46 protein-coding genes (1 of these 46 cut by a window edge) are annotated in these 56,097 nt (G+C 71.0%); 26 read left to right on the top strand and 20 right to left on the bottom strand.

What is annotated here, in order from left to right; all coding sequences use genetic code 11:
- Positions 1-872, bottom strand: partial view of an S-(hydroxymethyl)mycothiol dehydrogenase gene (locus ACZ7L5_RS34355; RefSeq protein ID WP_471521825.1) — the 5' portion only. It extends 214 nt beyond the left edge of the window; only the first 872 of its 1,086 coding nucleotides appear in the window; it begins with the start codon at positions 870-872; the stop codon falls past the left edge of the window.
- Positions 873-1,091: 219 nt separating this feature from the next.
- Between ACZ7L5_RS34355 and ACZ7L5_RS34350 the strand changes: the two genes are divergently transcribed.
- On the top strand, positions 1,092-2,369 hold the full coding sequence (locus ACZ7L5_RS34350; RefSeq protein ID WP_471521823.1) for an alginate lyase family protein: 1,278 nt from the start codon (positions 1,092-1,094) through the stop codon (positions 2,367-2,369).
- Between the two features lie 17 nt (positions 2,370-2,386).
- Here the strand turns inward: ACZ7L5_RS34350 and ACZ7L5_RS34345 are convergent, their stop codons facing one another.
- The 3 genes from ACZ7L5_RS34345 to ACZ7L5_RS34335 form a co-directional block, all read right to left on the bottom strand.
- The gene (locus ACZ7L5_RS34345; protein WP_471521821.1) at positions 2,387-3,619 is read right to left on the bottom strand and encodes a glycoside hydrolase family 88 protein; all 1,233 of its coding nucleotides are present in this window, start codon (positions 3,617-3,619) and stop codon (positions 2,387-2,389) included.
- A 122-nt stretch (positions 3,620-3,741) separates the two neighbouring features.
- Positions 3,742-5,631, bottom strand: a complete 1,890-nt coding sequence (locus ACZ7L5_RS34340; protein WP_471521819.1) for a glycoside hydrolase family 97 protein — start codon at positions 5,629-5,631, stop codon at positions 3,742-3,744.
- Positions 5,632-5,668: 37 nt separating this feature from the next.
- Complete coding sequence (locus ACZ7L5_RS34335) at positions 5,669-7,969, bottom strand: glycosyl hydrolase family 95 catalytic domain-containing protein (RefSeq protein WP_471521817.1); 2,301 nt, start codon at positions 7,967-7,969, stop codon at positions 5,669-5,671.
- A 514-nt stretch (positions 7,970-8,483) separates the two neighbouring features.
- On the opposite strand from ACZ7L5_RS34335, the gene ACZ7L5_RS34330 reads away from it, so the two are divergent.
- Complete coding sequence (locus ACZ7L5_RS34330) at positions 8,484-8,810, top strand: hypothetical protein (RefSeq protein ID WP_471521815.1); 327 nt, start codon at positions 8,484-8,486, stop codon at positions 8,808-8,810.
- Positions 8,811-8,984: 174 nt separating this feature from the next.
- On the top strand, positions 8,985-9,920 hold the full coding sequence (locus ACZ7L5_RS34325) for a LysR family transcriptional regulator (protein WP_471522100.1): 936 nt from the start codon (positions 8,985-8,987) through the stop codon (positions 9,918-9,920).
- A gap of 69 nt (positions 9,921-9,989) precedes the next feature.
- Here ACZ7L5_RS34325 and ACZ7L5_RS34320 read toward each other — a convergent pair whose 3' ends face one another.
- From ACZ7L5_RS34320 to ACZ7L5_RS34310, 3 genes are all read right to left on the bottom strand, one after another.
- Complete coding sequence (locus tag ACZ7L5_RS34320) at positions 9,990-10,166, bottom strand: hypothetical protein (protein WP_362379010.1); 177 nt, start codon at positions 10,164-10,166, stop codon at positions 9,990-9,992.
- 64 nt (positions 10,167-10,230) lie between these two features.
- On the bottom strand, positions 10,231-11,313 hold the full coding sequence (locus tag ACZ7L5_RS34315; RefSeq protein WP_471521813.1) for a sugar ABC transporter substrate-binding protein: 1,083 nt from the start codon (positions 11,311-11,313) through the stop codon (positions 10,231-10,233).
- Complete coding sequence (locus tag ACZ7L5_RS34310) at positions 11,310-13,847, bottom strand: SpoIIE family protein phosphatase (RefSeq protein WP_471521811.1); 2,538 nt, start codon at positions 13,845-13,847, stop codon at positions 11,310-11,312. Before ACZ7L5_RS34310 ends, ACZ7L5_RS34315 begins: the two co-directional genes overlap by 4 nt.
- Before the next feature lie 494 nt (positions 13,848-14,341).
- Between ACZ7L5_RS34310 and ACZ7L5_RS34305 the strand changes: the two genes are divergently transcribed.
- The 5 genes from ACZ7L5_RS34305 to ACZ7L5_RS34285 all read left to right on the top strand — a co-directional run bounded on the left by ACZ7L5_RS34305 (position 14,342) and on the right by ACZ7L5_RS34285 (position 23,732).
- On the top strand, positions 14,342-15,430 hold the full coding sequence (locus tag ACZ7L5_RS34305; RefSeq protein WP_471521809.1) for a sugar ABC transporter substrate-binding protein: 1,089 nt from the start codon (positions 14,342-14,344) through the stop codon (positions 15,428-15,430).
- A gap of 46 nt (positions 15,431-15,476) precedes the next feature.
- Positions 15,477-16,247: an ATP-binding cassette domain-containing protein gene (locus ACZ7L5_RS34300; protein WP_471521808.1), complete on the top strand. Its 771-nt coding sequence runs from the start codon at positions 15,477-15,479 to the stop codon at positions 16,245-16,247.
- Positions 16,248-16,261: 14 nt separating this feature from the next.
- Complete coding sequence (locus tag ACZ7L5_RS34295) at positions 16,262-17,524, top strand: sugar ABC transporter permease (protein WP_471521806.1); 1,263 nt, start codon at positions 16,262-16,264, stop codon at positions 17,522-17,524.
- A gap of 117 nt (positions 17,525-17,641) precedes the next feature.
- Positions 17,642-18,274 (top strand): DedA family protein, encoded by a 633-nt coding sequence (locus tag ACZ7L5_RS34290; RefSeq protein ID WP_471521804.1) that lies wholly within the window; start codon positions 17,642-17,644, stop codon positions 18,272-18,274.
- Positions 18,275-18,488: 214 nt separating this feature from the next.
- Complete coding sequence (locus tag ACZ7L5_RS34285) at positions 18,489-23,732, top strand: family 43 glycosylhydrolase (RefSeq protein WP_471521802.1); 5,244 nt, start codon at positions 18,489-18,491, stop codon at positions 23,730-23,732.
- 68 nt (positions 23,733-23,800) lie between these two features.
- On the opposite strand, the gene ACZ7L5_RS34280 is transcribed toward ACZ7L5_RS34285, so the two are convergent.
- A complete protein-coding gene (locus ACZ7L5_RS34280) occupies positions 23,801-25,369 on the bottom strand; it encodes a LamG domain-containing protein (protein WP_471522098.1) in 1,569 nt (522 codons plus the stop codon).
- Between the two features lie 708 nt (positions 25,370-26,077).
- Between ACZ7L5_RS34280 and ACZ7L5_RS34275 the strand changes: the two genes are divergently transcribed.
- Positions 26,078-26,455 carry a DUF779 domain-containing protein gene (locus ACZ7L5_RS34275; protein ID WP_471521800.1) on the top strand — a complete coding sequence of 126 codons (378 nt, stop codon included), beginning with the start codon at positions 26,078-26,080 and terminating at the stop codon, positions 26,453-26,455.
- Positions 26,456-26,530: 75 nt separating this feature from the next.
- Positions 26,531-27,766: a phosphodiester glycosidase family protein gene (locus ACZ7L5_RS34270; protein WP_471521798.1), complete on the top strand. Its 1,236-nt coding sequence runs from the start codon at positions 26,531-26,533 to the stop codon at positions 27,764-27,766.
- A gap of 3 nt (positions 27,767-27,769) precedes the next feature.
- Here ACZ7L5_RS34270 and ACZ7L5_RS34265 read toward each other — a convergent pair whose 3' ends face one another.
- From ACZ7L5_RS34265 to ACZ7L5_RS34240, 6 genes are all read right to left on the bottom strand, one after another.
- Positions 27,770-27,964, bottom strand: a complete 195-nt coding sequence (locus ACZ7L5_RS34265; RefSeq protein WP_328883155.1) for a hypothetical protein — start codon at positions 27,962-27,964, stop codon at positions 27,770-27,772.
- Positions 27,965-28,090: 126 nt separating this feature from the next.
- A complete protein-coding gene (locus ACZ7L5_RS34260) occupies positions 28,091-28,957 on the bottom strand; it encodes a phosphatidylinositol-specific phospholipase C/glycerophosphodiester phosphodiesterase family protein (protein ID WP_471521796.1) in 867 nt (288 codons plus the stop codon).
- 194 nt (positions 28,958-29,151) lie between these two features.
- A complete protein-coding gene (locus tag ACZ7L5_RS34255) occupies positions 29,152-30,237 on the bottom strand; it encodes an acyl-CoA dehydrogenase family protein (RefSeq protein WP_471521794.1) in 1,086 nt (361 codons plus the stop codon).
- A complete protein-coding gene (locus tag ACZ7L5_RS34250; protein WP_471521792.1) occupies positions 30,234-31,418 on the bottom strand; it encodes an acyl-CoA dehydrogenase family protein in 1,185 nt (394 codons plus the stop codon). The genes ACZ7L5_RS34255 and ACZ7L5_RS34250 overlap by 4 nt, the downstream gene beginning before the upstream one ends.
- The gene (locus tag ACZ7L5_RS34245) at positions 31,415-32,392 is read right to left on the bottom strand and encodes an NADPH:quinone oxidoreductase family protein (RefSeq protein WP_471521791.1); all 978 of its coding nucleotides are present in this window, start codon (positions 32,390-32,392) and stop codon (positions 31,415-31,417) included. The genes ACZ7L5_RS34250 and ACZ7L5_RS34245 overlap by 4 nt, the downstream gene beginning before the upstream one ends.
- A 103-nt stretch (positions 32,393-32,495) precedes the next feature.
- Positions 32,496-33,071 (bottom strand): helix-turn-helix domain-containing protein, encoded by a 576-nt coding sequence (locus ACZ7L5_RS34240; protein WP_471521789.1) that lies wholly within the window; start codon positions 33,069-33,071, stop codon positions 32,496-32,498.
- Positions 33,072-33,148: 77 nt separating this feature from the next.
- On the opposite strand from ACZ7L5_RS34240, the gene ACZ7L5_RS34235 reads away from it, so the two are divergent.
- The 5 genes from ACZ7L5_RS34235 to ACZ7L5_RS34215 all read left to right on the top strand — a co-directional run bounded on the left by ACZ7L5_RS34235 (position 33,149) and on the right by ACZ7L5_RS34215 (position 37,967).
- A complete protein-coding gene (locus tag ACZ7L5_RS34235) occupies positions 33,149-34,072 on the top strand; it encodes an NAD(P)/FAD-dependent oxidoreductase (RefSeq protein ID WP_471521787.1) in 924 nt (307 codons plus the stop codon).
- Positions 34,073-34,196: 124 nt separating this feature from the next.
- Complete coding sequence (locus ACZ7L5_RS34230) at positions 34,197-35,735, top strand: ATP-dependent DNA ligase (RefSeq protein ID WP_471521786.1); 1,539 nt, start codon at positions 34,197-34,199, stop codon at positions 35,733-35,735.
- 16 nt (positions 35,736-35,751) lie between these two features.
- Entirely contained in the window at positions 35,752-36,234 is a 483-nt protein-coding gene (locus ACZ7L5_RS34225) for an NUDIX hydrolase (protein ID WP_471521784.1), read from the top strand.
- Positions 36,235-36,310: 76 nt separating this feature from the next.
- Positions 36,311-37,705, top strand: coding sequence for an NADP-dependent succinic semialdehyde dehydrogenase (locus tag ACZ7L5_RS34220; RefSeq protein WP_471521782.1), 1,395 nt, complete (start codon positions 36,311-36,313; stop codon positions 37,703-37,705).
- Positions 37,706-37,730: 25 nt separating this feature from the next.
- Positions 37,731-37,967 (top strand): DUF6213 family protein, encoded by a 237-nt coding sequence (locus ACZ7L5_RS34215; protein WP_328429254.1) that lies wholly within the window; start codon positions 37,731-37,733, stop codon positions 37,965-37,967.
- A gap of 48 nt (positions 37,968-38,015) precedes the next feature.
- Here ACZ7L5_RS34215 and ACZ7L5_RS34210 read toward each other — a convergent pair whose 3' ends face one another.
- A complete protein-coding gene (locus ACZ7L5_RS34210; RefSeq protein ID WP_384190009.1) occupies positions 38,016-39,245 on the bottom strand; it encodes an acyl-CoA dehydrogenase family protein in 1,230 nt (409 codons plus the stop codon).
- Between the two features lie 180 nt (positions 39,246-39,425).
- Between ACZ7L5_RS34210 and ACZ7L5_RS34205 the strand changes: the two genes are divergently transcribed.
- The gene (locus ACZ7L5_RS34205) at positions 39,426-40,070 is read left to right on the top strand and encodes a TetR/AcrR family transcriptional regulator (protein WP_328883145.1); all 645 of its coding nucleotides are present in this window, start codon (positions 39,426-39,428) and stop codon (positions 40,068-40,070) included.
- A gap of 6 nt (positions 40,071-40,076) precedes the next feature.
- Here the strand turns inward: ACZ7L5_RS34205 and def are convergent, their stop codons facing one another.
- Positions 40,077-40,631: a peptide deformylase gene (def, locus tag ACZ7L5_RS34200; RefSeq protein ID WP_362378977.1), complete on the bottom strand. Its 555-nt coding sequence runs from the start codon at positions 40,629-40,631 to the stop codon at positions 40,077-40,079.
- A gap of 111 nt (positions 40,632-40,742) precedes the next feature.
- Between def and ACZ7L5_RS34195 the strand changes: the two genes are divergently transcribed.
- From ACZ7L5_RS34195 to ACZ7L5_RS34165, 7 genes are all read left to right on the top strand, one after another.
- A complete protein-coding gene (locus ACZ7L5_RS34195; RefSeq protein ID WP_471521778.1) occupies positions 40,743-41,981 on the top strand; it encodes a DUF1727 domain-containing protein in 1,239 nt (412 codons plus the stop codon).
- 34 nt (positions 41,982-42,015) lie between these two features.
- Positions 42,016-42,744, top strand: a complete 729-nt coding sequence (locus ACZ7L5_RS34190; RefSeq protein ID WP_471521777.1) for a type 1 glutamine amidotransferase — start codon at positions 42,016-42,018, stop codon at positions 42,742-42,744.
- Between the two features lie 201 nt (positions 42,745-42,945).
- On the top strand, positions 42,946-43,971 hold the full coding sequence (locus ACZ7L5_RS34185; RefSeq protein WP_362378971.1) for a 6-phosphofructokinase: 1,026 nt from the start codon (positions 42,946-42,948) through the stop codon (positions 43,969-43,971).
- Positions 43,972-44,079: 108 nt separating this feature from the next.
- Entirely contained in the window at positions 44,080-45,030 is a 951-nt protein-coding gene (locus ACZ7L5_RS34180) for a cytochrome c oxidase assembly protein (RefSeq protein ID WP_471521774.1), read from the top strand.
- Between the two features lie 67 nt (positions 45,031-45,097).
- Positions 45,098-46,543, top strand: coding sequence for a DUF6777 domain-containing protein (locus ACZ7L5_RS34175; RefSeq protein ID WP_471521773.1), 1,446 nt, complete (start codon positions 45,098-45,100; stop codon positions 46,541-46,543).
- Between the two features lie 39 nt (positions 46,544-46,582).
- Positions 46,583-48,484 (top strand): serine/threonine-protein kinase, encoded by a 1,902-nt coding sequence (locus ACZ7L5_RS34170; RefSeq protein ID WP_471521770.1) that lies wholly within the window; start codon positions 46,583-46,585, stop codon positions 48,482-48,484.
- Positions 48,485-48,496: 12 nt separating this feature from the next.
- Complete coding sequence (locus tag ACZ7L5_RS34165; RefSeq protein WP_328429244.1) at positions 48,497-48,667, top strand: hypothetical protein; 171 nt, start codon at positions 48,497-48,499, stop codon at positions 48,665-48,667.
- A gap of 3 nt (positions 48,668-48,670) precedes the next feature.
- Here ACZ7L5_RS34165 and ACZ7L5_RS34160 read toward each other — a convergent pair whose 3' ends face one another.
- The 4 genes from ACZ7L5_RS34160 to ACZ7L5_RS34145 are packed head-to-tail and all read right to left on the bottom strand — an operon-like array spanning position 48,671 to position 52,784.
- Positions 48,671-49,885, bottom strand: coding sequence for a sensor histidine kinase (locus ACZ7L5_RS34160; protein WP_471521768.1), 1,215 nt, complete (start codon positions 49,883-49,885; stop codon positions 48,671-48,673).
- 37 nt (positions 49,886-49,922) lie between these two features.
- Positions 49,923-51,635: a sodium/solute symporter gene (locus ACZ7L5_RS34155; protein ID WP_471521766.1), complete on the bottom strand. Its 1,713-nt coding sequence runs from the start codon at positions 51,633-51,635 to the stop codon at positions 49,923-49,925.
- Between the two features lie 22 nt (positions 51,636-51,657).
- Positions 51,658-52,017, bottom strand: a complete 360-nt coding sequence (locus ACZ7L5_RS34150) for a hypothetical protein (RefSeq protein ID WP_328883136.1) — start codon at positions 52,015-52,017, stop codon at positions 51,658-51,660.
- Positions 52,018-52,019: 2 nt separating this feature from the next.
- Positions 52,020-52,784 (bottom strand): LytR/AlgR family response regulator transcription factor, encoded by a 765-nt coding sequence (locus tag ACZ7L5_RS34145; RefSeq protein WP_471521764.1) that lies wholly within the window; start codon positions 52,782-52,784, stop codon positions 52,020-52,022.
- Positions 52,785-52,873: 89 nt separating this feature from the next.
- Here ACZ7L5_RS34145 and ACZ7L5_RS34140 point away from each other — a divergent pair, with 89 nt between their 5' ends.
- The 3 genes from ACZ7L5_RS34140 to rocD all read left to right on the top strand — a co-directional run bounded on the left by ACZ7L5_RS34140 (position 52,874) and on the right by rocD (position 55,551).
- Complete coding sequence (locus ACZ7L5_RS34140) at positions 52,874-53,377, top strand: Lrp/AsnC family transcriptional regulator (protein WP_328883134.1); 504 nt, start codon at positions 52,874-52,876, stop codon at positions 53,375-53,377.
- Positions 53,378-53,524: 147 nt separating this feature from the next.
- Positions 53,525-54,337 carry a dimethylargininase gene (ddaH, locus tag ACZ7L5_RS34135; protein ID WP_471521762.1) on the top strand — a complete coding sequence of 271 codons (813 nt, stop codon included), beginning with the start codon at positions 53,525-53,527 and terminating at the stop codon, positions 54,335-54,337.
- Positions 54,334-55,551 (top strand): ornithine--oxo-acid transaminase, encoded by a 1,218-nt coding sequence (gene rocD, locus ACZ7L5_RS34130; RefSeq protein ID WP_471521760.1) that lies wholly within the window; start codon positions 54,334-54,336, stop codon positions 55,549-55,551. The genes ddaH and rocD overlap by 4 nt, the downstream gene beginning before the upstream one ends.
- Positions 55,552-56,097: the final 546 nt, after the last annotated feature.

Here is a 56,097-nt window from a genome sequence, read left to right as displayed (position 1 = left end):
AGCGGCAGCTCCAGCTTCATCTCCGGGGTCGGGACACCGACCAGGACGACCGTGCCGGCGAGGTCGCGGGCGTAGAAGGCCTGCTTGTACGTCTCCGGGCGGCCGACCGCCTCGATGACGACGTCGGCGCCGAAACCGCCGGTCAGCTCACGGATCGCCTCGACCGCGTCGGAGTCCTTGGAGTTGACGGTGTGCGTCGCGCCCAGTTTCCTGGCGGTCTCCAGCTTGCGGTCGTCGATGTCCACCGCGATGATCTTCGCCGCGCCCGCGAGGCCGGACCCCGCGACCGCCGCGGCTCCGACACCGCCGCAGCCGATGACGGCGACCGAGTCACCCCGGTCGACGTTGCCGGTGTTGATGGCAGCGCCGATGCCCGCCATCACGCCGCAGCCCAGCAGGCCTGCCACGGCCGCCGACACGGCCGGGTCGACCTTCGTGCACTGCCCCGCCGCCACCAGCGTCTTCTCCGCGAACGCACCGATGCCCAGCGCCGGCGACAACTCGGTGCCGTCCGGCAAGGTCATCTTCTGCTTCGCGTTGTGGGTGGCGAAGCAGTACCACGGCCGGCCGCGCAGACAGCCCCGGCACTGCCCGCACACCGCACGCCAGTTGAGGACGACGAAGTCGCCGGGGGCGACATCGGTGACGCCCTCCCCCACCGACTCCACGACACCGGCGGCCTCATGGCCGAGCAGGAAGGGGAAGTCGTCGTTGATGCCACCCTCGCGATAGTGCAGGTCGGTGTGGCACACCCCGCAGGCCTCGATCTTCACCAACGCCTCGCCCGGGCCCGGATCCGGCACGAGGATCGTCTCCAGGCTGACGGGGGCACCCTTGCCCCGCGCGACGACAGCACGGACCTGGTGCGTCATGGCCACTCCTCGGCTGGTCGAGACCGGAATCAGATGTTGCTCATTACGGCACGCATCTCGTACGTCGCAACACAGCATCAGGGAGAGCCGAACGGCGGTCAAGAGCCCGACAAACCGCGGCATGACCCCTTCCATGGAACCGACCACCATGGCATGCTCACGCCACCACGGATCTGAACGCTATTCACACTCTTGAACACCACAGTCAGGGAGTGGCTCATGACTGCAAGATCCCGCTTGGGTGTCCTGCTGGCGGTCCTGGCCGCGTTCACCACCGGCGCCGTCCCCGCAGCCTCGGCTCCGGCCGAGGCACAGCGGGCCCCTCGCATCCCCCACACCGCCGTCCTGGACGGTCAGCGTCTGCACCAGACGAAGATCCGCATCGACCACGGTGATCCCCAACTCCGCCAGGCACTGAGGGCGTTGCGGACACGCGCCGACAGATGGCTGAACCAGGGTCCCTGGACGGTCGTCGACAAGCCCCGGCCCGCGCCCGGCGGCGACGTCCACGACTACCTCAGTCAGGCGCCGTACTGGTGGCCGACCAAGGCCCCGACCCAGGACAACCCCTGGGGCTGCCCGTATGTGCAACGTGACGGCGAGCGCAACCCGGAGGTCGACTCCGGCACCGACCGCCAGGACGTCGAGAAGACCTTCGACTCCAGCTACGACCTCTCGCTCGCCTGGTACTACACCGGCGACAAGCGGTACGCCGAGAAGGCCGGGCAGGTGCTGCGGACCTGGTTCCTCGATCCGGCCACGAGGATGAACCCGAACCTCGACCACGCCCAGTTCATTCCCTGCAAGTACGACGGCCGCGCCATCGGCATCATCGACTTCTCGCAGTCGTACACCAGCGTCCTCGACGCAATCGCCCTGCTGAAGACGGGCGCTCCTGGCTGGACCGCGGAGGACCGCACCGGCATGGCGCGGTGGAACACCGCCTTCCGCAACTGGCTCCTCAACAGCGACTTCGGCAAGCAGGAGGCCGCCGCCACCAACAACCACGGCACCTTCTACGACATGCAGCTCGCCGCCCTCGCCTACGCGACCGGCGAAGAGGACCTGGCCCGCCGGACGGTCCTGGACGCCCGGAGCAAGCGCATCGCGCCGCAGATCGCGTCCGACGGCAGCCAGCCGCAGGAGCTGACCCGGACCAGGAGCTGGCACTACTCGACGTTCGACCTGGTCGCCTACACCCGGCTCGCGGACATCGGCCGGCACGTCGGTGTGAACCTGTGGGCCTACCGAGGACCTGACGGGCAGAGCCTGTTCAAGGCCGTGGACTATCTGCTTCCCGCGGCGACGGGAGCGGCCGCCTGGCCGCACCCCGAGATGGAGTTCCACCGGTACGCGGCGGCCGACGTCGTGCACGCGGCCGCCGACGCCGGGGACCGGCAGGCGCAGCGAGCCGTACCGCTGCTGGAGGCGCCGCCGGGCGGCGACCTGTGGGCCCTGCGCCCGGCGGCGGAACAGCTGGACTCCATCGCGGGGTGACCGCCGGCCCTACCGGGTCAGACCCTGGAAAGGTCGATCGCTCGGTCGACGTCCTGCGGCTGCAGCACCCGCAGGATGCCTTCCAGCAGGTAGTAGTCGGCGTACGGAAGGGAGATCTCGATCCCGTCCTCGGCCGGACGGTTTCGCGTGCAGCGGGCCACCACTGCTTCCGCGCGCGCCGAGTCCTTCGTCAGGCACGTCTCCGAGAGCGCGGTGAGCAGCCGCAGCGCCACCTCGCGGTAGGCGTGCCTGCCGGTGGCCGCGGACAGGTCGAGCAGTCCGCACGCCATGATCGCCCCGGCCGACGCGTCCTTGATGTCGTACGGCTGTTGCGGCGCGCGGTAGTCCCACACCGGGACGTGGTCCGCGGTGAGCGCCCCGATCGCGAAGTCCGCGAGTCTGCGGGCCGTGGCCAGGAACTCGGGATTCCCGGTGCGGCGGTACATCGTGGTGAACCCGTACAGTCCCCACGCCTGACCGCGCGACCAGCACGACGTGAGGCTGTACCCCTGCACCGTGTTCGGGCCGATCGCGGCCCCGCTGCTCGGGTCGAAGTCGTAGACGTGGGGCGTCGATCCGTCCGGGCGCAGGAAGACCCGCTGAGCGGTCCTCGCGTGCTCCACAGCGATGTCCAGGTACTTGTCGTCGCCGGTGCGGCTGCTCGCGAACGCGAGCAGGTCGAGGTTCATCATCGTGTCGATGATGACGCGGCCGGCGTTCCGCTCGTCGTTCAGCGCGCCCCACGCTCTGATGAAGCGCCCGCGCGGGTTGTACCGCTGGATCAGGGAGTCGGCCGCCCGTACGGCACCGGTCCGCCACGCCTCGTCGCCCGTCAGCCGCCAGGCGGTGACCCAGGACGGGTAGAAGAGGAAGCCGAGGTCGTGCGTGCCGGTGTCGTACTGGCGCGGGGCCAGCTTCTGCGCCGAGGCCAGCGCCTGCGTGCGGAAGGTGTCGTCCTTGCTGTAAAGCCAGGCCATCCACAGCGTGCCCGGCCAGAACCCGCCGACCCAGTCGCCGTTCTGCGAGTAGGTCCACTTCTCGAACTTCGTGCCGACGGGGAAGGCGGTCACGGTCGGTGCGACGGCATGCAGCTTCTCGACGGCGTAGTCGGCCGCCGTGCGGAGCCTGCGCAGGGTCGATGCCGGTGTCCGACCGGCGTTCACGTCCGCGGCCGTGGCGGATGTCGAGGAGGCGCCTGTCGCTGCGGCGCCGACCGCCGTGGCCAGCACCGTCCGCCGGGAAACGCTCATGCCGGTTCCTCCAACTGGTCAATGGGAGAACGGAGTTGACCGAGCGTTGCACGGCGGACGCACTGCTGTACACCCATGTGAGCCATGTTCATCAGTGTGAACACGGTCGGGATCGACGGTGCTCACCGGTGGCAGCTGCTGATCCCCGGTCGCCATGGGCAGGCGATTGCGGCGAAGCCGCCGTTGGCCACGACATCCACGCCGAGGGTGTCTCCGCCGCGCAGCACCTGCCGGTTCCGGACGAGCCCGTCGGCGCCGTCCTCGATCGTCTCGACCAGCCACCGCCCGGGGCCGATGGTCAGCGGCACCTCGGCAGCGCGGGCGGCACCTGCGTAGACGCCGCCGAGGAACCAGCGGTCGCCGCTGCGACGGGCGAGTACGGCATCCTGACCGGGTCGGCCCGCGAGCAGCCGGGTGTCGTCCCAGGCTGCCGGGACCTGGTCGAAGTAGGCCCGGGCCAGGGGACGTTCGTCGTAGGACCCGGGAGTGCCCGCGAACATCTGCTGGCCCGACTCGTAGGCGACGGTGAGCCCGACCTCGGCCGCGTCGGAGTTGGGGCGCAGGCCGACGCGCTGGAAGGCGCCCGGGGTGAAGTCCATGGAGCCGATGACGTTGCGGGTGAAGGGCAGGGTGGTCAGGTGAGCTGCGGTGTTGGTGCGCTTCTCCTCGCCGGCGACGCCCTCCAGGGTCATGACCTGTGGCCAGGTGCGCTGGATGCCCTTGGGGATCGTGGAGCCGTGGAAGTCGACCATGAGGTGGTGGGCGGCGGTCTCCTCAAGGATGGCGTCGTACCACCGGAGCATCGGCTGCGCCTCGGAGTTCATGAAGTCGATCTTGACTCCCTTGACGCCCCAGCGCTCCAGGGTGGGCAACCACTGGGCGCGCTCCTCGGGTGTGTCGAGGTCGCGCTGGTGGATCCAGACGATGATGCCGACGCCCTTGGCGCGCGCGTGGTCGACGAGTTCGGGCATCCAGCTGTTGGTCTGCCAGTTCGGGTCGGTGGTGTCCCACTCGTCGGTCTTGAAGTACCAGCCGGCGTCGACGGCCTCGTAGCGCCAGTTCCGTTCGGCCGCGTAGTCGACGTAGGCCTTCTGTGCGGTGAGGCTCTGGCCTGCCTCCTTGCCGCCCGCGAGCCAGGTCCACAGGACCGTGCCCGGCCGGATCCACGAGGGGTCGGCGACCTTGGAGGCGGGGGCGAGGTCGTCGGTGAAGGTGGACCGGGTGACGGTGGCGAGGTCGCCGGTGACCATGGCCCGCCAGGGCGTGGCGAGCGGGCCGTCGGTGCGGATCCGCTCGTCGGCGAGCTTGATGCGGTAGGTGCCGGCGCCCTTGTCGTGTGCGAGTCGGGCGCCGGAGTAGGTGCCGGTGAGGTCGGACTCGGCGAGCAGCGTGTAGCCGCCGTCGGTCGCGAACAGCGCCTGGTCCGAGTACTCGCCGGTGGGGGCGGTGGCGGCGGTGTACTGGATGAACTGGCCCTCGTTGTCGACCCGGTAGGTGCCCAGCCACGCGCTCGCGTCCGGCGGCAGGTTGAAGGCGGAGGTCTCGCCGAGCACGTCTCCGTACCCGGCGGGCAGGACGTACCGGTAGGCGATGCCGTCGGGGGCGGCGCGGACGACGAGGTCGAGCCGGGCGCCGGAGGCGGTGGCGAAGGACAGCCGGGTCTCGTTCATGCGGGCCCTGCGGTCCAGGCGCTTGCCGGACCGGGTCCGGTACCGCTCGTCGACCAGCCGGTCCCTCCGGTGCAGGAAGCGCAAGTCCTGGGAGAAATCGGCCTGTTCGGTGACGATGCCGACCGGCGACGGTTCGATGACCGTACGGCCGCCGCGGGACACCGCCAGGCTCAACGTGCCGTCGTCCAGCGTCACTTGAGCACGTGGCGACGCCTTGCGTTCGGGGGCGGACACGGACCAGACGTGCTCGTTCTGTTCGGCCCGCGCGGGCGCGGTCGTGAGGAGTGCGGCCACCAGCCCGGCGCAGAGCGCGGCGGCCGCGGTTCTGATCGGAACAGCCATGAGGGTTCTCCGTGGTGTGGATCCGGATGGACGGTTGCTACGGCAGTCCCCAGGCCGGACCCGGTTCGCCGACGGCGACGGGTGCGATGACGAGGTCGGGCCGGGAACCGGAGTGGACGAGGACCTCGCGGCCCTTGGGCAGGTCGATGGCGAGGGTCCCGTCGCCCAGGTCGCGGGTACGGGCCGGGGTGCCGTCGTCGAGCAGCACGGTGAGCCTGCCGGTGAGGCCGTGACGGAGCTTGAGCGGTTCGCCCGCCAGGCTCCTGATCCGGATGAACCGGGTGGTCCCGGCCTCGCGGACGGCGCTGACCAGGAAGGCTCCCTGGGTGCGGAAGTCGTGCAGGGTGACGTCCGCCCAGGCGGTGGGGACGGCCGGGAAGACGCGGATCACGCCGCCCCAGCTCTGGCAGAACATGTCGTGCAGGGACTGCGAGGCAGACAGCGGCGTCTCGATGACCGGCCCGGCCTCGGTGTAGTGGGTGTTGGCCTGGCAGGGGTAGCGGGTGGACGTGTCGAAGAACTTCCGCAGGTAGCCGATCGCGGTGTCGCCGTCGCCGGTCATCGCGTAGATCGAGGCGGCTCCGGTGTAGCTGTAGCCGCGGTGGGCGCCGGTGATGGCGTGCCAGTGCTCCACCGACTTGGTGATCAGGTCGCGGCTCTCGTGCTGGTCCCAGGTGACGAGGTACAGCGGGTACACCATCAGCAGGTGCGAATAGTGCCGGTGGGACTGCGCGTACGGGGTGTCGGCGCCGATCATGAAGCCGTCGGCGTCGACCGGGTACGGCGCGAGTTTGGCCAGCACCTCGCGCCAGCGTGGGGTCAACTCGTCGTCGATGCCGAGGAGTTCGGCGGAGTCGATGAGGGTCTGGCAGCCCCAGCGGATGAGGGCCAGGTCGTAGTTGGTGTCCTGGGGCGGTACGACGGGGTACTCGGGCGAGAGCGTGCTCGGCAGGTGGAGCTTGCCGTCGCTGCCCGGAGTGAGGAAGTGCAGGTAGTAGCTGATGGCCCGGCGCAGCACGGGGTAGATCGTGTCGCGCAGCAGGTTCCTGTCCATCGAGTGCCGGTAGGACAGCCAGACGTTGTGCAGCGCCCAGGTGAGGTTGCCGGCCTCGCCGCCGGTGCCGATCACCGGCACACTCCGGGTGGCGAACATGTCGGAACTGCGGCCGACGCCGGAGCTGTCCGCGCGGTAGGCGGCGGGCACGTTGGCGATGAGCTGTTCCTGGTTCTGGCGCACGGTGGTGGCGAGCGCGTCGAGTTCCGGGTGGTTGGAGCCGTGGATGAGCCAGTACTCCAGCTGGATGTTGAGGTTCCACCAGACCGCGGGCCAGGGGGTGGGTTCCAGCCAGGGACCGCAGGTCGCCATGACCGGGCCGTCCGCGCGGCTGGCGGAGGCGACCTTGTAGAGCTGGATCCAGTGGAAGCTCTGGAGCCGCTGGTCGGGGAGCGAGACGAAGCTCTTCCGGTAGAACGCGTGCCACCAGCGGTTGTGCCGACGCCTGAGGGCGCCGTACGACGTCGCGCGGCGCAGGTTGCGCAGCGAGTCGGCCTCGGCGGCGGTCTCGGAGGGGAAGCTGTGTCCGACGCTGAGCAGCAGGTCGTCGCCGGTCCGACGGTGTGCGGTGGCGGTCTGACCGCCGCCGGTGAGGGGCTGGAGCACCTGATCGGTGCCGTCGGCGGTGGTGTGCGTGGTCCAGGGCGGGTTGGCGGTGTAGTCGGCGGGCGGCGCCTCGCTGATCTTTCGTGGGCTGATGGCCTCCTCGGGGTGGAACGTCCAGTCGACCCGTTCGTCGCCGTCGGCCGTCGCGCGTACGGCCAGGACCTCGTCGTGGATGAGGGCGGCGAGGGTGAGCGTGCCGGCCGTGGTGGTGACGGTGCCGGTGAGTTCGGCGTTCCACAGGCTCAGCCGCCAGTCGACGGCGGTGATGGTGCCGACGGGGTCGAGCGTCAGATGCCCCACCGGTAGCCGGCAGGTGCCCCAGCCGCTGCCGAACTCGGGGCGGTGGTCCTGGACTCGGCCGTGCTGGACGGTGAAGCGGATCCGGTTGGCGCCGGGCTCCTGGTAGACCATGCTGCCGAGCAGTCCGTCGCCGAGGAACGGGCCCTCGTACCAGCGGGTGGGCAGTTTGGTCCACAGCAGGTCCTGTCCGCGCAGGAACGTCGACCAGGCGCCGTCGGTGGACATGGTGTTCCGGAGTCTCCAGGGGTGCCGGCGCGCCGGTAAGGGCACGTCTGCGTGGGCCGTCCCGGGAAGGGCCGCCGCTGCCGCGCCGCCGAGCGCGGTGCCGAGTACGGCTCGGCGGGCCACCTGCGAGCGTCTCTCCGGCTGTGAGGTCATCTTCGTCCTCCAGACCTGACGATCGTCGATACATCGGGTGTATCGCGGAACCTAGCAGGCCTAGTGCACCTGTCAATGACCTCAACTGCACCGGGAATAGCGCCGATAGAGGCCACTAATCAGCTCTGACCTCCATACCTATGTCAGCGAACCCCGTCCAAGTTCCTGACTCATCCGATGTATGGAGAGACACCGTGGGGCGTAAGTCGCGCAGCCATGGCTTGAGCAGGAGGGCCGCCTCGTCCGGGAACGCGGTGAGGACCAGCAGTTGGCGTCGCCGGGGCTCGTCCCGGAGACGGGCCGCAGAGTGCGGGTGCGGGACGGAGAGGCCCTGCCGGAATCGCCCTTGCCGCGGGAGGCACGTCGAGCGCCTCCCGCGACCGGCCCCGCGCCGTCCGACGGGCCCGCTCACCCCGGCTCGGGTCGACGACGCCTTCGGCGAGCGCCATGTGCTGCGCGCATACCCGAGAGCGACCTCCCCGAGGGGCTCGAACATCCAGGAAGCAGGAGGCACTTGCGGGACATCGGCATACCCGCGATGCGGGTATGCCACAGCGCCCCATACGACGCCCATCCGGGCAACGCGATGCGGCCCCCGGCCGACGGCGCCCTGTCCGAGGAGGGTCTGCCCGACGGCGTGGCCGCGGCGGGCCTGATCGCCGTCGGCGCCTTCGAGTACGGTGAGATCCATCTGCATCGCCACGACGGGACCGTGCACATCTGGAGCGGACTGCGGGGCCCGGCGAAGCGGACACTCGTGCCGCTCGCCCCGGACCTCGACGTCTTCACCCGCATCCTCGATGCCATCTACCGCTACAGCAACGCCTGCTGGCACCCCTAGTCGGTGGCGCAGATCTTCCTGGACGAGATGGACGAGCCGGCCCCGGGCCTGTTCGACCGCGACACGCCCAGCGGCAGCACATGGAGCCGGCTCTACGCGGGCATCACGGAGCTGGGCGTGGACGGCTTCCAGGACAGGACGAAGGAATCCGGGTGCGCGGCTAGGTTGGCGGCTGTGGATCTCAACGCCGTACGCACCTTCGTCGCCGTCGCGGACGCCGGCCAGTTCCAGAAGGCCGCCGTCGACCTGGGCCTCACCCAGCAGGCCGTCTCCAAGCGGGTCGCCACGCTGGAGAGGGACCTGGGTGTGCGGCTGCTGACCCGCACACCGCGCGGCGCGGAGCTCACCATCGACGGGCAGGCGTTCCTGGCCCATGCCCGGACCCTGATCCAGGCCGAGGAGAGGGCGAGATCCTCGGTACGTCCCGGCAGCCGTGCCCTGCGCGTCGACGTGGTCGGCCGACGGGTCTCGCTGGCCGGGGTGCTGCGCGACTTCCACCGCGCGCATCCCTCGGTCGCCCTGGACGTGGTGATCCTCCCCGGCTCCGAGGAGGCCATCGCGGCCGTCCGGGACGGTGTCATCGACGCCACGTTCCGCGCGGTCACGATGCCCGGGCAGCGGATCCCCGACGGCATCGAGATCACCGCGGTCCACGACGAGCCGCTCCACCTGTTCACCGGCCCGGCGCACCCGTTCGCCGGCGCCTCGGCGGTCACCCCCGCTCAGCTGGCGGGCCATCCGATCTGGATGCCGGGCAACGTCCCCGGCGCGGAGTGGACCGCGTACTACGAGGCGCTGGCCGCGGACTTCGGGCTGACCATCGAGGCCACCGGCCCCAACTTCGGTGTCGAGGCCCTCATCGACACGATCGCGGCCTCCTCGACACTGGCGACCTTCCTCGGCACTCAGACGCCTCTGGTCCGGCCCGCCGGGTACGACATGCGGCTCATCGCGCTGCGCGACCCGACACCGGTCTACCCGCACTCACTCCTGTGGCGCGCCGACAACCCGCACCCGGCCCTCACCGCGCTCCGGGAGCACTTCACGTCGGTCCGCCGGGACCCACCGGGCGGCGAGATCTGGACACCGACATGGGCTCGGCGCAGGTGACGGGCCTTGGGGCAGCCACCTTTCGGCGAGGGTGCGCCCATGCCCGCACGGCTGACCGCCGACCGGCGATCACGGGGTCCTGAAGTCGTCCACCCGTTCTCCCTCGGCCTGGGACGGCTCGGTCCTGGGGACGTCGGGGTGCTGCTCGACCGCCGCGCGCTCCGCCGGTTCATCGCGTTCGCCCTCGGCCTGGGAAGGGGTGTGCGAGTACAGCCAACGGTCGTAGTCCGAGGCTCGGGTCTTCATGGCTGACCTCCGTTGGTCGCTCATCTCCATGCTGCGCCCGGCCCGTCGCACCGACCAGCCCGGCTCACCCGGTGAGTCCGAGCGCGGCGCAGGCGGAGCGGAGCCTGGGCGTGCAGATCTGCTGTGTGGTGTAGAGGCCGCCGTCGACGAGGGTCTGCTTGAGGTTCGCTGCCGTCACCGCTCGCGGAGTGAGCAGGATGGACGGGATGTCCTGGTGCGTCGGGCTGTCGGTGGTCGTCGTCGAGACCTCGTCGGCGCCGTCTCCGTTGCCGAGGGCGACGGCCATGGCGGCGGCCGCGGCGGCCTCCTTCTCGAACGGCTTGTACACGGTCATGTACTGCTCGCCGGCGACGATGCGCCGCGCGGCCTCGAGGTCGGCGTCCTGCCCGGTGATCGGGGGAAGCTGGCGGACACCGGCGTTCTTGAAGGCGGAGACGACGCCCGCTGCGATGGCGTCGTTGGCCGCGACGACACCGCTGATACGGTCCGCCCCCAGGGCGGAGATGGCGGCGGTCATGTTGGCGTGGGCGTTCTCCGGGCTCCAGCCCACGGTGTCGTACGACCTGGCGATCTTGGCCTTGCCCGCGATGACGGACAGCGCGCCCTTGCGGAACCACGCCGCGTTGGCGCTGCTCGGATCGCCGTTCATCATCACGACCGTTCTGCCGTTGCGCCTCTCCCGCATGGCCTTCAGGATCGCCTCGCCCTGCAGCCGGCCGACCTGATCGCCGTCGAAGCTGACGAAGCCGGAGATCGCGCCCTCGGCGAGCCGGTCGTACGCGACGACCGGGACACCCGCCCGGCGTGCCTCCTGGATAGGGGAGCGCAGCGCCTTGCTGTCGGCGGGGTCGAGGATCAGGACCTCGACCCCCTTGGTGATCATGGAGATCATCTGTTCCCGCTGTCGCGCCGCGTCGTTCTCGGCGTTGGCGTACACCATGGTGCAGCCGGGGCACAGCTGCCTGAGGTGCTGTTCGATCAACGGCTTGTCGGACTGCTCCCAGCGGGGAGTGACCCGGTTCGGGAGCAGCAGACCGACCATGTAGCTGTCCCCGCCGGCCTCGTCGTCTCCGCCGCAGGCGGCCAGGGGCACCGTCAGCAGTCCCACGACGAGCGCCGCGACGACGTGCAGCATTCGGGTCCTCATGGCAGCTCGCCCCGTTCCGTCGAGAGGCTCGAGTCGGCCGGCGCGGGCCCGCGCCGCGGCACGGTGACCTCGCTCCACACCTGCTTCCCGCCGGCCACCGGCACCGAGCCGAAGGAGTCCGACACCGCTTCGACGAGGAGCAGGCCCCGGCCGCCGGTCGACTCCCAGTCCACGATCACCGGCTTGGCGGGAGCCCGCGGCGAGGCATCGCTCACGCTGACCCGTACCCGGTCGCCGCGCAGCATCAAATCGAGGGTGACCGACCCCTGGGTGTGCACCAGGGCGTTGGTGACCAGTTCGGACACGACGAGCAGCACCGCGTCGGCGGCTTCCTGGACGTGCCACTTGCGCAGGGTGCGCGCGGTGAAGCGGCGGGCGTGCATGACCGCGTCGGGCAGCCGCCACACCACCCAGCTGGACCGGATCGGCCGGGTCCGCATGCCGTCGTAGCGCAGCAGCAACAGCGCCACGTCGTCCTCACGCCGGCCGATGTCGCCGAGCAGCGCGTCGGCCATCCGCGCCGGATCCGCCGGGTCGGCCGCGGCGAGCGCGCTGCGCGTCCGCTCCATGCCGACGTCCAGGGGCAGATCGGCGGCCTCGACCAGACCGTCGGTGACCAGGGCGAGCACCGAACCGGGGGTCAGTGCGACCGCTGTCATGGGGAAGTCCGCCTCGGCGAGGATCCCCAGTGGCGGCCCGCCCTCGACCTGCACCTCCTCGGTGCCGCCGTCGGCGTGGCGCAGCAGCGGTGACAGGTGCCCGGCCCGCACGAACAGGGTGTTGCCCTCCTCCATGTCCAGTTCGACATAGCAGCAGGTGGCGAACAGGTCGGTCTCCATGCCGACCAGAAGACGGTTGGCGTGGGAGACGACCACGTCGGGCGGGTGGCCCTCCACGGCGTACGCCCTGACCGCCGTACGCATCTGGCCCATGATCGTGGCGGCGGCGGCACTGTGCCCCTGCACATCGCCGATGACCAGCGCCACCCGGTCCTGGGACAGGGCGATGACGTCGTACCAGTCACCGCCCACCTGGAGCCCGCGCCTGGCGGGCAGGTAGCGGGCGACGGCCGTTCCGCCGGGCAGTTCGGGCAGGCGACGGGGCAGCAGGCTGCGCTGCAGCATGGTCGCGAGTTCCTGCTCGGCGTCGTAGGCGTGGGCCCGTTTGAGGGCCTGCCCGATCAACGCCGCGGTGGCGGTCAGCAGGGACCGCTCCTCGGGGATGAACTCGTGCGGCTGCTCCCACCCGACGAGGCACACGCCGGTGACCCGGCCCTTGGCCGGGAGCGGCAGGACGGCCAGGCCGCCGGCGCCGATGCCCGCGAGTCCGGGTTCGAGGGCCGTGCCCGCGGGCCACAGATCCATCCGGCCGTCCTGGAGGGCCATCTGCAGGGTGGGCAGGGCGCCGACCGGCGCGTCGGGCCACTCGGAACGCCACTGGGCCCGCCACAGGTCGGGCCAGGCGTCGGGCTGCGGCGGGTCGAGCAGGGTCACGACGAGGCGGTCCTCTCGCACATCGGCGAGCGCCACCCGGTCGGCGCCGAGGGGCTCGCGCAGCGCGGTCACCGCGACCCGGCCGACGTCGCGGACCGTCGCGGCGTCGTCGAGTGCGGCGGTCAGCCACTGGATCCGGGAGACGTCGTCGGCGCTGCGGCTCTTGACCGAGGTGGCCGTGACCACGCCCAGCACCTGCTCCGGCCGGTCGTCGATGTGCGGTACGACCCGGCAGATCAGGCTCAGCCAGCGCATCTCGCCGGTGGGACAGCGGACCCGGAACTCCAGCTCGCGCCGGCCGGGCGTCTGGGCGGAGGGCTCCAGGACCGACATCAGGGCGGGCATGTCCTCGGGGAGGGCGTGCGCGAGGAGGGTGTCCGCCTTGCCGTCGAAGTCGTCCGCGGTCGTGCCGACCAGTTCGAGCAGGGTCCCGTCCGCCTCGATCAGTCCGGTGTCCGGCTCCAGCACGAAGGAGCCGACGCGCAGACTTCGCAGGGCACGGCTGAGCAGGCCCGAGGTCGCGGGCCGGCCCGACTCGGCCTGCAGCAGACCGGCGAGCGCGTCGGCGTACCGCTCGAGGAAGCGCTGCTGCCCGGCGTCGAAGCCGTCCGCGGAGGCCCCCACGACGACCAGGCAGCCCAGCCGGATGCCTTCCCTCTCCAGGGGCAGCGCGCCGAGCGACGCCGCTCTCGCTCGCGGCGGGGTGGGGGCGCCGACGGGGTAGGAGGCAAGGGCCGCGGCGTTCAGCCACAGCGGACGGTCGGTGCGGAAGGCGTGTGCCGCGGCCGATCCGCCCGACAGGGCGAGCCGCTCGGGCAACCGGTATTCGGGATTGGCGCCCCCGGCCGTCTCCAGCAGCTGAAGCGCGCCGTCGCCGGCATTGGGCGCGTAGACGGCCGCCAGCGCCGCTCCGGCGAACGTCAGGGCCCGGTCGCTCGTGGCGGCCTGCGGCCCCGTTGGCGGTGAACCGGTGTCTGCGGTGCCGACCTCGGATGCCCCCGGGGCCGAAACTCCGGTCCGGGCACGGCCGTCATGAGGCATGTCCGCAACCAACCTCCCGTCCGTGCCGGAGGTGCCGAAGGAGATCGGGGCACCTCCCGCCGCCCCGGTCGCTCCCCCACCAGAATCGCATAAATGAATGAGCCGGACATATCTGCCTTTTTCTCCCTCGATTTACGCCCGGTCCTCCGCATTGCTCCTGGTCATCCTCAGACCCTCGCTGCGTTCGCAGATCACCGCGGCCGGTGTCAGACTGACGACTGAGAAGGCCAGGTGTCGCCATGCTCCATGCGGCTGCCGCCGGTGCAGGACCGGCCCGGTCGAGCCACCACCGCGCCGGGGTGGGCGAAGGCGCGCCGCACTGGCCCCACACCTCGGCCGCCGTGGACACGCACCCCCGACACGGCGGTGCACGCGCACCGCTCCCTCCACACCCGCCACGCAGGCCGAACCCCGGACACCCGCTGACGGCCGGTCACGGGCGACCACGAGCGCAGCTTCGCCACGCAGGGTGAAGGACAAGGGAGATCTCTCATATGAAGGCCCGCATACGGGACGCGGTTCTGGCCCTGACCGCGGTGTCCACGGCCGTCGCCCTCGCGGCCTGCGGGGCGGACGGCGGGAGCGATGCCGCCGAGAGCAGCGATCCGGTGATCGGTGTGCTCCTGCCGGACGCGACCACGGCCCGTTGGGAGACCCAGGACAAGCCCATGCTGGACAGGGAGATCAAGAAGCGGTGTGCGCAGTGCGCGGTCGATCAGGCCAACGCCAAGGGCGATGTGGCCCTTCAGCAGGAGCAGATGAACTCGATGATCACCAAGGGCGTCGATGCCATCCTGCTCGTGGCGGTGGACGCCAGGTCGCTCGCCGCCTCGGTCCGCAAGGCGGATGAGGCAGGCATCCCGGTGATCGCCTACGACCGTCTCGCCGAGGGCCCGATCTCGGGTCACGTCTCCTTCGACGGCGAGGAGGTCGGCAGGCTCCAGGGCAGAGCACTGCTGACGGCCATGGGCGACGAGGTGCCCGGCGCCCAGATCGTCATGATGAACGGCGATCCGACCGACCCCAACGCGGTGCTGTTCAAAAGGGGCGCCCTGTCCGAGCTCATGGGGAAGGTGAAGATCGGCAAGGCGTACGACACCCTCCAGTGGCGGCCCGAGACCGCCAACCTGAACATGTCCGGCGCCATCTCCGCCCTCGGCGCCGGCAACATCCAGGGGGTGTACGCCGCCAACGACGGCCTCGCCTCCGGCAGCATCTCCGCCCTCAAGGCGAACAAGGTGGAACCGCTGCCCCCGGTCACGGGGCAGGACGCCGAACTGGGCGCCGTGCGGCGCATCGTCGACGGCGATCAGTACATGACCGTCTACAAGCCCTTCGAGCCCGAGGCCGCCGCCGGCGCCGCCCTGGCCGTGGCCGCGGCCCGCGGGGAGAACCTCGACCGAGTGGCCAGGGACGAGGTGACGACACGCGGTGGGCGGACGGTCCCCTCGGTCATGCTCACCCCCATATCCGTCACCGCCGACAACATCAAGGACACCTTGGTGAAGGACGGGGTGTACACGGTCCAGCAGATCTGCACCCCTCAGCTCGGCGCCGCGTGCGAGGCGGCCGGGCTGACCTGACCACCGGTTCGCCCCTGGCCGGGCCCACGGGAAGGAGATCGTCCCTGTGTCTGCTCCCCTGCTGGCGTTGCACGGTGTGTGCAAGCGCTACGGCGCCGTCGAGGTCCTCGAGGACATCGACCTGGAGATCCACGCAGGCCAGGTCGTCGCCCTCCTCGGCGACAACGGAGCCGGCAAGTCCACCCTGGTCAAGGTGATCTCCGGCGTCACCCCGGCGGACCGGGGCGTCATCGAGTGGGAGGGCCGTACGGTCCACATCAGGCGTCCCAACGACGCCCGGGACCTCGGCATCGCCACCGTCTTCCAGGACCTCGCGCTGTGCGGGAACCTCGACGTCGTCGGGAACCTGTTCCTCGGACGGGAGATCCGCAGGTTCGGGTTCCTCGACGAGATGGAGATGGAGCGCCGCACCCTCCAGCTGCTGGAGCCGCTGACCAAGGGCGTCCCCGAGCTGCGTGCCCCCGTCGTGTCCCTGTCCAGCGGGCAGCGGCAGACGGTCGCCATCGCCCGCTCGCTCCTGGGCGACCCACGGCTCCTCCTGCTGGACGAGCCGACCGCGGCGCTGGGGCTCCAGCAGACCACCGAGGTCATGGACCTTGTCGACCAGCTGCGCGACCGCGGCCTCGGGGTTCTTCTCATCAGCCACAACATGGGCGACGTCAAAGCGCTCGCGGACCGGGCCGCCGTGCTGCGTCTCGGCCGCAACAACGGCTTCTTCGACGTGAACACCGCGTCCCAGGAGCAGATCATCTCCTCCATCACCGGGGCCACCGAGAACGTGCCCCGCCGGCAGGCCCACCAGGAGGCGGGATGGTGAAAGGGACGCGCGACATGGCGGACAGCCCTCAGGCCGAAGCCGCCGCACCCGCCGCCGAGGCCCGTCAGGACCGTCGCGGGCAGACCGCCGCCCGTGCCATGGAGAACTGGATGGCCTTCTCGCGGCGCAAGCTGAGAGCAGGGGAGCTGGGCTCGGTCCCGGTCGTCGTCGTGCTCGCCATCGTGTGGATCACCTTCCAGTCCCTCAACGAGAACTTCCTCTCCCCCCGGAACCTGTCCAATCTCAGCGTGGACATCGTGGGCACGGGCCTCATCGCGGTCGGCATCGTCTTCGTGCTGCTGCTCGGCGAGCTCGACCTGTCGGTCGGCTCGATCAGCGGGCTCGCGGCGGCCATCTTCGCCGTGCTGAACGTGAAGAACGGCGTGCCCGAATGGCTCGCCCTCATCATCGCGGTCCTCGCCGGGATGGCCGCGGGAACCGTGCAGGGCTACTCCTTCGCCAGAACCCGGGTACCGGCGTTCGTCGTCACGCTCGCGGGACTGCTCACCTGGAACGGCCTCATGCTCTACATCCTGGGCAACGACGGCACGATCAACCTCGACGAGAACGGCCTCGTCGCCAAGCTGACCAGCTACTACTTCACCAATGACGCCGTCGCCTACGGCATCGCCGCGGTCGCCGTGGGCCTCGTCTTCCTCGTGTCGTACCAGGACCGACGGCGCCGCGTGGCCGCCCGGATGCCGCACCGCTCGCTGCAGGTCATCGTGATTCGCGCCGGAGGGCTCGCGGTGATCGCGTTCGCCTCCGCGTATCTGCTCAACCGCTTCCAGGGCCTGCCGCTCGCCCTGCTGATCTTCCTGGTCGTGGTGGCCGGCCTCGACATCGTCCTGCGCCGCACGCATTACGGACGGCAGGTCTACGCCCTCGGCGGCGGGGTCGAGGCGGCCCGTCGCGCCAGCCTCCGCGTGACGCGGGTGCAGACGGCGGTGCTCGCGGTCTCGGGCACCATGGCCGCGGTCGGCGGCCTGTTCCTGGCGTCGCGCATCACCTCGGTGAGCCAGAGTTCGGGCTCGGGGGTGCTGCTGCTCAACGCCATCGCGGCGGCTGTCATCGGCGGCACCAGCCTGTTCGGCGGACGTGGCTCCACCTGGTCCGCGGTGCTCGGCATGCTCGTCATCCAGTCGATCGCCTCCGGCATGGCCATCACGGACACCCCCGCCGCCGTCCAGTTCATGATCACGGGCGGGGTGCTCTTCGCCGCCGTGGTGATCGACGCGCTGTCGCGACGGTCGCAGGAGGCACATGGGCGTGCTTGACCCCGCCGAGGAGACCGCGCTGTCGCGGAGGGGGTCGACCCGCGCAAAGGCGTCCGCGTCCCCTCCACGGGATGCTGGACGAGGGCGACCGACGAGGACGGCCGGGAGGTGAGGGCGATGTGGGCCGTCAACCCGATGGACGGCGACGCGGTGCTGGCGACCTTCGGTGCTCTCGGGGTCCTCGCGGTGATCTTCGCGGAGTCGGGTCTGCTGGTGGTCGGCTTCTTCCTGCCCGGCGACACCCTCCTGATCCCGGCGGGCGTGCTGTGCGCGGCGAGCGCCGACCAGCCGGCGCGGCTGGTGCTGTGGCAGGTGCTGCTGTGCGCGGCGGTCGGCGCCGTGGCAGGAGGCCAGGTCGGCTATCTGCTCGGGCGGCACGGCGGGCGGGCGTTCCTGGCCCGCACTTCGAAACGGCGCGTACGGGAGACGGCGGAGCGGGCGGAGAAGCTCCTGGCCCGGTACGGCTACGGCAAAGCCCTGGTGATCGGCCGTTTCATCCCGATGGTGCGGACGGTCCTGCACCCGGCGGCCGGCGCGCTCGGCGTACCCGTGCGGAGCTTCACCGTCTGGCAGATCGTCGGCGGCCTGCTCTGGTCGCAGAGTCTCGTCCTGGCCGGATACCTCCTCGGGGCTTCCGTCCCCGACATCGACCACTACTTGCTGCCGCTGGTCGCCCTCGTCGTCGTGGTCTCTCTGCTGCCTCTGGTGCCCATGCTGACCGAGGCCCGCCGGGGAAGGCGCGATCGCTGACCGGCCGCCGCTCGACCGAGGCCCGGCCCCAACACGCCCCCGATACCCGCCTCCTGACCCCGCGCGAGTCTCTCGTTCGACCAGTCGGACATCGTTCGAAAACTCTTGACGCTGCACCACATGCCGATTGACACTCTCGCAACACGACGTCACACAGCCGACACGGCAGGGTGCCCATGGCCGCGGCCCCGCCATGCCTCAGCAGGGAATCCACATGCCGTACATCGCACGCGTCCGTGTCCGCGCGAGACGCCTGGCGGGCCGACTCGCCGGGCTGACCGCGGCGTCACTGTTGCTGGGCCTCACCGCACCCGCCCTTCCCGCGCAGGCGGCGCAGACGGCCGAGACGGCGGAGATCACCGACGGTCTCGCCCTCTGGTACAAGCTCGACGCCACCTCCGGCGGCACGGTGACCGACGCCTCCGGCAACGGCCGCACCGGCGCGGTCAGCGGCGCCGCCGACTGGTCGGGCACCGGTCAGGGTCTCGCCTTCAACGGTTCGGACACCTACGTCAAGGTGCCGAACGACGTCATGAAGGGCATGGACGCGATCACCGTCTCGTTGGACGTGCAGATCGACTCCGCGCAGACCACGCCGTACTTCCTCTACGGCTTCGGCAACTCAAGCGGCGGCAGCGGGAACGGCTACCTGTTCACCACCGGCAACTCCTTGCGGACGTCCGTCGCGACCGGCAACTGGTCGACGGAGCAGACCACCCGGCCCGCCGACTCCCACAATCTGACCCGCTCGGTGTGGAAGCACGTCACCTACACGCAGACCGGCACCACCGGCGTGCTGTACGAGGACGGCGTCGAGGTCGGCCGCAACACCTCGGTCACCATCACCCCGGCCTCGATCGGCGACGGCACCACCACCGCCAACTACATAGGCAAGTCGGTCTACTCCGACGACAAGCTCTTCAAGGGCCGGATCCGCGACTTCCGCGTCTACGACCGCGCCCTCGCCGGCTCCGAGGTCGAGCAACTCGCCCTCCCCGTCGCCACACAGGGCGTCGCCGACGACAAGGCCGCGCTGAACCTCGGTGACACCGACGCCGTCACGGCCGACCTCGACCTGCCGAGGACCGGCACGGCCGGCGGCTCCGCGATCAGCTGGGACAGTGACAACCCCGGCGTCGTGTCCGGCGCCGGCGCGGTGACCCGCCCCGCCGCCGGTGAACCGGCCGCCCACGCCACCCTCACGGCGACGCTGAAGAAGGGCACGGTGACCGACACCAGGTCCTTCGACATCACGGTGCTCCCCGCCTTCGACGACCGGACCTCCGCCGAGCAGGCCGCCGAGGCCCTCGCCGTCCACAACCTCGACGACGTACGCGGCAACCTCACCCTTCCGGCGACCGGCTCCTACGGCACCGCCGTCACCTGGTCCTCCGCGAAGCCGGACGTAGTCTCCGCCGACGGCCTGGTCCACCGCCCCGCGCACGGCGCCGGCGCCACCGCCGTCGAGCTCACCGCCACCGTCGTAAAGGGCGAGGCGAAAGCGACCCGCACCTTCACCGCGGACGTGCCCGAGCTGCCGAAGCAGGAGGCCCTCAAGGGCTACATGTTCAGCTACTTCACCGGAGAGGGCACGGCCGACGGCGAGCAGCTCTACGCGGCCCTGAGCAAGGGCAACGACCCACTGCACTGGCGGGAGTTGAACGACGGCAAGCCCGTCCTGACCTCCACGCTCGGCGAGAAGGGCCTGCGCGACCCGTTCATCATCCGCTCCCCCGAGGGCGACAAGTTCTACCAGATCGCCACCGACCTCAGGATCTACGGCAACGGCGACTGGGACGCCGCCCAGCGCACCGGCAGCAAGTCCGTCATGGTCTGGGAGTCCACCGACCTCGTCCACTGGACGAACCAGCGCCTCGTCAAGGTCTCACCGGACAGCGCGGGCAACACCTGGGCGCCGGAGGCGTTCTACGACGCGCAGCGCGGCGAGTACGTCGTCTTCTGGGCGTCGAAGCTGTACGACGACGAGGCGCACTCCGGCGACACGTACAACCGCATGATGTACGCGACCACCCGCGACTTCTACTCCTTCAGCGAGCCCAAGGTCTGGATCGACCGCGGCTACTCCGTCATCGACTCCACGGTGATCCAGCACGACGGGACGTACTTCCGTCTCTCCAAGGACGAGCGGAACAACTCCTCCTCGACCCCCAACAGCAAGTTCATCTTCGAGGAGAAGAGCGACTCGCTCCTGAACCCGTCCTGGGACGCCGTCGCCGAGGGCATCGGCAAGGGTGCGATGAACGCAGCCGGGGGGCCGCTGGTGTTCAAGTCGAACACCGAGGACAAGTGGTACGCGTTCCTCGACGAGTTCGGTGGTCGCGGCTACATCCCCTTCGAGACGACCGACCTCGCCGCCGGCACCTGGACCCCGTCCACCGGCTACGACCTCCCGGCCAAGCCCCGCCACGGCACGGTGCTTCCGGTCACCCAGGCCGAGTACGACCGTCTGCTGCGCGCCTACCAGCCGGACCAGCTCGTCGAGAGCGTCGAGGCCGTGCAGGTGCGGACCACAACCGGGCAGGCACCCGTCCTGCCGGCCACCGTCATCGCCGGCTACGCCGACGGCGTCGAGCGTCCCGTCCCCGTCAGCTGGGAGGACGTCCCGGAGTCGAAGTACGCGCAGGCCGGCACCTTCACGGTGACGGGCAGCCTGCCGGACGGCGCCGCGCTCCCGGTCCGCGCCGAGGTCACGGTGTCGGAGGAGGGCCCGGACGTCCCGGCCGACCTGCTCCTGCACTACGACTTCGACGAGACCGGCGGCAGCATCGCCCGTGACTCCAGCGGCCACGGCCACCACGGCACCTACGTCCGTACGCCCGACTTCGGCACGGGCGTGCACGGCGGCTCGTTCAAGATGTCCGGCGGATCGAGCAGCTCGACCACCTCGCCGTATGTCCGCATCCCGAACGGGGTGCTGAAGAACGCCGACAGCGTGACCGTCTCGACGTACGCGAAGTGGAAGGGCGGCGACAGCTTCCAGTGGTTGTTCGGCCTCGGGCCCGACAGCGACAAGTACCTCTTCGCCACCCCGTCCAACGGCGGCTCCAGCCTCTACTCGGCGATCACCAAGGCGAGTTGGTCGGCGGAGTCGAGGCTGACGGCGGGCTCGCAGCTCACGCCGGGAGAGTGGCGGCACGTCACCGTCACCCTCGACGGTCCGACCGGCACGATGGTCCTCTACGTGGACGGCATCGAGGCGGCCCGCACGACGACCACCGTCAAGCCGTCCGAGCTGTACGACGCGAACAAAGACCCCAGCGGCTACATCGGCAGGTCCCTGTACGCGGCCGACCCGTACTTCGGCGGCGAGGTCGACGACTTCCGTGTCTACGACCGGGCCCTCACCGCCGCGCAGGTCATGGAGCTCAGCGGCAACACGGCCGGCATCGCCAAGGTGACCGTCCCGTCGCTGAAGGTCGACGCGCTCGTCGACGACTCCGGCAGCAGGATCACACTGCCGATGAAGGAGGGCACCGATCTCACCGCCCTCGCCCCGGAGTTCACCCTGGCCCACGGCGCCGCGATCAGCCCCGCCTCCGGCAGCGTGCAGGACTTCAGCAAGCCGGTGACATACGAGGTGACGGGCTCCGACGGCAAGAAGCGCACCTGGTCGGTCTCGGCGCTCGTCATGAGGAGCCCGGTGCTGCCCGGCCTCAATGCCGACCCGAACATCGTCCGCTTCGGCGACACCTTCTACCTGTACCCGACGACCGACGGCTTCGAGGGCTGGAGCGGTACGCGGTTCAAGGCGTACTCCTCCACCGACCTGGTCCACTGGAAGGACCACGGCGTCATCCTCGACCTCGGCCCGGACGTGTCCTGGGCGGACAGCAGGGCCTGGGCGCCGACGATCGCCGAGAAGGACGGGAAGTACTACTTCTACTACTGTGCCGACGCCAACATCGGTGTCGCGGTGTCCGATTCGCCGACGGGACCGTTCAAGGACGCGCTGGGCAAGCCGCTGCTCAAGTCGGGCGACTACAGGGGCCAGATGATCGACCCGGCCGTCTTCACGGACGACGACGGTCAGTCGTACCTGTACTGGGGCAACGGCCGCGCGTACGTCGCGCCGCTCAACGACGACATGACGTCCATCGACACCTCGAAGGTCACGGACATCACGCCGAGCGGCTACAACGAGGGCACCTTCGTCATCAAGCGCGCCGGCACCTACTACTTCATGTGGTCGGAGAACGACACCCGCGACGAGAACTACCGCGTCGCCTACGCCACCGGCCCCTCGCCCACCGGCCCGTGGACCAAGCACGGCGTGATCCTCGAGAAGGACCTCTCCCTCGGCATCAAGGGCCCCGGCCACCACTCGGTCGTGCACGTCCCGAACACCGACGACTGGTACATCGCCTACCACCGCTTCGCGATCCCCGGCGGTGACGGAACGCACCGCGAAACGACCGTCGACAAGCTGGAGTTCGACGCCGCCGACCTGATCGAGAAGGTCGTGCCCACCCTGACCGGCATCGACCCGGTGACCGTCGTCCGCGCCGGTCCGGACGGCAACGGCAAGGAGGGCGACGCCATCCCGCTGCACGGCACGGTCTCCGGCGCGGCCACCCCGAAGTGGGCGGTGGCGAAGGGAGCCCCCTGCACACTCGCTGACGCCACGGCCGCCCGGACCGCGCTCACCTGCTCGGACAACGGCACCTACAAGGTCATCCTGACGGGCGGCCGCAGCAGCGACACCGCCGCCGTGACCGTCGCCAACGCGGCCCCCGCGATCACCTCGACGACCGGCCCCACCGCGGCCGTGCCGACCGGCAGGCGGACCGCCGTGACCGCCGCCTTCGGCGACCCGGGTGCCCGGGACACCCACACCTGTACCGTCGACTGGAAGGACGGCACCGAACCGACGACCGGCACGGTCGCCGGCACGACGTGCCGGGCCCAGCACACCTACACCAGGGCCGGCATCCACCGCCCGGTGATCACGGTCAAGGACGACGACGGCGCGACGGACAGCACCACGCTCCCCGAGCTGATCGCCTACGACCGCACCACGGGCCCCGCCCTCGGCACCGGCGTGATCACCTCCCCGACCGGCGCCTACCCGGCCAAGCCGACCCTGACCGGCAAGGCGGCCTTCTCCTTCGCCGTCACCTACGCCCACCCGAAGGGCTCCACGGCCCCCACCGGAAAGGCCACCTTCGACTTCGGCCCGGCAAAGCTGAAGTTCAGCTCCACGGCCTCCGACTGGCTCGTGATCACCGGCAACCGGGCGGTCTACCAGGGCTCCGGCACCGTCAACGGAGACAGCGGCTACGCCTTCCGCATCACCGCCACCGACGGCCCGGACACCTTCCGCCTCCGGATCTGGAAGAAGTCCACCGGCGACGTCCGCTACGACAACACCACCGCCACGAAGCCCACGGGCTTCATCACCGTGGGCACCGGTCGACGCCGGCCCCTGCCGGCACCATGACTGCATGTGCGCCCTGAGCCGACGCCGAGATTTCGGCCCGGCTCAGGGCGCACCGGTGCAATGACCTCTCAGCAGAGGCAGGGATCAGTGCCCCAGCCAAGACCGCCGATGTCGCTGTCCCTCAAGGCCCCGGCGTAGGCCTGCACCTCGTCGACGTCACCGTGCAGGTACTCGCCCCAGCCGTCACCGGCCTTGGCCCGGCCGATCTGCAGGGCGCCGGCGCTGTGCCAACCGTCCCGGAGTGCGGCGGTGGCATCGGCGTTGGTGTAGCCGTCGAGGTAGAGCTGGATCCGGTCGGTGGCATCGTCGTAGACGACGGCCAGCCGGTGCCCCTGACCCTCGCCGCCGTCCGCGGACTCGATCTGCGAGACCACGACCTCGGGCGCGCCGGCCTCGTCCCGCAGCGGCATCACCAATTGCCAGGCATGGACCGCCGGGTCGTAGCGCACCTTGAAGGCGTCCGTGTGCTCACCGGCCTGCGACAGCACGGTCATGGGGCCGGCCGGTTCGGCGTCGGCAAGGCGGACGACCACGCCGACGGTGAAGCTGTCCGAGGTGTCCAGGACGGCACTCCCGGTGGTCGCGTACCCGGTCGCGCCGTCCAGCTGGAGGTGGCCGTCACCGACGAGGGGGTAGGGCACAAAGGGGCAGTCCGGATCGAGGTCGGGGAGGCAGGAGCCGTCGGGGCCGCGGTGGATCGAGGCTCCCGGGCCGAGGGTCAGTGGTGCCTTGCCGTTCTGTTCGGGGCTCGCGCCGTCCGTGGCGGTCTCCAGCGACCAGTGGCCGAGCAGCGTCGGCTTTCGGTGCGCCAGTTCGGTGACCTCGGCGGGAACGACGACCCGGTCGTAGGCGCGGACGTCGCCGACGGCGCCGTGCCAGCGGTCCCCGTAGCCGCCGCCCTTGCGGGAGCGGCCGATCTGGAAGGCGCCCGCCGTCCGGTCGGGTGTCGCCTCGGCGGGCGTGCCGACCTCGTTGCCGTTGACGTAGAGCCGCGCCTTGCCGGTCTCCTGGTCGTACAGGCCCAGCAGATGGGCCCACTCGCCGGTCTCCGGCGCGCCGCCGGTGACCCGGGCGCCGCCGATGGTGAAGGACCACTGCGGGCCTTCGCGCCGGGTGCGCAGTCCCAGGTTGAAGGCCGCGTGGGCCCCCGCGTCCTGGCCGGCCACGGTCATGTTCCGGTCCGTCCGCGCGGGGCGCGCCCAGGCGCTGACGGCGAAGGTCTTTCCGGTGTCGACCGCCGGGGCGTTCGGGGTGAGAAAGGCGTGGCTGCTGCCGTCGAGGCTCGCCACGGAGGGCAGCGCAGTGCCTTGCGGCGCGGTCGTTCCGAAGGCCACCCCGGAACCGGCCTCGGCGGCAGGGCCGGCCTCCGCCGCGGCGGTGGTGGAGCCCGCCGGGTCCGCCAGGGTCCAGTGGGCGACAGGGGCTCGGCCCGACTTGATCCGGATCCAGTACGTGGTCGTCGTACTGCTGCGGCCCGCACGGTCGATCGCGCGGACGCTGAGGTAGTCCGGGCCGGACTTCAGCGGGAGGTGCCGGATGGTGACGGGGCCGCCGAGCTCGTCGGGGCGGGCTGTCAGCTGCGGGCCGCCGAGGAAGCTGTAGACGTACTGCGTGACATCGTCGGACGGGGAGTCCATGGTGAAGCTGCCGTAGACGCCGACGCCGTCGTGGATCTGGTCATCCGGGTAGTCGGAGGACGTGACGACGGCCTTCTCCGGGCTGGTGTCGTCGTACACGAACTGGCAGACCGTACTGTCGCCCTCGGAGCTCCACGGGGAGACCACGGTGCCGTCGTCGGCGCGCACGTGCCAGGAGACGACCGTGTTCGCCGGAATGTCATCCGGCATCCGCCAGAGTTGAGGCGTACCGGACGGCGTCTCGAACGTGGTGTGGGTGCGGCGCTGTTCCACGCCTTCGGTGTCGGTCCACCAGGCCTCGAACTCGCCCTTGACCAGGTTGGCCTCGCCCGGCCGGTTGTCCTCCTCCGGGTCGTACAACACGGCCCGCAGCGTCGGCGGCGCCCCGACGTACGCCTTCTGCTCCCCCGCGGCGCACGCCTTCGTACCCGTCTGCAGATCCTGGACCAACGGCTGACGCGGCGGCAGGTTCTCGGCGGCGTGGGCGACTCCGGGCGCGGTCAGGACGGCCGCGGTGACGACAAAGCCCACCGCGATGCGGCCGGGTCTGTGCCGACTCCCGCTGCTTCTGGCACTGTTCACGCTTTTCCTCCCCTGGTGAGCCCGTTGATCACACGGGCCGCAGGAGGCTAACAGCGCCCACTGACATGGACAGAGCCATTTTTGGTGCAACCCTCTCGCAACCTTCTCCGTGCTCCCCTTCCTCCCATGGATGAGGAGACCCCGCCGTACGACGAGACCCCCCGCGTCGAACTCACCCCCGTGGCCGCGGACCTGCTGCGCCGGCTGCGGGCCGCGCACGGTCCGCTGATGTTCCACCAGTCCGGCGGCTGCTGCGACGGCAGCGCGCCGATGTGCTACCCGGAGGGCGAGTTCCGTACGGGCGGCTCGGACGTGTTGCTCGCGGAGCTCCAGGTCGAGGGGGTCGAGGAACCGGTGATGTTCTGGATGGCGCGCAGTCAGTACGAGGTGTGGAGCCACACCCGGCTGATCGTCGACGTCGTCGAGGGCAGAGGCAGCGGCTTCTCCCTGGAGGCACCCGAGGGGGTACGTTTCCTCACCCGTTCTCGCGTCGTCGGCGCCTAGAAACCCCGCAGCTCATCGCCGTCTGGTGCACTTCCCCTGAGTCCTGCCACATTTGACGAGACATCAGGGGGAACTGTGACGCGTCGTCAGAAACGGTTCGGAACCGCCAGAGCGGCCCTCACGCTGCTCACGGCACTCAGCGCGCTGGCCGGTACGGCCCTGGTGGGGGCGGCACCGGCCGGCGCCGCGCAGGGCACCCCGGTCGCGCCGGGCGTCTCGTACGACGAGTTCGACATCGCGGCGGCGAAGGGCACGGCGCATGCCCATGTCCTCACCGTCGACCTGCGCAACCCGCGCGTGCGCCTCGACCTGCTGCATCCGGGGACGGTCGCGGCCCGGGCGACCATCTCCGAGCAGGCCACCGCGCAGGGCGCCGTCGCGGGCGTGAACGGCGACTTCTTCAACATCAGCGAGGCCCAGCATCCCGGCGTCCAGGCGACCGGCGCGAGTGTGGGACCGGCCATCGCGCGCGGCCAGGCCCTGAAGGGCGCGGTGCCGAACGGCCAGCGTTTCGGGCCCCCGCTGCCGCCCGGCACGAGCACCGAGGACGTGGTCGGGCTGGGTGTCGACCGCCGGGCCCGCCTCGACGATCTGAGCCTGGACGGCTCGATCCGCACCCCCGAGGGCCGGCTGCCGCTGCGCGGCCTCAACCAGTACGCCCTGCCGGTGGGCTCCATCGGGGCGTTCACCGCCAAGTGGGGCAGCGTCTCCCGGGTGCGCGCCACCTGTGGGACGGACACGGACCGGGCGGCTCCGTGCAGCACGGACACCTACGAGGTGACGGTCCGCCGGGGCCGTGTCGTGTCGACCGCCGACACTCCGGGGAACGGGCCGATCGCGGCGGACACGACCGTGCTCGTGGGTCGGGAGGCGGGGGCGCAGGAGCTGCGGAAGTTCTTCGAGGGCGAGCGCGTGACGGTACGGCACCGGCTGGTGGCGTCCAAGTCACGGGTCCCGTTCCGCTTCGCGCTCGGCGGCTATCCGGTCCTCGACGACGGACAGCCCCTGCCGGGCCTCGACAACCGGACGTCCGCCGTGCGCACGGCTGTGGGCATCGCGGACAACGGCCGGCGCCTGCTGCTGCTCGCGCTGGACGGCGCGCCCGAGTACCGCACCGGTCTGACCATCGCGGAGGTGGCGTCGGCCATGCGGGAGTTGGGGTCGGTCGACGCGTTCAGCCTGGACGGCGGCGGTTCGTCGACGCTGGTCGCCCGCGCGCCGGGAGCGGGGGCCGTCTCGGTACGGAACCACCCGTCCGACGGAGTGGAGCGCCCTGTCCCCAACGGCATCGGCGTCTTCTCGGCTCGCTGACCGTTACGGTCTGAGGCCACTGACGATGTCCGCAGTGGCCGTCAGACCGCTGTTGATGGTGGGCGCCATGCTCGTGCTGGCCAGGTAGAAGCCGAGCAGCAGGCACACCAGCGCATGGCTGATCTTCAGTCCGCCGTTGCGGACGAAGATCACCGCCAGGATGAACAGCAGCAGCACCACAGAGATGGAAATGGCCATCGTCAACCTCCTCCGCCACGCCGCCTTGTCAAGGTTCGCGGCGTTCGGCCGTAAGTGTGGCGTAGCGGAGGGTTCGTCCGGGCGGCTGACCTGTCCTCCGAACGTGTGGTGTTCCCGCGCGGCGTTCTAGCGGGTCCGCCGCCGGGCGTCGAGGAAGGCCTCCAGACCGGCGAGGTCGTCGGTGTTGAGGAAGTCGACGTCGGCGGCCAGCAGTTCGCCCCACAGCGCGTCCCGCGCCGGGCCGGGCACGTCCGGGGTGGCCCAGAAGCGCACCTTCTGTCCGCGGGAGTGCGCCGCCCGGACGATGCCGCGCAGCTTCTGCCGTTCGGCGTCCGGGAAGTCTCCGACGCCGAGCCAGGTGAAGTTGAGCGTCCAGTTGTCGCTGATGAGCGAGATGAAGGAGGCGGGCGCCGAGCTGCCGAGGTCGGCGAGGCGACCGTCGTAGAAGGCGCGGCGGACGGTCTGCGCCTCCATCGGCGTACGGGCCGCACGGTCGCCGGAGATCACGGCGGTGACAGCCCCGGGGAGGACCCGGCCGTGGGCGTACGTCGTGAACAGGTGCTTGTAGCGCCTCAGGTGCTTGTCGAGTTCGAGGTACGTCGACGCGCCCTCGGTCTTGATGTCGATGAGCAACTGGATCGGCTTGCGGTGCCCCCGGTGGACCCAGCCGTGGTTGGCCCGCACGCGGGCGGCCAGCGGGTCGAGGTAGAGGGACTCCAGCGTGCGCCTGGGGTCGAGGTCCTCGGGGTCGTGGGCGACGAGGAGCTGGTCGCCCACGAGGTAGATGTCTGCTTCGAGGCTGCCGAAGCGGTGGTCGAGGGCGTCGAGGAGGGGACGCGGGTGCTCGTAGTCGTTGTGGGCGTGGGCACGCCACAACGGGCGCGGGCGGTGCTTCTGTTCGCCGGCCAGCGCGCCGGTGGCGGGCAGGGCGACCGCGCCCGCGAGGGCGGCGCCGAGGGTGGTGAGGGCTCTGCGACGGGTGGTGAGGGCCATGTGCTCTGCCTCCCTGACAGGGGCGTTCAGGCGTTGGGAACCGCTGCGAGTATGCGATTCCGAAGGCCCAAACAGCAGAGCTGAGCGGTGAGTTGGCCGGACTGCCGCCCTGCGTTCACTTCACCGGTGCAGCGCACACGGAAAAGCCCGCCACAGGTCGGGCGGGCTTTTCGCGGGGTTCGCTCAGGTGTACGTCAGGGAGCTTGCAGGTCGACGAGTTCGGCCAGTGCCGCACGGTGGGCGCCTGCCGTCCCGTAGGCGATGGAGTCGGCCTTGGCGCGCTTCAGGTAGAGGTGGACCGGGTGCTCCCAGGTCATGCCGATTCCGGCGTGCAGTTGCAGCGCCTCCTCGGCGGCGTGCACGGCGACGGGCGCCGCGTAGGCCTGGGCGACGGCCACCGCCACGTCGACGTCGTTCCCCGTCGCGAGCGCGTCGGCGGCGCCCCGCGCGGCGGCGCGGAGGTTGACGACCTCCAGCCACAGCTGGGCGAGCCGGTGCTTGAGCGCCTGGAAGCCGCCGACGGGCCGGTTGAACTGCTTGCGGTCCTTCAGATAGCGAACCGTCTCCGTCAACGTCCACTCGGCGAGCCCGAACTGTTCGGAGGCGAGCAGCCCGGCTCCGGCGCGCAGGGCGCGTCGTACGGCGGGTTCGGCGGCCCCCAGCCGTCGGCCGGACGCCCCGTCCAGGCGCACCGTGGCCACCGGGCGGGTCAGGTCCAGGGACGTCTGCGGGGTGACGGTCACGGCGTCGGAGTCGACCGCGTACAGTCCGCCGTCGTCCGCGGGCACGAGCAGCACGTCGGCAACCGCCGCGTCCGCGATGCCGGTCAGCTCCCCGTGCAGGGTGCCGCCCTCATGCCGTACGGCCTTGAAGGCGCCGCCGGGAACGACGTTCAGCGCCACGGCGAGGGCGCCGATCCGCCGCCCGGACGCCAGCTCGGCAAGCAGGCCCGCGTCGGTCTCGCAGCCGAGCAGGGCCTCGGTGGCCACGACCGCGCTGCTCAGGAACGGCACGGGCGCGACCGCGCGCCCCAACTCCTCCAGCACGACGGCGACTTCGCGATGCGTGGCGCTCTGTCCGCCCTGCTCCTCCGGTACCAGGAGCCCGGCCAGACCCATCCCGTCCGCGAGCGCCTTCCAGGCCGCGAGGTCGTGCGGGGCGTCCGACTCGGTGCGCGCGATGACGCCGGGCGCGTCGCAGTGGTCGGCGAGCAGGTCCCGTACGGCGGCCCGCAGCGCCTCTTCCTCCTCCGAGTACAACAAGTCGCTCTGCGTCTTCATCGGGTCAGGTCCTTCCAAGCGACGTCCTTGTCGGTGCGCGGCTCGGACGGCAGGCCCAGGACGCGCTCGGCGACGATGTTCAGCAGGACCTCGCTGGTCCCGCCCTCGATGCTGTTGCCCTTGGAACGCAGGTAGCGGTATCCGGCGTCGCGGCCGGTGAAGTCCACGAGCTCCGGGCGGCGCATGGTCCAGTCGTCGTACAACAGGCCCTCCTCGCCGCGCAGTTCGACCTCCAGGCCGCTGATCTCCTGGTTGAGCCGGGCGAAGGTGAGCTTCATGCCGGCGCCCTCGGGGCCGGGCTGGCCCGCGACGAGCTGCTGGCGCAGCCGCTCAGCGGTGAGGCGGGAGACCTCGGCCTCCACCCACAGCTTCAGCAGCCGCTGGTGCAGGTCGTGGGTGCGCAGCTCGGGCCGCTCGCGCCACGTCTTGGCGATCGGGCCGATCATGCCGCCCTCGCGGGGCAGCCGCATGCCGCCGATCGCGACGCGCTCGTTGTTCAGCGTGGTCTGCGCGACCCGCCAGCCGTCGCCGACCTCGCCGAGGCGACGCGAGTCCGGGATGCGGACGTCGGTGAGGAAGACCTCGTTGAACTCGGCCTCGCCGGTGATCTGCCGCAGCGGCCGGACCTCGACCCCGGGGTCGGTCATGTCGCAGAGGAAGTAGGTGATGCCCGCGTGCTTGGGCACGTCCGGGTCGGTGCGGGCGATGAGGATGGCCCAGCGGGCGATGTGGGCGCTGGACGTCCAGACCTTCTGCCCGTTGACGACCCAGTCCTCGCCCTCTCGGACGGCGCGTGTCCGCAGCGCGGCGAGGTCCGATCCGGCGCCGGGCTCGCTGAAGAGCTGGCACCAGACCTCCTCACCCGTCCACAGGGGCCGCAGATACCGCTGCTTCTGCTCCTCGGTGCCGTACTTGAGGATCGTCGGCGCGGCCATGCCCAGCCCGATGCCGATGCGCCGCGGGTCGTTGTCGGGGGCGCCCGCGGCCTCCAGCTCGGCGTCCACGACGGGCTGGAGGGAGCGGGGCGCACCGAGTCCGCCGAGCCCCTCGGGGTAGTGCACCCACGCCAGGCCCGCGTCGAAGCGGGCGCGCAGGAAGTCCAGGCGGTCGGTGCCGGTCGGCGGCTGGGCGGCCAGCAGCTCGGCTGTCCGGCGCCGGAGTCCGGATGCGTCGATCGTCATGCGGCGGCTCCGTTCTCCAGCGACGGCACGACGGCGATACGGCCGGTGGTGACACCGTCGGCGACCTTCTGGACGGCGGCCGCGGCCCCGCCCAGCGGCACCCGCTCGCTCACCAGCGGCTTGATCGCGCCCCGGGCGGCCAGCTCGGTGAGCTGTTCGTGGCAGTGCTGGATCAGCTTCGGGTTCTTGGTGTTGTACAGGCCCCAGTGCAGGCCGAGGATCGAGTAGTTCTTCACCAGCGCGTGGTTGAGCGCCGGGCTGGGGATCGTGCCGCTGGCGAAGCCGACGACGACGATCCGCCCCTCGAAGGCGACGACCTTGGCGGACTGGGCGTAGGCCTCGCCACCGACGGGGTCGTAGATGACGTCGGCGCCCCGGCCGCCGGTGGCCTCCTTGACGGCGCCGATGACGTTTTCGGCACGCCGGTCGATGACGACGTCACAGCCCAGCTCCCGGGCGACGGCAGCCTTGTCCGCGCCGCCCACGACACCGATGACCCGCGCGCCGGCCGCCTTGCCGAGTTGCACGGCCGCGCTGCCGACCCCGCCGGCGGCAGCGTGGACGAGCAGCGTCTCGCCGGCTTCCAGACCGGCCCGCCGGTGCAGGCCGAACCAGCCGGTCTGGTAGCCGATGTGCAGGGCGGCGGCCTCGGCGTCGTCCAGCGCCTCGGGGGCGGGCAGGACGGCGGCGGCGTCCGCGACGGCGTACTCGGCGAAACCGCCGTACGGCAGCGCGGGGTTGGCGAGGACCCGGCGCCCGTCCTCCGTCTCGCCGCAGATCTCCACGCCGGGCGTGAACGGCAGCGGCGGCCGGACCTGGTACTGCCCCCGGCACAGCAGGGCGTCCGGGAAGTTGATGTTCGCGGCGCGCACCTTCAGCAGGATCTGGCCGTCACCGGGCGTGGGCGTCTCGACGTCATCGAGCCGCATCACCTCGCTCGGCTCGCCGTTCTCGTGCACTTGCCATGCCTGCATGCGGTGCCTCCACGGGGGACTGCTTCGTCTGACCGGGGTCGGTTCGCATACTAAGCGGTCGCTTGCCAATCAGGGAACAGTCCTGTGGAGACAGTCATGTGCGTCACGGCTTCTTGGGCCGCGCCCGCACATGCATCCGCTCCCCCTGCGGCCCGAACAGACTCAGGAACTCCACCGGCCCCTCCCCCGTCGACCCGAACCAGTGCGGCACCCGTGTGTCGAACTCGGCGGCCTCTCCCGCCGTGAGCACCACGTCGTGCTCGCCGAGCACCAGCCGCAGTCTGCCCGACAGGACGTACAGCCACTCGTAGCCCTCGTGCGTGCGCGGCTCCGGTTCGAGCCTGCGCTGCGGTTCGAGCACCTTGAAGGCCTGGAGGCCGCCGGGCTGCCGGGTCAGCGGCCAGTGCTTGCGGCCGTACTGCTCGATCGGTTTGGTGGCGCGCACCCTCGGATCGCCGACGACGGGATTGCCGACCAGCTCGTCCAGCGGCACTTGGTGCGCCCGCGCGATCGGCAGCAGCAGTTCCAGGCTGGGTTTGCGCAGGCCGGACTCCAGCCGGGAGAGCGTGCTCACCGAGATGCCGGTCACCTCGGACAGCGAAGCGAGGCTCACCTCGCGTTGCTTGCGCATCTGCCGCAGCCTGGGACCCACACCCGCGAGAACTTCGTCGGTACTCATGCCGGTATTGCAGTTTCGGCAAACTTGTTTGTCAATCCCGCGCCTTTCGCGGCACGGTCCGGGTGGAGGTGGTCACCATGACCGAAACGTACGAAGTGATCGTCGTCGGGGGCGGTGCGGCGGGTCTCTCGGCCGCCCTCGTCCTGGGCCGGGCCCGGCGCCGCACGCTGGTCGTCGACGCGGGCGAGCCGCGCAACGCGCCCGCCGCGCACATGCAGGGCTATCTGACCCGGGACGGCATGTCCCCCGCCGAGTTCCTGGCGATCGGCCGCGAGGAGATCGCCCGGTACGGCGTGGAGCTCGTCCGGGACACCGCCGTGGACGTCAACCGGGGCGAGGACTTCGCGGTCGAGCTGGCGAGCGGCCGCAGCGTCCGCGCCCGGCGGCTCGTCGTCGCCACCGGCCTCAAGGACGAGCTGCCGGCGGTCCCCGGCGTCGCCGAGCGGTTCGGCAAGGATGTGCTGCACTGTCCGTACTGCCACGGCTGGGAGGTCCGTGACCAGGCCTTCGGTGTGCTGGCGACCACCGCACTGAGCGTGCACCAGGCGCTGATGGTGTCGCAGTGGTCGAAGGACGTGACCTTCTTCCTGCACGAGGTCGCCGAGTCGGACCTCGCGGACGACGACCTGCGCAGGCTCGCGGCGGCCGGCGTGCAGGTGGTGCCCGGCGAGGTGGCCGGGCTGCTGATCGAGGACGACAGGCTCAGCGGCGTGCGCCTGGCCGACGGCACGGTGCACACGCGCGAGGTCGTGTTCACCGCGCCGCGCGCCGTCCCGCAAACGGATCTGCTGGTACGACTGGGCGCCGAGCTGACCGAGACCCCCTTCGGCGCGTACCCCGTGGTCGACGGGACGGGCCTGACGACCGTCCCCGGTGTCTGGGCGGTCGGCAACGCGATGGGCTTCGCCGAGCAGGTCGTGAACGCGGCGGCGGGCGGCTACCGGGCAGGGGCCTTCATCAACGGGGAACTGCTCATGGCGGACCTCGACGCGACCCTCTAGGGGCGCGGGGCTCATCGACATGCGGCTCCGCCGCATGGACGTGACCAGCCACAACGCACCCGCAGACGAAACGCAACCCATTCGTCGGGGTGTAAACCGGCGGAGCCCGTCGCACGATGGCTGCATGCTGCTGACCCGGCTGGCCCAGGTGTCCCAGGAGGTCGCCGCGACCTCCGCGCGGTCCCGGAAGATCGCTCTGCTCGCGGAGCTGTTCCGGGACGCCGAGGCGGACGACGTACCGATCGTCATCCCTTATCTGGCAGGACGGCTGCCGCAGGGGCGGCTCGGCATCGGCTGGAAGGTGCTGAGCCGCCCGGTCGCCCCGGCCGCCGAGCCGAGCCTCACGGTGCGCGAGGTGGACGCCAGGCTGTCCGGGCTCGGCAAGGTGTCAGGCACCGGTTCGCAGGCCGAACGGGGCCGTCTGGTCGGCGAGTTGATGGGGGCGGCCACCGAGAACGAGCAGCGGTTCCTGTTCGGGCTGATCACCGGCGAGGTGCGGCAGGGCGCCCTGGACGCCGTCGCGGTGGAGGGTCTGGCCCAGGCGACAGAGGCACCGCCGGCGGACGTGCGGCGGGCGGTGATGCTCGCCGGGTCGCTCCAGACGGTGGCCGAGGCCCTGCTCGCGGACGGCCCCGCCGCCCTCGAACGCTTCCGGCTCACCGTCGGCCGCCCCGTCCTGCCGATGCTGGCGCACAGCGCCTCCTCGGTGTCCGAGGCGGTCGGCAAGCTCGGCGCCTGCGTGGTCGAGGAGAAGCTGGACGGCATCCGCGTCCAGGTCCACCGCGACGGCGACGCCGTACGGATCTACACCCGCACCCTGGACGACATCACCGACCGGCTCCCCGAACTGACCGCTACCGCACTTGAGTTGAGAGGCGAGCGCTTCATCCTGGACGGGGAGGTCATCGCCTTCGACGGCCGGGGCCGCCCCCGTTCCTTCCAGGAGACGGCCGGACGCGTCGGCTCCCGCGTGGACGTGGCGACGGCGGCGAAGGAGGTCCCCGTCTCCCCGGTCTTCTTCGACGCCCTGTCCGTCGACGACCGCGACCTGCTCGACCTGCCCTTCGCCGAACGGCACGCGGAACTGGCGCGGCTGGTCCCCGAGCCGATGCGCGTGCGCCGCAGCCCGGTGTCCGGGCCCGAGGACCTCGCGCGGGCCGAGGACTTCCTCGCCGAGACCCTGAAGCGCGGCCACGAGGGCGTGGTCGTCAAGGCGCTCGACGCCCCCTACAGCGCGGGTCGGCGCGGCGCCTCCTGGCTGAAGGTCAAGCCGGTGCACACCCTCGACCTGGTGGTGCTGGCCGCCGAATGGGGCCACGGCCGCAGGACCGGCAAGCTCTCCAACCTCCACCTGGGCGCTCGCACGGCGGACGGCTCCTTCGCCATGCTCGGCAAGACCTTCAAGGGCATGACCGACACGATGCTGAGCTGGCAGACCGAGCGGCTTCAGGAACTCGCGGTCGAACACCAGGGCTGGGGAGTGACCGTGCGCCCCGACCTGGTCGTCGAGATCGCCTACGACGGCCTGCAGCGCTCCACCCGCTACCCGGCCGGCGTGACCCTCCGCTTCGCGCGCGTGGTCCGCTACCGCGAGGACAAGCGGCCCGAGGAGGCCGACACGGTCGAGACCCTGCTCGCCGCCCACCCGGACGTGAAGCCGTGACCGCGGAGGTGACGCCGTGACGTCGTCCGGCGGGAAGCGCGAGAAGCGCAGCGCGGGACTGCTGCTGTTCCGCCACACCGATGGCGGTCTGGAAGTGTTGCTCGGCCATATGGGCGGCCCGTTCTTCGCCAAGCGCGACGCCGGGGCCTGGACGGTCCCGAAGGGCGAGTACGAACCCGACGAGCCCGCCTGGGACGCGGCCCGCCGCGAGTTCCAGGAGGAGCTGGGTCTGGCACCGCCCGACGGGGAGGCCGTACCGCTCGGCGAGGTCAAGCAGTCGGGCGGAAAGATCGTCACGGTGTGGGCGGTCGAGGCAGACCTCGACCCGGCGACGGTCGTCCCCGGCACGTTCGTGATGGAGTGGCCGCCGCGCTCGGGGCGGACCCAGGAGTTCCCGGAGCTCGACCGGGTGGCGTGGCTGGGCGTCGACCGGGCGCGCGAGGTCGTCGTCAAGGCCCAGGCCGCGTTTCTCGACCGGCTGGCGGAGCACTCGGCCTGAGCGGCCGTACACGCGTTGCGGTAGCCACCGCCGCGCGGGAAGGTCGAAGCATCAGCCCGCTCCCAGGAGGTCGGTCATGCCCATCGCGACGGTGAACCCGGCGAACGGCGAGACGCTCAAGACGTACGAGGCCATGGGTGCCGAGGAGATCGAGCGCAGGCTCCAGCTCGCCGAGGCCACGTTCCGCACGTACCGGACGACCAGCTTCGTCGACCGGGCTCGCCTGCTGGTCCAGGCCGCGAGTCTCCTGGAGGGGGACCAGGACGAGATCGCCCGGACGATGACCACCGAGATGGGCAAGCCCATCAAGCAGTCGTGCGCGGAGGTCGCCAAGTGCGCCAAGGCGATGCGCTGGTACGCCGACCGTGCCGAGCAACTGCTCGCCGACGAGGAGCCGCCCGACTCCGACGTCAAGGACTCGGGCGCCTCCCGGGTGCGGGTGCGCTATCGCCCCCTGGGCCCGGTGCTGGCGGTGATGCCGTGGAACTTCCCCCTCTGGCAGGTGATCCGCTTCGCCGCCCCGGCGCTGATGGCGGGCAACGTCGGCCTCCTCAAGCACGCCTCGAACGTCCCCCAGACCGCCCTCTACCTGGAGGACCTGTTCCACCGCGCGGGCTACACGGAGGGCTGCTTCCAGACCTTGCTCGTCGGCTCCGGACAGGTCGACGAGATCCTGCGCGACGAGCGCGTCAGGGCTGCCACGCTCACCGGCAGCGAGCCGGCCGGCCGCGCGGTCGCCGCCACCGCCGGGGAGATGATCAAGAAGACGGTCCTGGAACTGGGCGGCAGCGACCCCTACGTCGTGATGCCGTCGGCCGACGTCGACCGCGCCGCGCAGATCGCGGTGACCGCGCGCGTGCAGAACACCGGTCAGTCGTGCATCGCCGCCAAGCGGTTCATCGTGCACACGGACGTCTACGAGGCGTTCGCCGAGCGGTTCGTGGAGGGCATGAAGGCGCTGGTGGTCGGCGACCCGATGCAGGAGGAGACGGAGGTCGGCCCGCTGTCCAGCGAACGGGGGCGGGACGACCTGGAGGAGCTCGTCGACGACGCCCGGCGCAGCGGAGCGGCCGTGCTGTGCGGCGGCCACCAGCTCCGCCGGCCCGAGCTGCCCGGCTGGTACTACGCGCCCACCGTGCTCGCCGGCATCACCCGCGAGATGCGGATCCACCGCGAGGAGGCGTTCGGGCCGGTCGCCACGCTGTACCGGGCCGACGACCTGGACGAGGCGGTACTGATCGCCAACGACTCACCGTTCGGACTGAGTTCGAATGTGTGGACCCGCGACGAGGCCGAGGTCGACCGGTTCGTACGGGATCTGGAGGCCGGAAGCGTGTACGTCAACGGGATGACGGCGTCCCATCCGGCGTTCCCGTTCGGCGGAGTGAAGCGGTCCGGATACGGGCGTGAGCTGTCCGGGCACGGAATCCGCGAGTTCTGCAACATCACCACGGTTTGGCAGGGTGCGTGAGCGCCGCGCGACTACGATCCCGGGTGTGAACCGCGAAGTTACTCTGCCGCTGATCGTCGATGACCGCGGGACCTTGCAGGTGGCTGCCTCCGATGTGAGCAAGCTGCTGCGCACGGTGGGTGGTCGGTGGCTGCACCTGGTCGAGGCCGGGGAGGACGGGCTCGACGAGGACACGGTGGCTGCGCTGACCATCGAGCTGGCGAAGCTCGCGGACCGCATCGATGTGGCGTGCATCGCGCACAGCAGCGGCACCGCACCATAGGAGAGCTCCGCAGGGCGTGCGGACGCCCTGCGGCAAACCCCTGCGGCGCTACCGAATCGACATGCCCGACAACGTACGGGCGATCACCAGCCGCTGGATCTCGCTCGTGCCCTCGAAGATCGTGTAGATCGCGCTGTCGCGGTGCATGCGCTCCACCGGGTACTCCCGCGTGTAGCCGTTGCCCCCGAGGATCTGTATCGCCTGAGCGGTGACCTTCTTCGACGTCTCGCTCGCGAACAGCTTCGACATCGACCCCTCGGCCGCCGTGAACGGCTTCCCGTTGACCGCCATCCAGGAGGCACGCCACACCAGCAGCCGCGCGGCATCGATCTGCGTCGCCATCTCGGCCAGCTGGAACGCCACGCCCTGGTTGTCGATGATCGGCCGCCCGAACTGCTCACGCGTCATCGCGTAGTCGAGGGCGACCTCGTACGCGGCACGGGCCGTACCCACGGCCATCGCGCCGACGGCCGGACGCGAGGCCTCGAACGTGGCCATCGCCGCGTTCTTCACCCGCTCGCCGCCGCCCGCCCTGGCCCGCTCACGGGCCCGCGCCAGCCGCTCGTCCAGCTTCTGCTTGCCGCCCAGCAGGCAGGAACCCGGCACCCGCACGTTGTCCAGGACGACCTCGGCGGTGTGCGAGGCACGGATGCCGTGCTTCTTGAACTTCTGGCCCTGGGCCAGGCCGGGCGTGTTCGGCGGCACGATGAAGGACGCGTGCCCCTTGGATCCCAGGTCCGGGTCGACGACCGCGACGACCACGTGGACGTTGGCGATACCGCCGTTGGTCGCCCAGGTCTTCGTGCCGTTGATCACCCACTCGTCCTTGGCCTCGTCGTACACGGCACGGGTCCGCATCGAGGCCACGTCGGAGCCTGCGTCGGGCTCGGAGGAGCAGAACGCGGCAAGCTTGACATCGTTGGCATCGCCGTACATCTGGGGCACCCAGGTGCCGATCTGCTCCTCGGTGCCGTTCGCGAGGACGCCGACGGCGGCGAGGCCGGTGCCGACGATCGACAGGGCGATGCCCGCGTCACCCCAGAACAGCTCCTCCATCGCCATGGGGATGCCGAGACCGGTCTGGTCGAAATACTGCTGGGCGTAGAAGTCGAGCGAGTAGATGCCGACCTTCGCGGCCTCCTGGATGACCGGCCAGGGAGTCTCCTCACGCTCGTCCCATTCGGCGGCCGCGGGGCGGATCACATCGGCGGCGAAGCCGTGCAGCCAGTCCCGGACCTCCTTCTGTTCGTCGTTGAGCTCCATGGTGAACTCGGCCATGTCCCCTCCAGCGGCGTACGTGCATGCTCGATGCTTGTTACTAGCGGTAACCTTAGTTTGTTACTCGCGGGTAGATAAAGTCAACCCGCGATGCCCGGTCGGCAGTCCGTTCGATGGTTCCGGCTGGTTGAGTGTTAGTTTGCGCATGCGTCATCGATTCACCACGGGTGGGGAGAGCTCATGGACACCACGCAGCGGACCGAGCAACAGCGGTCCGCCGACCGCCGTCGGCGCGAGCTGCTGGAGGCCGCCGACAGAGTGGTGCTTCGCGACGGCCCGCAGGCCTCGATGAACGCGATCGCGGCCGAGGCGGGGATCACGAAGCCGATTCTGTACCGGCACTTCGGTGACAAGGGCGGACTTTACGCGGCGTTGGCCATGCGGCACACGGACGCGTTGCTCGACTCGCTGCGGGCGGCGCTGGACGCCCCCGCGGACCGGCGTGAGCGCGTCGAGGCCACGTTGGACACGTATCTCGCGGCGATCGAGGCGCGGCCTCAGGTGTACCGGTTCCTGATGCATCCGGCGGAGGGTGGCCAGCCGGGGGACCCGGGATTCGACGTCGGCAAGCACTCGGCGCCGTTGCTCCGCAGGATGGGCGAGGAACTGGCCACCGTCATCGAGGAGCGGCTGGATCTCGGTCCCGGCAGTCAGCAGCTGGCCCGGGTATGGGGGCACGGGATAGTCGGGATGATGCATGCCGCGGGTGACTGGTGGCTCGGGGAACGACCGTGCTCGCGGGCGGAGTTGGTGCGCAGTCTGGCCGACCTGTTGTGGGGGCGGTTGGCCGCGGCGGGGGACAAGATCGGCGGTCCGGGGTTCTGACGGTCCCTAGGTGGGCAGCGCCGGCCTGTGCCACGAGGCTCGGGCCACCTGTCGCATCAGGCGCCGGTGGCGCCAGCCCGTTACGCGGTCCGCGTACAGCCTGCCCTCCAAGTGGTCGTACTCGTGCTGCAGGCACCTCGCGAAGAAGCCCGTCCCGTGGATCGTCACCGGCTCCCCCGTCACCGTGAAACCCTCGATCACCGCATGGTCGTACCGCTCCGTGCCCGCCTCCAGGCCCGGCAGGGACAGGCAGCCCTCCGGGCCGCGGAGCACCACCCCGTCCGTCTCCACCAGCCGAGGGTTCACCACATGCCCGAGGTGCCGGACGTCCTCGTCGTCCGGGCAGTCGTACACGAACACCCGCAGCGGCTCGCCGATCTGGTTCGCGGCGAGGCCCACGCCACGCGCCGCGTACATCGTCGCGAACAAGTCCTCCACCATCGTCGCCAATTCGGGACCGAAGTCGGTGACATCCTTGCAGGGCGCCTGGAGCACCGGGTCGCCGAGCACGGTGAGGGGACGGACGCGCCCGCGCGCGCCCGGAATCGAGCCGTTTCGCATGGCCGCAAGGGTACGGCGATTCGGGAGTGCGAATGGATCTCGATAGGCTGACCACCACCACGTTGCCGTCAGGCAGAGGCGCGGCGCGTACGCAAGGAGGATCGAGGACTGATGTCAGGCAACTCGGACCCGCTTTCGCCGCGGGCCAAGCTGGCCGTGACCGCGGGCAAGGCGGTCGCGGCGGCATCGCGAGCCGCGGGGCGCGGTAGCGGTTCGGTGATCGGCGGCCGGGTGGCACTCAAGCTCGACCCCGACCTCCTCGCCCGGCTCGCGCAGAACCTGGACGTGGTCCTGGTGTCGGCGACCAACGGCAAGACCACGACCACCCGGCTCATCGCGGAGGCCCTGCGGGCCGCCGGACCGGTCGTCTCCAACGCGCTCGGCGCGAACATGCCGGCCGGCATCACCTCGGCACTCGCGGGCAGCTCGGAGGCGCGCTACGGCGTCATCGAGGTCGACGAGAAGTACCTCGCCGGGGTCGCCCGGGACACCGACCCCAAGTGCATCGCGCTGCTCAACCTCTCCCGTGACCAGCTGGACCGCGCCGCCGAGACCCGCATGCTCGCCGAGAACTGGCGCGAGGGACTCACCGGCTCGAAGGCCGTGATCATCGCCAACGCCGACGACCCGCTGGTCGTGTGGGCGGCCTCCTCGTCCCCGAATGTGATCTGGGTCGCCGCCGGGCAGATGTGGAAGGACGACGCCTGGTCCTGCCCGTCGTGCGGCGGTGTGATGCAGCGGCCGGGCGACGACTGGTTCTGCGGTGAGTGCGGCTTCCGACGTCCCACGCCGAGCTGGGCGCTGTCCGGTGATCACGTCCTCGACCCGCACGGGTCGGCCTGGCCCATCCACCTCCAGCTGCCCGGGCGCGCCAACAAGGCCAACGCCGCCTCCTCCGCCGCCGTGGCCGCCGTGTTCGGAGTGCCGCCGCAGGTCGCCCTGGAGCGGATGTACCAGGTGCAGGCCGTCGCGGGGCGCTACGACGTCGTGCAGTTCGAGGGGCGGGACCTGCGGCTGCTGCTCGCCAAGAATCCGGCCGGCTGGCTTGAGACGTTCTCCCTCATCGACCCGCCGCCGACCCCGGTGATCCTCTCCGTGAACGCGCGCGGCGCCGACGGCACCGACACCTCCTGGCTGTGGGACGTCGACTACACGCGGCTGACCGGGCACCCGATCTGCGTCGTCGGCGACCGCAGACTCGACCTCGCGGTGCGGCTGGAGGTCGCGAACCAGCAGTTCCAGGTCTGCGACACCCTCGACCAGGCCGTGCAGCTGTGCCCGCCGGGCCGGATCGAGGTCATCGCGAACTACACCGCGTTCCAGGACCTGCGCCGCCGCGTCGGCAACTGACGTACTCAGACGTACTCACAAGGACAGTGACTTCATGAGCGACAACAGTCTGCGGGTCGTCTGGATCTACCCGGACCTGCTCAGCACGTACGGCGACCAGGGCAACGTCCTCGTCGTGGAGCGCCGGGCGCGGCAGCGCGGCCTGGACGTGGCCCGCCTCGACGTGCGCAGCGACCAGCCGATCCCGACCTCCGGCGACATCTATCTCATCGGCGGCGGCGAGGACCGGCCGCAGCGGCTGGCGGCCGAGCGGCTGCGCCGGGACGGCGGTCTGTCCCGGGCCGTCGAGAACGGTGCCATCGTGTTCTCGGTGTGCGCGGGCTACCAGATCCTCGGCCACGAGTTCATCAACGATCTCGGCCAGCGCGAGCCCGGTCTCGGCCTGATCGACGTGGTGTCCGTGCGCGGTGAAGGGGCCCGGTGCGTCGGTGACGTGCTCGGCGACATCGACCCCCGCCTCGGTCTGCCCCCGCTGACCGGCTTCGAGAACCACCAGGGCGTCACCCACCTCGGCCCCACCGCCCGCCCGCTCGCCAAGGTCCGCTTCGGCAACGGCAACGGCACGGGCGACGGTACGGAGGGCGCGTACAACGACACCGTCTTCGGTACGTACATGCACGGGCCCGTGCTCGCCCGGAACCCGCTGATCGCCGACCTGCTGCTGAAGCTCGCGCTCGACGTGAACGCGCTGCCGCCGACCGACGACCGCTGGTACGAGGCGCTCCGCAACGAGCGCATCGCTGCCGCGCAGCAGCCTGCCTGACGGTCCTCGCACCTGCTCGTACACCTGGGTGCCGGCCTGCTGTCACCAGCCCGTCTGACGGTGCGTCCGCACAGGTGAGCGGGGTCGTCCAGCAGGCGGACGCAGGGTTCGGCCCCGCCCCCTGATGCCGCTAGGGTGGCGGGGATTCGAGCCGGACAGCGTGGTCCGGTCCCGGCCCACGTTGAGAAGGTTTTTCGGGCTATGCGCATTGGTGTCCTCACGTCCGGCGGCGACTGCCCCGGCCTGAACGCCGTCATCCGGTCCGTCGTGCACCGCGCCGTCGTCGACCACGGCGACGAGGTCATCGGCTTCCGGGACGGCTGGAAGGGCCTCCTGGAGTGCGACTACCTCAAGCTCGACCTCGACGCGGTGAGCGGCATCCTGGCTCGCGGCGGCACGATTCTCGGCTCCTCCCGGGTCCAGCCCTCCCATCTGCGGGACGGCGTGGAGCGGGCGAAGGGCCATCTCGAGGAGCTCGGCCTCGACGCGATCATCCCGATCGGCGGCGAGGGCACACTGAAGGCGGCCCGGCTGATGTCGGACAACGGCCTGCCCGTCGTGGGTGTGCCGAAGACCATCGACAACGACATCGCGGTCACGGACGTCACCTTCGGTTTCGACACGGCCGTCGGCGTTGCGACCGAGGCCCTGGACCGGCTCAAGACCACCGCCGAGTCCCACCAGCGGGTGCTCGTGGTCGAGGTCATGGGCCGGCACACGGGCTGGATCGCGCTGCACTCCGGCATGGCGGCCGGCGCGCACGCCATCGTCGTGCCGGAACGGCCCTTCGACATCGAGGAGTTGACCCGGGTCGTCGGCGCGCGGTTCGAGGCGGGCAAGCGCTTCGCGATCGTCGTGGCGGCCGAGGGGGCGAAGCCGAGGCCCGGCTCCATGGCGTTCGACGAGGGCGGCAAGGACATCTACGGGCACGAGCGGTTCGCCGGGATCGCCCGTCAGCTGTCCATCGAGCTGGAGGGGCGCCTGGGCAAGGAGGCCCGGCCGGTGATCCTCGGACATGTGCAGCGCGGTGGTACGCCCACCGCCTACGACCGGGTCCTCGCGACGCGGTTCGGGTGGCACGCGGTGGAGGCCGTGCACCGGGGTGAGTTCGGCAAGATGACCGCACTTCGCGGGACCGACATCGTGATGGTGTCGCTGGCGGAGGCCGTGGAGACGCTGAAGACCGTGCCGGAGGACCGGTACGAAGAGGCTGAGTGCGTGCTGTAGCTCCGGTTCGCCCTCGAACTGATGCCCCCGGTCGCAATGGCGACCGGGGGCAGTTCTAGTCTGTCTGCGGACAGACTTGCACAACCCCCACGAAACAGGAGCCGGCGGATGGATCACAGCGGGCACGGCATGATGATGGATCTGCCGCCGTTCACGCTGGGACGGGGGCTCGCGTGGTCCGCGGACCCGTTCTTCCTCGTCGCCTGTCTGCTGGGGCTCGCGCTGTATGCGTGGGGGGTCGTGCGGCTCGCACGGCGCGGCGACAAGTGGCCCGTGGGGCGGACCGTGTCGTACGTCGCAGGGGTGCTGTCCGTGATGCTGGTCATGTGCACCGGGCTGAACGACTACGGGATGGTCATGTTCAGCGTGCACATGGTGCAGCACATGGTGATCAGTATGTTGTCGCCGATTCTGCTCCTGCTCGGTGCGCCGATGACGCTGGCGTTGCGTGCGATGCCGCCGGCCGGGCGGGGGCGCAAGGGGCCGCGGGAACTGCTGCTGGCCCTGCTGCACAGCCGGTACATGCGGATCATCACGCATCCGGCGTTCACCATTCCGCTGTTCATCGCCAGTCTCTACGCGCTGTACTTCACGCCGCTGTTCGACTTCCTGATGGGCTCCACGACGGGCCACATCGCGATGATGGTGCATTTCCTCGCCGTGGGTGTGGTGTTCTTCTGGCCGATCATCGGCGTGGATCCCGGTCCGCATCGGCCGGGGTATCTGATGCGGATGCTGGAGTTGTTCGCGGGAATGCCGTTCCACGCGTTCTTCGGCATCGCGTTGATGATGGCGTCGGAGCCGATGGTCGAGACGTTCAAGAACCCGCCCGCCTCACTCGGCATCGACGCTCTCTCCGACCAGAACGCGGCCGGCGGCATCGCCTGGGCGTTCAGTGAGATTCCGTCCGTGCTGGTGCTGATCGCGCTGCTGTTCCAGTGGTACGGCTCCGAGCAGCGGCAGGCCAAGCGCAAGGACCGGGCCGCCGACCGGGACGGTGACAAGGAACTCGAGGCGTACAACGCCTATTTGGCCTCATTGAACGCACGCGGGAACTGAGGAAACCGAAAGGCTGCGTCTTTCAGTAGCATGAAGCGCGTCGGGGGAACCGCCGGGGGGAGCGGTAATGGCGCTTCGCGTTTTCGTGCACAGGTCCGAAATAGCGGCGATTCGGAGGATCGCCGTCCTGTTGGTCTTCGTTCTGGCGCTCAGTGGGTGCGATCGGAACACACCGTTGTCCGTGGTGAAGGCGGTGGCCGCGGGAGTTCCGTCGCTCGCGCCCTTCTTCGACGAGAACCAGGGGCTGGGGCGGGACGCCCAGGTCCGGGCGCCGACGGCACACGGCGGTCTGCAACAGGGCGACACTCCTGGGCTGTACGGGGGTTCGAAACAGCCGACGATCTGCGACGTCGTACGGCTGGAGGAGTTCCTCACCGACCCGGCCAATGAGCGCAAGGCACAGGCCTGGGCAGCCGCGCTCTCCATCAGTGCAGCAGAGATTCCGGGATATCTCGGCCGCCTCACACCCGTACTCCTGCGTCACGACACTCTCGTGAAGAACCACGACTACAAAAAGGGAAAGGCCGTCCCCTTCAACGCGCTGCTGCAGACGGGAATCGCGATTCTCGTCGATGAGCGGGGGCTTCCCGCGGTGAAGTGCTCGTGCGGAAATCCGCTGCGGCCCTTCGAGGGTGACACGACGCGGATAAAGGTCGAGTTCGACGACCGCAACGAGGAGTGGAAGGGCTACGAGAGGTCGTCCGTGGTGGCCGTGCGGCCCGCGACGCGGAAAGTGGAGCAGCTCGCTCTCGTCGACGTCCAAGAACCCGACCGGGGCGTCAACCGTCCCGTCGGCACCACGGGCGAGGACGACACGGAGTTCGACACACGGGAGCGGCGTGCGGTGCCCGACCTCACCGGGACGACGTTCGGGCAGGCGAGTCGGCGGCTGGCCGGCAAGGGGCTGGCGGCCGCCATCGCCGGCGGAGGGCTGCCGCCGGACCACGCCCGGGTCACGGCATCGGATCCGCCGGCCGGGACGGAGCTGCGGTTCGGGGAGTACGTGACGTTGAGCGTGGCCGGAGGGACGTCGTCCGGTGGCTCGTCGAGCGGGACGTCCACTCCCCCGCGTTCGGGGTCGGGGCCGGAGCCCGGGTCTTCCGAGTCGACGCGGGATGCGTCGGGCTCGACGCCGTCGACGTCCTCGTCGTCCTCCACGTCCCCGCCGTCCGGCTCGGCTCCACCGCCGTCGTCCTCCGGATCCGTCAGCTCCGGACCGAGCAGCCCGGGCCACACCAGCGGGCCCCCGTCCGCGGGCCCGCCGTCCTCCGCGACGCCGCCCTCGTCCGAGCCGGCCTCTTCCGACCCGCCGTCCAGCTCGGCGAAGCCCCCGTCGTCCAAGGACCCCACGTCCAGCGCACCACCCCCGTCCCCGACCGGCTCACCGCCGGAGACCACCAGCTCGGCCCCGACCAGCGCTCCGGTCACCAGCAGCGCGCCGCCGCCCGAGACCAGCCGGCCCGCGACGAGCGCCCCGTCCACCGGCGGGCCCAGCGCAAGCTCGACCGTCTGACAACCACGTAGCGCACCCGCAGAACCCGGGAGTCACCGGATGCCTTCAGGATCATCGACGTCGGGAGTGGGCCGGGTCGTCGCCGGCCGCTATCTGCTGCTGAACCGGCTCGGCAGCGGCGGCATGGGCCATGTCTGGCTCGCCCATGACCGGAGACTCGCCTGCGAGGTAGCGCTGAAGGAGATCGTGTTCCGGGATCCCGTCGAGGCCGGCGAGCGCGAGGCCCGGGTGGCCCGTGCCCGTACGGAGGCCCGGCACGCGGCGGGGCTGCGCGGGCATCCGCACGTGGTGACGGTGCATGACGTGCTGGAGCACGAGGGGCTGCCGTGGATCGTCATGGAGTACGTGACGGGCGCCGTCGATCTGCGTGACCTGATCGACCAGCGCGGGCCGCTGGCACCCGCGGAGTGCGCCCGCATCGGGCTCGCCGTCCTCGACGCGCTGACCGCCGGACACCAGCGGGGCATCATGCACCGGGACGTGAAACCGGCGAACATCCTGCTGGCCCCGGACCGCACCGGGGCGCGGTACGGGCGTGTGCTGCTCACGGACTACGGCATCTCGGTGCAGCCGGACGCCGGTGAGACGCGGTACACGCTGGCGTCGGTGCTCGTGGGCACGGCGGGCTATCTGGCACCGGAGCGGGTCACGGGCGGGGCACCGACGCCGGCGACCGACCTGTTCTCGCTGGGCTGCACGCTGTACCACGCCGTCGAGGGCCGGGGGCCCTTCGACCGCGAGTCGCATCTGGCCCAGGTCACCGCGGTGGTCATGGAGGAGCCCCCGCCGGCCGTGCGGGCCGGGGCGCTGGGGCCCGTCCTGCGGGCGTTGCTGGAGAAAGATCCGGCACTGCGGATGTCCGCTGTGGAGGCGGAGGCGGCGCTGTCACGGATCGTCACTCCGGAGGTCGACGCGTACGCGCGGACACAGACCGACCTGGGTTCGCAGCCGCACTGGGACGGGGCGCCGCCTGGGCGCATGCCCGGCGCGGCGGGCCTCGGCTCCCTGCCCATGCCGATGCCCGAGCGGCCCGGCGGCCCACCGGGCTTCGGTCCCGCGTCCGGTGCACACGGTGTTCGACAGGGCCCCGGTCCCGGTCCCGACCCCGACGGGCGGCGCCGAGCCCGTCCCCGCATCCTCCACGCGGTCCTCGGCGGCACCCTCGGGCTGGCCCTCGCGGGAGTGGGCGTCTGGTACGCCATGGCCCGGTCGCCGGACACCACGGGGTCCGCGCGGCCGTATGGCGACACCGTCGGACTCGGCAGTGCGCTGAAGGACGGCGACTGCGTGCTCGCCGACTGGCCCGGCACGGCTCCCTTCCGGGGCACGCCCCGGCTCAGTGTTGATCCCGGTTGCCGGGAGAAGGTGCCCGACGGGCAGGTGTTGGCGTTCGCCTCGGCCGCGTCCGCCGCCGAGGCGCGGGAGAAGGGGCCGGGGGCGTGCGAGGAGCGGACGGAGGAGGTTCGCGGGAGGCTGGCGGACGTCCGCAGCTTCGCCGTCGTACCGACCGAGGCGGGCTTCGAGGCGGCCGGGCGACGCACCGCCTGTCTGGTGCTGGGCGCGCACGGGCCGGTGTACGGGCCGCTGGGCGGGCATCGGAAGCCGGGGTCGGCCTTCGCAGACACGGCGACCATGCAGCGCAGGGACTGTCTGGACGTCCGCTCCCGCCGGGACGCCCGCCTGGTGTCCTGCACGGGCCCGCACGACGAGCAGGTGCTCGGGTTCACCCGACTGGGCGCCGACGTCACGCTGGCCGAGGCGCGCACGGAGTCGGACACGGCGTGCGCCCGCGAGGTGCCGCCACGCGACTACGGCTTCGATCCTTCCGTCTACACGGCGGGCTCCTGGACGAGCGAGGGGGCCTGGAAGACGGGCACTCATTTCGTCGTGTGCACCGTCAGGAAGCAGAACGGGGGCACCATGGAGGGGGACGAAGCCTAGGAGGGTGTTGCGATGCCCGGTTCTACGGACGGTTCTACCAAGGCGATGGGGGTGGTCACCGTCGGCGGACTCGTCGTGGTGACTGCCTACACGGTGGCGCTCGGGAGCAATGGCTGGCTGTGGTTCGGGTGGGTGGTGCTGGGGCTGATCACGCTGGGGATGGTGGCCAGTCGCGGCAGCTGAGCCTCACTCCCGGGTGAGCCGCCCCGCGGAGTGCACACCCGGCTGGTACTTCGGCAGCCGGGCGGTGATCTTCATGCCCGCTCCCGGGGCGGTCTCGATGACGAGCCCGTAGGCGTCGCCGTAGACCTGCCGGAGCCGGTCGTCGACATTGGACAGCCCGATGCCGCCCGACGGGCTGACCTCGCCGGCCAGGATGCGGCGCAGCAGGACGGGGTCCATTCCGGCGCCGTCGTCCTCGATGACGACGAGGGCCTCGGCGCCGGCGTCCTGTGCGGTGATGCTGATGTGGCTCCTGCCCGCGGACGCCGCCTTGCCCTCCAGGCCGTGCTTCACGGCGTTCTCGACGAGCGGCTGGAGGCAGAGGAAGGGCAGGGCCACCGGCAGCACCTCGGGGGCGATCTGCAGGGTGACCGACAGGCGGTCGCCGAAGCGTGCCCGCACGAGCGCCAAGTAGTGGTCGATGGCATGCAGTTCTTCGGCGAGGGTGGTGAAGTCGCCGTGCCTGCGGAAGGAGTAGCGGGTGAAGTCGGCGAACTCCAGGAGCAGTTCGCGGGCGCGCTCGGGGTCGGTGCGCACGAAGCTGGCGATCACCGCGAGCGAGTTGAAGATGAAGTGCGGGGAGATCTGCGCCCGCAGGGCCTTGATCTCGGCCTCGATCAGGCGGGTGCGGGACTGGTCGAGGTCGGCCAGCTCCAGCTGGACCGAGACCCAACGGGCCACCTCGCCGGCCGCGCGCACCAGCACGGCCGACTCCCGGGGTGCGCAGGCGACGAGGGCGCCGTGGACCCGGTCGTCGACGGTGAGCGGGGCGACCACCGCCCAGCGCACCGGGCAGTCGGGGGTGGCGCAGGTCAGCGGGAAGGCCTCGCCACGACCCGACTCCAGGGGGCCGGCGAGGAGTTCCATGATCTCCGTACGGTGATGTCCGCCGACCCCGTCCCAGACCAGGACGTCCTTCTGGTCCGTCAGACACAGCGCGTCCGTGCCGAGCAGTGAGCGGAGCCTGCGGGCCGACTTGCGGGCGGTCTCCTCGGTGAGCCCGGCGCGCAGCGGGGGCGCGGCGAGGGAGGCGGTGTGCAGGGTCTCGAAGGTGGCGTGCTCGACGGGGGTGCCGAGGCCGCCGGAGTTCTCGGGGCGGGCGGTGCGCCGGCCGAGCCAGAAGCCTGCGGCGAGCAGCGGGAGGATGGCCACGCACAGGCCTGCGATGAAGCCGCTCATATCGCCTCCGTCGCACGCCGTCCGGCCATGAGACACCTCATGCCTTCACCTCCGCCCGAAGTTCCTCCGGCAGATGGAACCGCGCCAGGATCGCCGCCGTGCCGGCCGGCACCCGGCTCGGCGTGGCCAGGGAAACCAGCACCATGGTGAGGAAGCCCTGCGGCACCGACCAGAGCGCGGGCCAGGCGAGCAGCGCGTGCAGGGCGCCGGAGCCCGGGAAGCCGGCCATCGTCGCCGCGACGGCGAGCAGTGCGGAGCCGCCGCCCACCAGCATCCCGGCTGCCGCGCCGGGCGGGGTCAGCCGCCGCCACCAGATGCCGAGCACGAGCAGCGGGCAGAACGAGGACGCCGACACGGCGAAGGCGAGGCCCACCGCGTCGGCCACGGGGAGTCCGCCGACCAGGGCGCTCGCGGCGAGCGGGACGGCCATGGCGAGGACCGTGCCGAGCCGGAAGTGGCGTACGCCGCGGGACGGGAGGACGTCCTGGGTGAGTACTCCCGCGACGGCCATGGTCAGGCCCGACGCCGTCGACAGGAACGCGGCGAAGGCGCCGCCCGCCACCAGCGCGCCGAGCAGGTCACCGCCGAGGCCGCCGATCATGCGCTCGGGCAGCAGCAGGACGGCGGCGTCCGCATCTCCGGAGAGGGCGAGTTCGGGGGCGTAGAGGCGGCCGAGGGCGCCGTAGACCGGGGGCAGGAGGTAGAAGGCGCCGATCAGGCCGAGCACGGCGACGGTGGTGCGGCGGGCGGCGACGCCGTGCGGGCTGGTGTAGAAGCGGACGACGACGTGCGGCAGGCCCATGGTGCCGAGGAAGGTGGCGAGGATCAGTCCGTACGTGGCGTACAGCGGGCGTTCGCCGCGGCTCTCGGCCTGCGACGGCGACAGGCTGCCGCTGCCGCCGCGGTCCGGGTCGGGGACGGGGGCGCCCTTGTCGAAGGTCAGGCGGGTGCCGGCCTCGATGTGGTGGGTGCCGGCCGGGAGTCGGACCTTCTGGTCCTCGTGCGTATGGCCGTCGAGGGTGCCGCTCACGGTGACGGTCAACGGGCTGTCGAGCTTCAGGTCGACGGTGTCGTCGACGCGGACGACGCTCTGTTCCCGGAACGTCGCCGGTTCGTCGAAGGCGTGGCGGGGGGCACCGTCGCCCTGCCAGGCGAGGATCAGGAAGAGGGCGGGGACGAGCAGGGCGGTGAGTTTCAGCCAGTACTGGAAGGCCTGCACGAAGGTGATGCTGCGCATGCCGCCGGCGGCGACGATGGCGACCACGACGACGGCGACGATCACTCCGCCGAGCCAGTCGGGCGCGCCCGTGAGGACGGTCAGGGTCAGCCCGGCGCCCTGGAGTTGGGGCAACAGATACAGCCAGCCGGTGCCTACGACGAAGGCGCCCGCGAGCCGCCGTACGGCCTGCGAGGAGAGGCGGGCCTCCGCGAAGTCGGGGAGGGTGTAGGCGCCGGAGCGGCGCAGCGGGGCCGCGACGAACAGCAGCAGGACCAGGTAGCCGGCGGTGTAGCCGACCGGGTACCAGAGCATGTCGGGGCCCTGGACGAGGACAAGGCCCGCGATGCCGAGGAAGGAGGCGGCGGAGAGGTACTCGCCGCTGATCGCGGCGGCGTTGAGGCGGGGGCCGACGGTGCGGGAGGCGACGTAGAAGTCGGAGGTGGTGCGGGAGATGCGCAGGCCGAAGGCGCCGACGAGGACGGTCGCGAGGACGACGAGGGCGACGGCGGGGACGGCGTAGCTGGAGTTCACGTCCGCATCGGTTCTTTCGGGCTCAGCGGTCTTCGACGAGCCGTACGAAGTCCCGTTCGTTGCGCTCGGCTCGGCGCACGAACCAGCGGGCGAGCAGGACCAGCGGTGCGTAGAGGCCGAAGCCGAGGATCGCCCAGACCAGGGGGCGGGCGTCCGGCATCGCCGCGAAGAGCAGGGGCAGCGGGCCGATGAGCAGGCCGAGGACGGCGAACACCGCGAGGGCGGTGCGCAGTTGGGTGCGCATCAGGGAGCGGACGTAGGTGTGGCCCAGGGTGGTCTGCTCGTCGATCTCGGTGCGGGGCCGGTAGTAGCCGGAGACGCGGCGGGTCTGCCGGGGCGGGCCGGTGACGACGACGCGGCGTTCGGCGGGGTTCTGGGGCATCGTCACGGCCTCCTCATCAGCAGGTCCCGCAGCTCGCGCGTGTGCCGGCGGCTGACCTGGAGTTCCTCGGAGCCCACCATGACGCTGACGGTGCCCGCGTCCAGGCGGAGTTCGCCGATGTGGCGCAGGGCGACGAGGTGACGGCGGTGGATGCGGACGAAGCCCCGGGAGCGCCAGCGCTCCTCCAGGGTGGACAGCGGGATGCGGACGAGGTGGCTGCCCTTGTCGGTGTGCAGCCGGGCGTAGTCGCCCTGGGCCTCGACGTGGGTGATGTCCTCGACGGAGACGAAGCGGGTCACGCCACCGAGTTCCACGGGTATGTGGTCGGGGTCGGGCTCGCTCACGGGTATGCGGGGCGCGGCGTCGCGGAGCTCGGCGACGCGCAGTTCGACGGCGCGGCGGACCGCCTCGGCGAGCCGCTCCTTGCGGACGGGTTTGAGGACGTAGTCGACGGCCTTGAGGTCGAAGGCCTGGACGGCGAAGTCCTCGTGGGCGGTGACGAACACGACCAGCGGCGGCTTGGCGAAGCCGGTGAGCAGCCGGGCCATGTCCAGACCGTCCAGGCCGGGCATGTTGATGTCCAGGAAGACGACGTCGATCGCCTCCGGCCCGCCCGGCCCCGACTCCAGGGCGCGGTTGATGCGGCGCAGCGCCTCGGTCGCGTCGCCGGCGCCCTCCGCGCTGCCGATGCGGGGGTCGGCGTTGAGGAGGTAGAGCAGCTCCTCCAGCGAGGGGCGTTCGTCGTCGACAGCCAGGGCGCGCAGCATGAACCCGGAGTGTAGGAGCAATTCGCACGCTTGGACATGTGCTCCGGTCGGACGTTCGCGCTGGGTGTCGGGCCGCTTACAGTGCCCTCATGAACAGCGGCGCGGCGTCCTTCGACGAACTCGACCGGAAGATCATCACCGCCCTGATGGCGAACGCCAGGAAGAGCTTCGCCGAGATCGGCACGAGCGTCGGACTGTCCGCGACGGCGGTCAAGCGCCGCGTGGACCGGCTGCGCGACACGGGCGTGATCACCGGGTTCTCGGCCACGGTCCAGCCGTCGGCGCTGGGCTGGCGTACGGAGGCGTACGTCGAGGTTTACTGCGAGGGCGCGGCCCCGCCGCGGCGGCTCGCGGAGGTGGTCCGCAACCATCCGGAGATCACGGCGGCGATGACGGTGACCGGGGGCGCGGACGCCCTGCTGCATGTGCGGGCGCGGGACGTGGAGCACTTCGAGGAGGTGCTGGAGCGCATCCGTGTCGAGCCGTTCATCCGCAAGACGATCAGCGTGATGGTGTTGTCCCATCTCCTCCCGGAGAGTCCGGAAGCGGGCGCGGCGGGCCTCGCCGCGCCGGAGGAAGGCGCAGGAATCTGAGGGCACGCAGCAGGCGTGCGCCAGGTCGGCAAAATACGCAGCATTCCTGCGTGGACACGCAATTTTCGTTGCTTGTCGCTCGTCAGGGTGCCTTCTTACCTTGGTGTCAATCCTCATCGACACCGCAGGAAGCGGAGGAACCCCTCTGTGACCGATACCCGTGTGCCGCGCCGGCGGCGCTTCCTCGTCTGCGAACCCAGACATTTCGCCGTGCAGTACGCGATCAACCCCTGGATGCAGCCCGACGTCCGCGTCGACGTCGATCTGGCGCATGAGCAGTGGCAGTCGCTGATCAGCGCCTACCGCTCCCACGGCCACGCCGTCGACACCCTGGAGCCGGTTCCCGGTCTCCCCGACATGGTCTTCGCCGCGAATTCGGCCGTCGTCGTCGGTGGCCGTGTCTTCGGCTCCCTCTTCCACGCCGGCGAGCGCCGCCCCGAGTCCACGCACTACGACACGTGGTTCAAGACGGCGGGCTTCGACGTGTACCGGCCCGAGTCCGTCTGCGAGGGAGAGGGCGATCTGGTCTGGACGGGCCGTTATGTGCTCGCCGGCACCGGATTCCGCACCACCCGGGAGGCGCACCGCGAGGTGCAGGAGTTCTTCGGCCACCCGGTGATCAGCCTGACGCTGGTGGACCCGTACTTCTACCACCTCGACACGGCGCTGTTCGTGCTCGACGACGACAACATCGCCTACTACCCGGAGGCGTTCTCGCCGGGCAGCCGTGAGGTGCTCGCGCGGCTGTATCCGGACGCGGTGCTCGCCACCCGTGACGACGCCGCGGCCTTCGGTCTGAACTCCGTGTCCGACGGCCGTCACGTCTTCATCGCGCCGCAGGCCGAGGCCCTCGCGGCCCAGCTGGACGAGCGCGGCTATGTCCCCGTCCCCGTCGACCTGTCGGAGTTCCGCAAGGCCGGCGGTGGCATCAAGTGCTGCACCCAGGAGATCCGCTCATGACCGCGCCCGCGCAGACCCGTTCGTCCGCCGATCTGATCCGCGCCGAGGAGCCGGTCCTGGCGCACAACTACCATCCGCTGCCCGTGGTCGTCGCCCGTGCCGAGGGCACCTGGGTGGAGGACGTGGAGGGCCGCCGCTACCTGGACATGCTGGCCGGCTACTCGGCGCTGAACTTCGGTCACCGCCATCCGGCGCTGGTCGAGGCGGCGCACGCCCAGCTCGACCGCCTGACGCTCACCTCGCGTGCCTTCCACAACGACCGGCTCGCCGAGTTCGCGGAGCGCCTGGCCGCGTTGACGGGCCTGGACATGGTGCTGCCGATGAACACCGGCGCCGAGGCCGTGGAGAGCGGCATCAAGGTGGCCCGCAAGTGGGCGTACGAGGTGAAGGGCGTCCCGGCCGACCAGGCGACGATCGTGGTCGCGGCGGACAACTTCCACGGCCGTACGACGACGATCGTGTCGTTCTCCACGGACGAGACCGCGCGGCAGGGCTTCGGCCCGTTCACGCCGGGTTTCCGGGTCGTGCCGTACAACGACCTGGCGGCGCTGGAGGCGGCGGTCGACGAGACGACGGCGGCGGTGCTGCTGGAGCCGATCCAGGGCGAGGCGGGCGTCCTCATCCCTGATTCGGGCTACCTGGCCGGCGTGCGCGAGCTGACCCGCCGCAAGGGCTGCCTGTTCATCGCGGACGAGATCCAGTCGGGCCTCGGCCGCACGGGCCGGACGCTCGCCGTCGAGCACGAGGGTGTCGTCCCGGACATGGTGCTGCTGGGCAAGGCGCTGGGCGGCGGCATCGTGCCGGTGTCCGCGGTGGTGGCCCGCCGGGACGTACTCGGCGTGCTGCGGCCGGGCGAGCACGGCTCCACGTTCGGCGGCAACCCGCTGGCCGCCGCGGTCGGCACGGCCGTGGTCGGGCTCCTGGAGACGGGCGAGTTCCAGCACCGGGCCGCCGAGCTGGGCACGATCCTGCGCAGCGGCCTGTCCGACCTGGTCGGCAAGGGCGTCGTCGGCTTCCGTGCGCGGGGCCTGTGGGCCGGCGTCGACGTCGACCCGGCGGTCGGCACGGGCCGGGAGATCGGCGAGCGCCTCATGCGCGAGGGCATCCTGGTCAAGGACACCCACGGCTCCACGATCCGTCTGGCCCCGCCCCTGACCATCACGGCGGAGGAACTGGTGGGGGCGCTGGGAACGCTGGAGAAGGTACTGAAGTAGTCCGCCCCCCGTCAGCCCGGTCCCTCGCGCAGGGGCCGGGCTACCGGCGTCCCGGCCAGGCCACCGCAAGCCCGACCAAGAAGCCCCGCCACGCAAAGGCACCCCAAGACCAGCACTGGACCCGACTCCCGCACGACTGGCTGGGCACCGAACTGCTCGGCGCACACGGCAGCCCGGTTCCTCACGCAGGGACCGGGCTTCGGGCGTCCGGTCGGGCCGCCCGGGCCCCGGCCGTGCGGCCCCGCCGCGCAAGTACACCCAACACCCGGCACCTCACGCGACTCCCGCCAACCGACCCCACCCGGCCCGGCAACCCGGTTCCCAAAGGGGGGCAGGGCCACCGGCATCCCACCCAGGCCACCACAACCCCGACAAGAAGCCCCGCCACGCAAGGCCACCCCAACACCGGCACCAGACCCGGCTCCCGCCCGACTGGCCGGGTACCGAACCAGCTCGGCGCACACGGCAGCCCGGTTCCTCACGCAGGGACCGGGCTTCGGGCGTCCGGTCGGGCCGCCCGGGCCCCGGCCGTGCGGCCCCGCCGCG

This window comes from Streptomyces sp. NPDC107528 (assembly GCF_055639295.1).
This window is presented reverse-complemented; position numbering and strand designations above follow the sequence as displayed.

What these genes read in the sequence shown, in the direction of transcription:
- ACZ7L5_RS34140 (WP_328883134.1), top strand. Translation starts at nt 52,874, where the DNA reads ATGAACAGCGGCGCGGCGTCCTTCGACGAACTCGACCGGAAGATCATC.
- def (WP_362378977.1), bottom strand. Translation starts at nt 40,631, where the DNA reads ATGCGAAACGGCTCGATTCCGGGCGCGCGCGGGCGCGTCCGTCCCCTC.
- ACZ7L5_RS34150 (WP_328883136.1), bottom strand. Translation starts at nt 52,017, where the DNA reads ATGCCCCAGAACCCCGCCGAACGCCGCGTCGTCGTCACCGGCCCGCCC.
- ACZ7L5_RS34340 (WP_471521819.1), bottom strand. Translation starts at nt 5,631, where the DNA reads ATGGCTGTTCCGATCAGAACCGCGGCCGCCGCGCTCTGCGCCGGGCTG.
- ACZ7L5_RS34335 (WP_471521817.1), bottom strand. Translation starts at nt 7,969, where the DNA reads ATGACCTCACAGCCGGAGAGACGCTCGCAGGTGGCCCGCCGAGCCGTA.
- ACZ7L5_RS34205 (WP_328883145.1), top strand. Translation starts at nt 39,426, where the DNA reads ATGGACACCACGCAGCGGACCGAGCAACAGCGGTCCGCCGACCGCCGT.
- ACZ7L5_RS34310 (WP_471521811.1), bottom strand. Translation starts at nt 13,847, where the DNA reads ATGCCTCATGACGGCCGTGCCCGGACCGGAGTTTCGGCCCCGGGGGCA.
- ACZ7L5_RS34285 (WP_471521802.1), top strand. Translation starts at nt 18,489, where the DNA reads ATGCCGTACATCGCACGCGTCCGTGTCCGCGCGAGACGCCTGGCGGGC.
- ACZ7L5_RS34220 (WP_471521782.1), top strand. Translation starts at nt 36,311, where the DNA reads ATGCCCATCGCGACGGTGAACCCGGCGAACGGCGAGACGCTCAAGACG.
- ACZ7L5_RS34295 (WP_471521806.1), top strand. Translation starts at nt 16,262, where the DNA reads ATGGCGGACAGCCCTCAGGCCGAAGCCGCCGCACCCGCCGCCGAGGCC.
- ACZ7L5_RS34190 (WP_471521777.1), top strand. Translation starts at nt 42,016, where the DNA reads ATGAGCGACAACAGTCTGCGGGTCGTCTGGATCTACCCGGACCTGCTC.
- ACZ7L5_RS34195 (WP_471521778.1), top strand. Translation starts at nt 40,743, where the DNA reads ATGTCAGGCAACTCGGACCCGCTTTCGCCGCGGGCCAAGCTGGCCGTG.
- ACZ7L5_RS34145 (WP_471521764.1), bottom strand. Translation starts at nt 52,784, where the DNA reads ATGCTGCGCGCCCTGGCTGTCGACGACGAACGCCCCTCGCTGGAGGAG.
- ACZ7L5_RS34185 (WP_362378971.1), top strand. Translation starts at nt 42,946, where the DNA reads ATGCGCATTGGTGTCCTCACGTCCGGCGGCGACTGCCCCGGCCTGAAC.
- ACZ7L5_RS34280 (WP_471522098.1), bottom strand. Translation starts at nt 25,369, where the DNA reads ATGGACTCCCCGTCCGACGATGTCACGCAGTACGTCTACAGCTTCCTC.
- ACZ7L5_RS34240 (WP_471521789.1), bottom strand. Translation starts at nt 33,071, where the DNA reads ATGAGTACCGACGAAGTTCTCGCGGGTGTGGGTCCCAGGCTGCGGCAG.
- ACZ7L5_RS34180 (WP_471521774.1), top strand. Translation starts at nt 44,080, where the DNA reads ATGGATCACAGCGGGCACGGCATGATGATGGATCTGCCGCCGTTCACG.
- ACZ7L5_RS34250 (WP_471521792.1), bottom strand. Translation starts at nt 31,418, where the DNA reads ATGACGATCGACGCATCCGGACTCCGGCGCCGGACAGCCGAGCTGCTG.
- ACZ7L5_RS34260 (WP_471521796.1), bottom strand. Translation starts at nt 28,957, where the DNA reads ATGGCCCTCACCACCCGTCGCAGAGCCCTCACCACCCTCGGCGCCGCC.
- ACZ7L5_RS34175 (WP_471521773.1), top strand. Translation starts at nt 45,098, where the DNA reads ATGGCGCTTCGCGTTTTCGTGCACAGGTCCGAAATAGCGGCGATTCGG.
- ACZ7L5_RS34275 (WP_471521800.1), top strand. Translation starts at nt 26,078, where the DNA reads ATGGATGAGGAGACCCCGCCGTACGACGAGACCCCCCGCGTCGAACTC.
- ACZ7L5_RS34245 (WP_471521791.1), bottom strand. Translation starts at nt 32,392, where the DNA reads ATGCAGGCATGGCAAGTGCACGAGAACGGCGAGCCGAGCGAGGTGATG.
- ACZ7L5_RS34320 (WP_362379010.1), bottom strand. Translation starts at nt 10,166, where the DNA reads ATGAAGACCCGAGCCTCGGACTACGACCGTTGGCTGTACTCGCACACC.
- ACZ7L5_RS34165 (WP_328429244.1), top strand. Translation starts at nt 48,497, where the DNA reads ATGCCCGGTTCTACGGACGGTTCTACCAAGGCGATGGGGGTGGTCACC.
- rocD (WP_471521760.1), top strand. Translation starts at nt 54,334, where the DNA reads ATGACCGCGCCCGCGCAGACCCGTTCGTCCGCCGATCTGATCCGCGCC.
- ACZ7L5_RS34230 (WP_471521786.1), top strand. Translation starts at nt 34,197, where the DNA reads ATGCTGCTGACCCGGCTGGCCCAGGTGTCCCAGGAGGTCGCCGCGACC.
- ACZ7L5_RS34160 (WP_471521768.1), bottom strand. Translation starts at nt 49,885, where the DNA reads ATGAGCGGCTTCATCGCAGGCCTGTGCGTGGCCATCCTCCCGCTGCTC.
- ACZ7L5_RS34255 (WP_471521794.1), bottom strand. Translation starts at nt 30,237, where the DNA reads ATGAAGACGCAGAGCGACTTGTTGTACTCGGAGGAGGAAGAGGCGCTG.
- ACZ7L5_RS34305 (WP_471521809.1), top strand. Translation starts at nt 14,342, where the DNA reads ATGAAGGCCCGCATACGGGACGCGGTTCTGGCCCTGACCGCGGTGTCC.
- ACZ7L5_RS34345 (WP_471521821.1), bottom strand. Translation starts at nt 3,619, where the DNA reads ATGAGCGTTTCCCGGCGGACGGTGCTGGCCACGGCGGTCGGCGCCGCA.
- ACZ7L5_RS34235 (WP_471521787.1), top strand. Translation starts at nt 33,149, where the DNA reads ATGACCGAAACGTACGAAGTGATCGTCGTCGGGGGCGGTGCGGCGGGT.
- ACZ7L5_RS34210 (WP_384190009.1), bottom strand. Translation starts at nt 39,245, where the DNA reads ATGGCCGAGTTCACCATGGAGCTCAACGACGAACAGAAGGAGGTCCGG.
- ACZ7L5_RS34290 (WP_471521804.1), top strand. Translation starts at nt 17,642, where the DNA reads ATGTGGGCCGTCAACCCGATGGACGGCGACGCGGTGCTGGCGACCTTC.
- ACZ7L5_RS34170 (WP_471521770.1), top strand. Translation starts at nt 46,583, where the DNA reads ATGCCTTCAGGATCATCGACGTCGGGAGTGGGCCGGGTCGTCGCCGGC.
- ACZ7L5_RS34350 (WP_471521823.1), top strand. Translation starts at nt 1,092, where the DNA reads ATGACTGCAAGATCCCGCTTGGGTGTCCTGCTGGCGGTCCTGGCCGCG.
- ACZ7L5_RS34265 (WP_328883155.1), bottom strand. Translation starts at nt 27,964, where the DNA reads ATGGCCATTTCCATCTCTGTGGTGCTGCTGCTGTTCATCCTGGCGGTG.
- ACZ7L5_RS34315 (WP_471521813.1), bottom strand. Translation starts at nt 11,313, where the DNA reads ATGAGGACCCGAATGCTGCACGTCGTCGCGGCGCTCGTCGTGGGACTG.